The organism is Reichenbachiella versicolor (genome assembly GCF_003171675.1).
GTDB classification, from domain to species: domain Bacteria; phylum Bacteroidota; class Bacteroidia; order Cytophagales; family Cyclobacteriaceae; genus Reichenbachiella; species Reichenbachiella versicolor.
The window spans coordinates 57,672-115,342 of record NZ_QFZQ01000011.1; the positions used below are offsets into that span (position 1 = coordinate 57,672).

Genomic DNA, 57,671 nt, shown 5'->3' on the forward strand with positions numbered 1-57,671 from the left:
CCTGGTGAACAGAGTTCTGATCCATGGTGGTATTTTTTTCCACATATTGATAAACTCATTCATACAGGCATATTTACTGTATGGAGTTTTTTAGTGGGAATGTCGCTACTTGACCGTGAAAATGGGAAGACACCAGTAGTCACTATTTTAGGTTTGGTCTTGGCTATAGTTACAGAGGTAGCTCAGGCTTTTATAGATGGAAGAAGTGCCAGTACTTTGGATGCATTAGCAGACATGATTGGAGTTTTAGTAGGAATCGTTGCTACATTTTACGTTAAAAAAAATCTAATAAGCACCAAATGAGGATGACTTTGCTATATTTGACGTCCAGTGTAATGAAAATAAGAGATTAATATTCATTTAGTAATAAAATAATGGAGGCAAAAAAGAATCCTAAAATAGCCTTGGAAAGAAAGCAAGGTCTATTTTTTAACGTCGGACTCACGATAAGTTTGCTTTTGGCTATCACTGCTTTTGAATGGAAGTTTTATGATGCGAGTGAACTAGTAGATCTTGGCCAAGTAGAAGATAATTTTGAAGAGATCATGGAAATCCCTGTGACGGATATTCCACCACCACCACCACCGAAGATCGAAATCCCTCAGATTGTAGAGGTTCCAGATGAGGAAGAAATCGAGGAGGAAATCGAAATTGAACTAGATGTAGAAGTGAGTGAAGAGACTGTTATCGAAGAGATTGTCTTTGAAGAAGCTCCAGAAGAAGAAGAAGTTGATGAGGTATTTGATATCGTAGAAGATCAGCCAGCGCCTCCAGGTGGTATGGGTGCTTTCTATAAATATGTGGGTAAGTCGATGAAATACCCTAAGCAAGCTCGAAGAATGGGAGTTGAAGGTAGAGTATTCGTTCAATTTGTTGTTGACCAAAATGGAAATCTAACTGAGGTTAGAGCTATTAAAGGAATTGGAGCAGGTTGTGATGAAGAAGCAGTGAGAGTATTGAAAAGTGCTCCTAGATGGAAACCTGGTAAGCAAAGAGGTCGCCCTGTGAAAGTAAGAATGATCCTTCCTATTACATTTAAGTTAGGATAATTTTAATTGAAAAGATATTGAAGCTCCATCCGACAAGATGGGGCTTTTTTTGTGCCCATAAGTTTTATTGTTTCAACAAATTTTAGATTTGCCATATGAGCAAAAAAGGCATTTTATTAGTTAATCTAGGTACGCCAGACGATCCTTCGACACCTTCGGTAAGGCGCTATCTCAAAGAGTTTTTAATGGATGGAAGAGTAATTGACATTCCTTTCATTCCCAGATGGTTTTTGGTGAATGTGATCATAGCTACTTTCAGAGCACCAAAATCAGCGGCAGAATACCAAAAATTGTGGGAAGATCGAGGGTCTCCATTGAAGTTTCATAGTGAAGATCTAGTAAAAGAAGTCCAAATGAGTCTTGGGGACGATTATCATGTGGTTCTTGGAATGAGATACCAAAACCCAACTATGGAATCAGCATTGGAAGAGTTAAAGAAGGCTGATGTGACATCTATCAAGGTTATTCCATTATTCCCCCAGTATGCATCAGCTACTACAGGTTCTGTTCATGAAAAAGTAATGGATTTAGTTAAGTCTTGGCAGACTATTCCAAAGATTGAGATGATTAGTCAGTTTTTTAATCATCCATTGTTGCTAGATACTATTGTGGATAGAGCTCAAAAATGGATGTCAAATACAGATTATGATCATTTCTTATTTAGTTATCACGGTCTGCCAGAGAGACAAATAAAAAAGGCTAACGCAAGTTGTCAATTAGCTGACTGTTGCTCAAAATGTGAAGGACAAAACTTGTATTGTTATAGAGCTCAATGCTTTGAAACAACTAGGTTGCTTTGTGATAAGCTTAATATCCCTGAGGATAAGGTTTCTACCACCTTCCAATCTAGATTAGGAAAAGATCCTTGGGTACAACCATATACTGAAGATACATTACAAGAATTGGCTAAATCTGGAATCAAAAAAGTATTAGCGTTCTCACCAGCTTTTGTTGCAGATTGTCTTGAAACTACTTTAGAAGTTGGAGAAACATATCAGGAAGAATTTATAGAGGCTGGAGGAGAGCAATGGGATTTGGTAGAGAGTCTCAACATTCACCCTAAGTGGATAGAATGTGTAGTTGATCTAGCAAAGTAATTTCTAAAAATTCTACCAGTTACCATGTCATATAGATGAATATTACATGCATCCATGACATGGTAACTAATGATTTGGTCTTTTCTCGTTTCTATGGAAACACCTTTAGCTAAGAAGTTCTTTTAACGAGTCAACAGCATAGGTAACCTCTTCCATGGTAGTGTATTTAGAAAAGGAAAATCTAATGGCTCCCCTTCTAGGATCAGAATTGATTGCTTCTAGTACATGTGAACCTATGGAGGTACCGCTCGAACAAGCACTTCCTCCTGATACTGATACACCTTTGATATCAAGGCTGAAAAGTAGCATATCATTGTCACTTGATTCAGGGATACTAACATTAAGGACAGTGTGTATGCTTTTTTCTAGGTCTTCTGATAGACCGTTGAAACTTACTCCTTCTATCTTTTCTTTTAGCTGTTCTATCATCGAACGCTTGATGCTTTCAATGTACTTTTTGTCGGTATCTTGATTTTCATAGGCAAGTTCAAGTGCCTTAGCTAAACCAATAATTCCAGCTACGTTTTCTGTACCACCTCTCATATTGCGCTCTTGAGCACCGCCATGAATGAAAGGGTCAATCTTGTTATTGGCATTTACATATATGAAGCCTATTCCTTTAGGTCCATGGAATTTGTGTGCAGATCCTATTAAGAAGTCTATATCAAGCTCTTGAAGGTTATGTTTGACTTTCCCCATGGTTTGAACAGTGTCAGTATGGAAGAATGCTCCTTTTTCGCGGCAAATTTCGCTGATTGTATTTATATCATTGAGATTACCAATCTCATTATTGGCATGCATGATACTTACTAAGGAACCTTTTTGAGTCGATTGCCTCAAATGTTCTATATCTAGTTCTCCTAAATCTGAGTGTCTAATAAGGTCAAGATTTATCTTACCTGTTTTAGCTTGATGTTCAACTGTATGAAGTACGGCGTGGTGTTCCAATGTTGAGGAGACCATATGCTTAACACCTAAACTGGAAATAGAAGAGATAATGGCCATATTGTCTGCTTCTGTACCTCCTGAGGTAAAGAAGATTTCTGCTGGCGAGGTACCTAACAAATCGGCAATTTTTTTACGGGATTTTTCGATGACGGATCGAGTCTCTCTTCCATGTGAGTGAATAGAAGATGGGTTCCCAAAAGTTTCTGTGAAGTATGGGATCATTGCCTCTAGTACTTCTTTTGATACTGGTGTGGTAGCTGAATTGTCTAGATATACTTTTTTCATAGCAGGACAAAGTTGATTTATAAAATGGTGATGGACAAGCTGAATAGCCATGACAGTTATGATATAGTTTGTCAATTTTTTCAGGACGCTTCACAAGTCATCTTCCTAGTTTCGTGATAGGGTTATGTAGTCTAAATGGAGAGAATAAATAATAATTAAAAACATGACACACTTAACTGAATAGACCCGGGAGCTTTCGCAAGTTCGCGACATACAGTATCGCTACTATGTCACGTAAGCAAAAAACCTTCAATTAAGTACGATTAGGTGAAAAAGAACCGATTGGCAGCATTTTAAAATCGAACTCAGGTTTAAACTGTGACTGCAGTAATTCTATAACTTTAAAAACAAGGATGAAACCGTAAAAGCAGAAGTGAAAGAAAAAAGCTGTGGTAAGCAAATTGTATTGATTGTCAATCTACTTACCACAGCTTTTTATATGGAATTCATAAGATTATTTGGGCTTAATGAGAAACTTGACGCATCTGATTTAGGGACCTAACGTTTTAGCTCAAGCTTTTTTGAGGTGTAGTTCAATACATTATGTAGTAGATAGAAAATTTGTTTAATAATCCTCCAAAGGATCGCTAAGTGTTTTCATAAAAGCAACTAACGCATCTTTTTCGTCTTGTGTCAAATTCAAAGAATCTGGTGGCAAAGTCTGAAATGGAACATCTAAACCCATTCCTTGACCACCTCCTACATTATAAAAGTCTATCACTTCTTCTAATGTATTGTAGACTCCATTATGCATGTATGGCGCGGTATATGCTACATTTCTGACTGTTGCTGTCTTGAAGTATGACCTCTTTTCTTCTACTTCAAATGGATAAAACCCTCCTGGATCATCATCTATTTTTTGATTGGGGTGGTTAAAGTCTGCGAACTTAGGAACTCCAATATTTTCCATTTCAGTTTCTAAGAGTTTTGGCGGTACTGTGCCATTAAAAGCTGGAGGAAAATGGCAAGTCGCACAAGCCGCCTTACCCATGAATAGGTTAAAACCATCCAATTCTAATTTTGATAGTGTGTTTTCTTTCCCTTGCATATTTCTATCAAACTTAGAGTCAAATGGAGATAAGCTTCTCACATAGGTTGCAATGGCATTTCGTATGGTTTTTGAAGAAATTTCATTGTTGTAATAATCTTTAAATAGCTTCACATATGACGAATCGGCTGCTACATGCAGCTGAAGCTTTTCTAGATCTATGTGAAATTCATCTACATTATTGACCACTCCTATTATCTGTGATTCCAAAGAGCTACTTCTGCTGTCCAAAAAGAATGATCTCTGAAAAGCTGCATAAGTCAAAGTCGGTGAGTTTCTCAATAGTTGCTTACCATTCTTGCCTATAGATTTAATATGGCCGTCTGTAAAAGCTAATTCAGGTTTATGACAAGTACCACAGCTCATTTTCTTTTCGCTAGATAAGGCTTTATCATAAAAAAGCGTTTTACCCAGTTGCACCCTTTCTGAAGTTATGTCTGGAGAATGAGCCTCTTTAAATCTATCTATATTGAAGAAGTCTTTATCAAAAAGATTAGTTGAGTATAAATTAACAGAATGTCTATTGGTAAACTCAAAGCCCCAGTCTTTTGCTGTCTTTACAATTAATGATAATTGCTTATTGGTATGATTTCGAATGAATGAATAGCGATCGAAAGTATCAAATTCAGCATTTGATAAATCTAAAAAGGTCTGATCGATTTCTTCTTTCCATTCATGATATAGAATAGGGTCTTCGAATCCTATTCGATAAGCATCAATTATCTCTTCTATAGTACTATAGTTGAATTTAGCTTCCTCTAACGAATTAGCGAGCATGGGAGAGTCAAAACCAGTAATACCTTTAGTAGCGATATTCACTACCGTTTGGTGAATGAGCTCTAAAAAATGTCTATCCGTTTGGTTAATCAATATGTGATTGTGAGCCATGAATGGCACTCGTGAACGTAAGAATATTAGCTGCTTCTGCAATAAACTTTTGTCTAGTGGATCCTCCGAAAATAGCAGTTCTTCTAATACCTGAAAACTTCTTGGTTTGACCTTCTTGATTTCAGTGGGTGCCTCAGCCTCTACTTTGAGTAGGTTAGGGCCGTTGATGGTTTTGTAGTTTTCATGATCAAAAGCTAGTATGAACGGCTCTGCCTTTTTGTACCATTTACGAGCTTCTAAAAACATCTTTTGATTATAATCAAGATTCTGAGCAGAATCCATCTTATGCAGGTAATAGGAGGAAGAGTCTAGTTTTGATACGTAGCTGTCAATAAACTCTTCTAAAAGAGGGGACTTTTGATCGTCAGTTGGGCTAAATGACTTTGTTCTTGGCTGAGTACATGAAAAGGAAATACTTAAAACAAAGAACAATAGAGAATGAGAAACGATTTTACTCATGATACTTTATAAATAACAAAAAGGGATTCTCCAATGAGAATCCCTTTAATACATTAAAACTCTTAATTATCTTCCTAGACCTGTGATCTTGAATAGGAATGAACCTTCCAAATCAGACATGCCTTCAGGAATAGCAGTAAGGTCTACGAACGGTTTGCCGTCTGCTCTTACAGCTGTCTCTATTTTATCTTGCTCCCATCCGTGAACTTGGACACCACATAAGAAAGTAGGCTCATCAGCATCAATGATATCAGTAACATCAATCATACCTGTCACTTCCCATTTTCCGCCACCTCCGTACAATGTCTTCACATCAGCGTCATCTTCATTACATTCCAACACTGTAGAAAGAGTTCCTGCAGCTATGTCATACTGGTAAAGCTTAGCCCAACCATTAGTAGCTGCATCTCTATATCCGTTAGGATCTTCCTGGATATAAACATAGTTTTCAGTAACAAGGATATTATCAGGACTATGGAATCCAGCAGCTATACCAGAAGCATTGTCTCCATCTAGGATACAAGTGATTTTACAAGTTCCTGTAGGATCAGTATCGTTCAAGGTAACCATGTAAACTCTTCCGTAAGTAGTTCCTCTATCAGCCAAAGCAGCTTCTTTTTCTCTACCAGTTACACAGAAGAAAATTGTTCTTTCGTTAGCAGCAGATCCTCTTCTCCAATCGATATCTTCGATTCTTTGAAAACCAATCGCAGATGCATCGATAGCCTCTTGATTAAGCTCAGAAATCGTTCTTTCAGACATTTCTACCCATTCAGCATCGTACTCTACACCTTCTTCCATTCCCATTTCGAAAAGTTGTCCTCCAGCACCTGGAGCTGTTTCAGTTGGGTTAGAACCTTTCAATACAAATAAATCGCCACCAAACAGATTACCTGGTCTACCTACATACATTCCAAGGTGACCTTCTGGGTAATCATCATTAGAATCATCATCACCGATAAATGCCACGGTATAATCTTCGTACGCATTTTTACCGATAACTACAGCATTTTCTGTAGACCACTCACCCATAGCTGACGATCTAGTTGCTACAGACGCATCATTTGGTGATTTAAATGGATCAACAACATAGACTCCTTTGTTGTCTCCTCCCCATTCTCCACCAGAAAGGTACAATGGACCAAAACCGTGCTCTTCAACAGTCACACTTGATCCAGAACATTGTGCTGTAAAACCTGTAGCAAAAGCATTAACTATGTAATCACCTTCTAATGGCTCCATATTTTGGTTCAATCTGATTCTAGCTATAGAGTAATCTCTTTCAAGGTTTACTACTAGAGCGTAAGTAGTGTCATCAGCATTAGGATACAGTGCCATACCATCAGTGTATGAGCCGTATACAAAAGACGAATCTGAAGGTAAAATGTCCTGAGAAGTCATTATCATTTTTAGCTCCACACCAGACATTACATTAGTAAATACTGAAGTAGGTACTACAGACTCTGTCAAAGGAATTAATACTTTTTCTTCAGGAGTAAAATCCTTTCCATCTTCACCATCTTCTACATCGCAAGCAGTGAAAACTGTCGCAAATGCGAACAATAAATAATATAGTTTTTTCATCGTTGTTTTATTGAAATAATGCGCCAAAAGTATGACGCACCAACAGACGATGATATAGATCATGAATTATGGATTCACTAAATGTGACCCACCATTTTTAAATTGGTTTAACAGATGTTTGTTACAGAAATGAATAATTATGAACGCGTCCAATTGTCGTCAAAAAGACTTGTATAGATGAATTGTCAGAAGCTAAATATATTCATATACTGTTCTTTACAATATCACTTCACGAGTCTGTCAGAAAATTGTAACAATAATTGGCTATAAGTAAATCTGCTTTTTGACATGAGTTTTTAGTCAATATTAAGTAGTTATTACGATTTCCTATTTCAAACTAAGTCTGATTTACTTTTTAAGGTGCTGATGTAAATAAAAAATAACAAACACCTAGTGTTACATCTAACAGATCAAAGTATTTGATAGAAAGGTTTTATACAAAAAGTATCCTAAGAAAAGCGTAAAGTTGCATTGATAATGAATGTGGCTTATGAGCTTATATAGCTCAAATTGAAAGTATAGGTGTCAAATCCAATAGGTTATTAAATTATTAGAAATCAACTATTCACGGGCACTAGGTTGTATATTAATTTGGTCAAGCTTAGTATTGTAAACCTGTCAATCTCTAATCTAATACTGAGTCATTTTATTCGCAGTTAATCCACCTTTTGCCAATCCCTTCTTAAAAACCACCAATCCTAAATGGTTAATTCACATTCATGAAAGAATTTAGTTATTCACAATGAATGGGTCTTTAAAAAGATAGAAATGAAAAAAATTATTCCAATTCTTATTGTATTACTATTTGCGACCAGCACTTATTTATTTGTTCAATCCTACTTAAGGTTTTCTGAATTAAGCTTTCGTCGTCATACCCCAGAAGTGGTAGCTATATTAAAAATACTTAACGATAAGTTCTCAGGACAGTACAGTCTGCCAGAGACCTCTTTCTCATTGATCACACCTCAAGGTCCTAGCGATGATATAGAATTAGATGAAAGTATTTTGGAATATCTGAATGCTAATAGGAATCAATGGCAATATGAGTATGTGAAAAACCCAGTGAAAGCAACAGACCAAAGTGATTATACTCTTAAGCATTTTGAATTTCAAGATGATAAAATAAGTACCCTCTTGAATAGCGTAAATATTCCATATAAAAATTGGACATATTATAAAGAAACCGAAAACTATAATCACCTTGTCAGGGACTGGTCCGAAAATATACGATACAAAATGGAGCCCGAAATTGAAAGAATAGATTATTGGACACTCCTGCTTAATAGTTTTTGGCATTACGAAAGCGAAAAGGCAAAATTTTGGAATAACGGATTTGACGCTATTATCACTTATGGCGCGACTGTAACCTACCCAGACGGATATCTCAATTTCAGAGACAACACCGAAGAAAGAGAAGAAATCCTGAGAAAAGGAACTATTACATATTTCCAAGAAGAAATTGCCAATCACGATAGGGATACAGCTAGTTTTCAAGCAGCTTGGACGGAGAACAAACAGTTTTTTTTCGAGTTATTCCCAAAACAACGCTATGAAGATCTAGTCGAGCCAGTTGTCGAAAATTTGCTCAACACCTACGACGTGGTCACACAAACAAATGACTATAAAGAGCATTTTAAAAAATACAATGTCAATGACTTTGAGTTTTACGACTTGCCTAACACTGAGCAATTTAGATATACTGAGTTTTTGTCTTGGTCTTATAGTTTTTGGGATAGACGATTTACAGAGGGTACTATGGAATATGTACACACTATTTTATTAGAAATCAAAGCTCATTATTAAACCACATTGAAAATGAAAAAAGTACTGTACATAATCGCTCTTATCGCCAGTCCTATCATGCTGGCTACTACTGTATATTTAAATGATATCATTCAAACTATAGAACAAAATTCCGAACTACAACGATATGTTCGTGAAGAACTAGCTGATCGTGAGTTACCCAAAAGTTCTTTTGAAGAAAAGATCATGGAAGAAGAGGAAGCATTACACTATTACTCTATGGAATTACTATGGACAGAAAAGCTTTTGGCAGGCCAAGCATTGTACGAGATAAAAGAACTGGATAAAAAAGAAAAATGCACAGAAACTGCTTCTATGCTGAACTCTATTATTAGTGACAGACTTGGTGAAGAAACCCTGATCAAAGCCATTGCTCATGACTACTTTACTAATAACCTACATTATGGACAGCATCTAGTATTGAATAATGATTATGACACCAATTCTTATCTAGAGACTATTGGAGATAGCAATGATTACCTAAAACTCATTTGTTACAGCGAATTTTTGACTGAACTGAGAGATCCTAATCGACTATCTTCATTTTATGCTAAATATAAGCCTCTGTTGAAAACATATATCACTAAAACGATATACGATGAATATTTAAAAACAACTGTCAACAATCTATTACAGTCTCACCATCAGATAGAGGTGGCCGAAGATAAATCTATATTTTATCAAGAGGCTTATGATAGAGGTGATCAAAATTATACCAGTTCAAGTCCTGAAAACTGGTCAATCACTTTTTGGGCTAGACGTGAGTCGGAAGGAAACGATAAGCTGGTCTACAAAATCTTACAAGAAGTTAAATCGTTTTATGAGAGTTGATAGATCTCACCCATAAATCGAGGAAACGACTTTACTTAACAGCAAAATATACAACTGTTTCCAACTGATTTGAGTCTACTTCCGAAGGATCGTTAGTATACACTTCGAATGGATGTATTTTTTTGTTAGTCTTGAAAACCTTGGACTGTTGCATATTATAAAGGGTACTCCAAGCATTACCTAGATGTTCATAGGGTCCAGTATGCTTAATAGAATAGACATGAGTTGCAGGAACTTCACCTGTAATAAATCCTTCTGGAAGGTCTAAAGGCAATTCTTTTACTGGAATACCAGAGGTATATTCGATATCCCCCTTGATCATATCCCACTTGTGGTAGATAGTAAAAGGGTCTCCCTCGATATTATTTTTATTGGACTCTGCAAATGACATAAGATCACCAAACACCTTTTTCATACTACTTCCGACTTCCGATTTGGTAGTGTTCGCCTCTATACCAATGTATTTAAAACCTTGAAATTGTGAATTTCCTTGAAAATCAAGTTTGGTGTGTGCCTCACCGTCTTCTACGAAATCCTTGAGCATTGCTAACCCTCTTTCGTAGTCCATTCCGACCAATGCTTCCATCATGCCTTTCATCCAAAACATAAAGATTGGTAATGAGCTGTCCATTATCCAAGTAACTTCTGTATCGTCTCCTCTACTGTCTAGTTCAAATCTTACTTTAGCTTTTGATTTCCATGGTTTGACGAAGGTCAGGTCATAATCAACGTATTCATTTTCTTTTTCGTCAACAATAAGCATGTTTCCCACACCAATGCGGTTTCCATCCCAGCTGTGAAACTTACCATCTTCTGACACGCTACTTTCAGCTTCAGGCTCTTGGATCAACCAGGGAGACCAAGATTTCCAGTCATGAAATTTATTGAGCTTAGTGAATACTTCTGTCACGGTTTTACAAATAGTGACGGATCTAGATACGTGCATTTTCGGCATGATTGACAGGTTTATTATTGACTTGATTCAAGATACAAAATATCTATTAGCAATCCATTTCATAAATATCTCTAAAGCAATATTTTACAATATGCTAATACGCTAATAGCATTACTTAAAGTCGTGTTCCTAAAACAACAGTGTCTTTGAAAATCTCCTTATTACCATCACCATCATGCACTTCAATGTAAATAATATAGTATCCTACATTTCCAATCACTCCTTGGTCAGTTATGCCATCCCATTTGATTAATCCTGATGCTGGGAGCAACTGATTGTTAGCTAATGTCCGAACCATCTGTCCTAGCTGATCATAGATATATATACTAGCGAAGTTTCCAGCTAAACTCAATTCATACTTGATAGTGGTGAAATCATCAGCACCTGTATTATCTGGAAAAAAGACTTTAGGATCAATCTGGATCTTACTTGATAAAGAAGTCCCTTGAATAAATTGTGAGTTGGCTTTCCCGGGAGTAGCGAACCCAACCGTGCTTCCTGCAGATTGCCATGTATCAGGGTCATCAGAGCGCAAGTCAAAGTTGATTCGTTCCAGAGATACTCCTTCGACTTCATCTAAAAGACTGAAATGCATATCTTCATCATAAGACATCATATCTATTACGTCTTTTTCAGAATCATAGAGGATTACTTGATCCGCATCATCGTTGAACCCAGGAAAAGATGACATCTCAAAATAACGTTCTTGAGCCCCTGTAGGATAGTCTGCTATCAATATCTGTTGATCATTTGTCAAGGCAAGGTATTCCTCCGGAAGTAAAATAAAATGTTCATTAGTAATGGTTTTGAGACCTAAAGTCTCATCAGAGATATACCAACCTTGAAGGTCGATTGCTTTGTTAGAATTATTATATACCTCAACAAAGTCTACACCGCCAGATCTTGGATTGAACAGCACTTCATTGATAACAAGATCAAGGCTATCAGCTTGCTCTGGTAGCCACAAAGCGATTTGATTATCAATCGTCGAATTCCCTAAACAATCTTCTATCCCTGCGACTGTCACCACATACTCGTTACCAAGCATCATCTCTTCAAAGGTTTTATATACTACTTGATTGTATTTCGGTAGGACATACTCCACACTCTCTATGGCAAGCGCTGGTTTAACTGAAATTTTATCTGTCAGATCTAATGGTGCCAGTTTTTCATCGAATGTCAATACTACTTCACTCAAACCAATAGCAGCAGCACTAATTAATTTTGGAGCAAAACTGTCAGGGTTTTGAGCATTCACAGAGTTTTTTAATCCAGGTGTTCCTCCAAACAATTCTGAACCTGTCCAGTTTTTTTCTTCGCCACAGGGGTTATTGATATCTATAATTTCTAAGGAATAACCACCTGATGATTTATCACTGCTACCATACCAACTATCAGAATATATTGTAGAGAAGATGATCTCTTCATCATATCTGATCGACAGGTTTTCCCCACCATTGTTCAATGTCAACCATTTCTTTAATTCACCTACTTCAACTTCAAAAAATTCTGGTTCATTAGTAATCAACAAATGCTCATTGGGATAAACTGTTCCACTGCTGAAAATAGTGCCAGATGTTCCATCTGCAAATACCAATCCTGCCAAACTGATTATTTTATCTGATCTATTGTATACTTCAAAAAATTCTGGCTCACCCTCCTTAGGTGCAGCCATAATTTCTGAAATAATTAACTCATTGAAAGTTGGTCTATAAGGCGGGATGTATTCGAACTTCTCTGAAAGCTCATCTGCTGAATTACCTGAAAGATCTTTGAGATTAGTAAACCTAATTGTATTAGAACCAACCGCAAAACTGCCTGCAATGGTGATAATTACGGTTGATCCTTCGTATTCCACTGATAGCGCATAACCTATTCCATCGACCCAATAGTTATTCAAAAATTCGGCAGAGACTTTATCTAATACCTCCGAAAACTCAATTTCAACTTGATTGGACTCTAGTACCTTAACATTTTTGACACTAGGTGGAGTAGCGTCTCTAACAACCTCCACAGTATGACCTGGAATTGTATTACCATAAAAATTATCCATGGCAAACCACTCAAGGTTATATGTATGGTTGGCCTCGATTTTATGATCAAAAACCAACCGGAGTAATTCAGGATCTTCATGACTCACCAAAACTGAAACGGGATGTCCCAATTCTGACATAACAAAATCAGCGACTGGATAACTGCTACCCAGAGCAACATCGAATAGAAGCTCAACGGTATTTTCATTAGGAACCAATACTGACTTTAAGTGTGGATCAAACTCAAATGAATATTCTGATAAAGCCAATACTTTCTGAGCGATTGTCGACACACTTAGCAAGTGCTTACCAATTTCTAAGTTCTCTCCCAATACAATTGTTCCAGAAGTAGAGAAGAGATTAATACTTTCGGGATTTTTTCCGTCTATGTGATAGTTATTCCTTGATTCGGGTATTGGAAAAGTTACTTCTTGGCTAAGTTTTACTAAAAGTGTCTTACTATCCAGCGGATATAATTCACCAATCCTAAGCTTGGTATTATCAATAGAGTGACTAAAAGTAGATATAGAATTCTCTCTTAGATCTTGAATATTAGAGACTTGAAGAGTCAACATGGATTTAGGTAGATCACTAGTGAATTCTAAGGCAATCTTAGATTTGGATTCGCCATCAAGACTAGCGGTAATTGGAGCATCAAGACTGCTAAATTGATAATTCTTAACATCCTCAGCTTCTAGTTTTTGCAATGGCTCATGAAAAAAAAGATGAATCAACTTTGGACCGGCAACAAATGCTGAGTCTAAAAATGGAGCGATTTCATCATATATAAAAGGCTTAGAAGATCTAGAACTCATTGTATTTCCAAATAAGTCTGAGATGCCACCTACATATAGTCTTTTTTCAACTTCAGATTCAAAAGGCTCTTTGAAAGTAATTATTACTTGGGATTGATCACTTTGCCGCTGTGCACTGATAGGATAAGTATCATCATATTCATAATTCTCAGGTGACTCAGCAGACACTCTTTCAACTAACTCATCAAAAGTGATTTTGAGAGATTTTGACGAAAGAACCTCAATTGATGAAAATCTAGGAGATTTAGTATCATATACAAATTCCTGATCAATGGTTTGAATAGGTTTCCCTCCAAAATCCAAAATGTTTTGAACCTTAAGGACAAGATCATCATTTTCTTCAAACTCAGATTGGAATACTAAATTTACTATTCTAGGATTGTCAGTGTCCAAAAAGACCGAAATCGGATTACCTATACCTTCCCCTTCATAGTTATTTGGGTTGGTAGCACTTGATTTATTAATGTCAACTTCAAACTGTACTTTTAAATGACTTGAACTAACAACCTCAACAGTATCTATTTGGTCTTCGAATTGGAAATCAAACACTTCTATACCTACTATTTCGTTGCCATTATCGTCTTGGACTCCAGTTACAGACAATTTATAATTCTGACCTAGGTTCATTTTATTATCAAATTCCAACAACACTTGATTTCCGTCAAGTTTCGCATTAGTAGCTATGCCTATTTCTTTATCTATAGTGTATTTACTTTCATTATTTGCTGTGGAGTTTAGTCTCTCATTAAATTCAACTGAGATAGAACTTGCTGACCTCAAAATGACTCTATTGATTTCAGGTGGAAGATTATCATATGAAAACTGCCTTACAGATTCTGCTGTAGCATTTCCAGAACAGTCTTGCACTCCAGACCAGCTTAATTTATAATTCACTCCATTTTGAAAATCATTATCAGTCAATAATTCTACAGAGTAGACATTGAGAGCGGTAGCATTGCTTATTGATAAACCATTGTCCAAAATCCAAGTTCCTCCTTCCATTGACATTATATCCATAGGCTCATCGAATTGAAGGTTGATTGTTTTTGAACTACGAATTGCAAATGATGAAATATTGGGGGAGGTAGTATCTGCTGTCCTATCGTCTATTGAATTAACCGTTCCTGGAGTTCCTCCATCAATAGAAATAGAAGCTGCCCAATTATTATGATCACTGCATGGGAGATCTGGATTGATTTGTTCTATCGAATAGCCTCCTTTCTCTTTATCAGTATCCTTATACCAATCAATGGTATAAGACAAGCTATCAATAATATTATCACTTGCATCAGTAAGAGTCAATTGCATTCCTCCATTGATCAAAGTAGGAAATGAGGACGCACTTACTACGGGAATACCTGCATTAGTAAAGTCTGTGATAATGGAAGACTTCCCTACGGCTACATAACCATTCGCCGGCAAAGTATAAGATCCAATAGACTTTCCATTGATCTTAAATCCTGTGATATCAATAGCCAGATTGGTGGTGTTATGCAGTTCAATAAATTCCCGACTTGGAAAACCTGCAGCTGAAGGAGTCACATCAAAGAAAACTTCATTAATGACCAATTCTCTTTGACCTACGGTCGCAAAGACGGATTGAACCACAAGAATTAATAGGATAACCAGGTTTGACTTCATAGATATATTAGCATTTAGCATCCGCTAAAATTGCAAATCAATTTTCAAAACAATTAGGTAATAAGTGTTAATAATTAGAAAATTCTATTTCTCTTCTTCCATTCCAATCCACTCATACGCTCCTAAGTCTGGCTTTTCATCTCTAAGTGAATCTAATAGGTCAATAGTCGTGGAAGACTCAAGAGCCGTATCTATAGCTGGAGACTGTTCTGATAGTCTAAAATCAAAAATGCCTGGTCTAGCAAATTTTGGATAATAGTTCTCTTGAGAAAGATCATTACTTACCTCCAATTCTTCGGATCTGGATCTGATTATGTTATTAGCAATATTCTTTACTGAACTTGGCCTAGTAAGTTCAGCAATCAATTCTTCTGACTGCCTTCCCCAAATAATACTATTGGTTATAGTGATATCAAGGTCTTTTGATTCCGCTCCTTCGTCCAAAAACCTTAATGATTCTTGCCTGCGAGAAAACTGATTAGGTTCATTGGAAAACGTACAATGGTCTATATCCACTTTACCCCCTTCTAAAACCCCCAGTAATTCAGTTGCACAATCGAAAATCTCTACGTTAAGCAAATCTAAATCTGCCCCCAATGACCTAATACCAGCAGAAGACATGTGACCAATTCTAGAATTAGAAATTTGCAGTTCGATTTCGTCATCAGCCCTTGTATCTAAATTCAGACCTATCACACCATTAGTGATGGTAGCATATTTTACCATGTTACCTATACTGGTCTCTCCAAAATAAATAGCATTCCATTGACCCGGCGCGTTCTTAAACTCTTCATCAAACCGAGTGTTTTTCACAATGATTCTATTGGCTGCTGTTCCATTCATTAAAAGTGTTCCATCGATCACTAAAGCAGAACCATTATCTAAAAATACTCTCGTTCCCTCCTCCATAGTCAATGTACAGCTCTGCTCAACAGAAATAGTATCGTACAGTACGTAAGGTTTACCCTTTACCCAAGTTGTATTACATTCTAACGTTTGACGATTTAAATAAATAGCATCTTGTCCATAAGCTACCAATTTCACATCATCAAGATTTCCATTGTACGAAAACTGAATACTATCTTTAACTAGATAAGGTAATTCTTCATCCATAGGATCAATAAAAACCTCAACCAAAATTAGCATGCTGTCATTGCCATAAATGACTTTGTCAGAAAACGATTTTCCTTCTATCCCATTGACATAGATATCATAATCAGAATTGGCAGATTTGCCTAGAGAAATATTATTCAAATTAATGGCCTCGTCATTACCATTCCGAACAATTAGCCTCTGTGTAATACTACTTCTTTCTGTCAACAAAGTATCAAAATGGATGGTATCCAGAGAGTAAGTGAGCTTCAAAGAGCTATTATTGGAAATGTTCTCTTCTTTTGGATCACATGATATAACAACAATCAATACAAAACACAGCAATATGAAATGATAAAATATTCTACTTGAAAAGCAGATTTTATTATGTGCTGATTCCTCCCAAGAGAAATGGGACTGAAAGATTGATTTTACACGCATCAAAAGAAAATTACTCCATTCCGTCTTTCATCTTCTCAGCATTCTCTGCAATACGGAGCTGTTCAATGAACTCTCCTATCTCACCATCCATTACAGTAGGAAGGTTATGCTGAGAATAGCCAATTCTATGATCGGTCACTCGACCTTGGGGGTAGTTATAGGTTCTGATCTTATCTGACCTGTCACCACTACCGACCATTGATTTTCTCTGTGCTCCTACTTCATCATTGTGCTTTTTGAGCTCTATATCATAGATTCGACCTCTAAGGACTTTCAATGCCTTCTCCAAATTCTTGATTTGACTTTTCTCATCTTGACATGACACTACAAGACCTGTGGGAATGTGCGTCAATCGAATAGCAGAGTAAGTTGTATTAACAGACTGCCCTCCTGGACCACTTGAACAAAATGTATCCTTTCGTACATCGTTCATGTCTATCTGAACATCAACTTCTTCCATTTCTGGTAAAACGGCCACAGTAGCTGCTGAGGTATGTACTCGTCCTTGTGTTTCTGTAGCAGGAACACGCTGAACACGGTGCACTCCTGATTCAAACTTCATCTTGCCAAATACATCTTCTCCGGTAACCATGCTCACGATTTCTTTATATCCGCCAGATGCACCTTCTGTCAAGTCCATCACATTGAGTTTCCAGCCTTGTTTCTCCGCATATCGCTGATACATCCTGAAAAGATCTCCTGCAAAAATCGCAGCTTCATCACCTCCAGTACCTGCTCGGATTTCTAAAATCGAATTCTTATCGTCATTTGGATCTTTTGGAATGAGCATTTCTTTGAGAATCCCTTCCATTTCCTCTTTCTTGGGCTCTAGCTCATCTATTTCCATCTTGGCCATCTCACGAAACTCTGGATCTTTCTCATTCTCCAAAATCTCTTTCGACTCAGCCAGATTATCTATTACATTTTTATATTCTTCGTACTTAGCAACGATCTTCTCTAGATCCTTGTATTCCTTAGTCATCTTAGAATACTTGGACATATCAGACATCGCGTCAGGCTGTACTAATAACTGCCCCACTTCCTCAAACCGATGCTTAATCTCTTCTAGTTTATCTATCATTCTTAGAAAATTGAAATGCAAAACTAATCAATGTACTCTCTCCATAAAACGAAACTTTTCGTCAACACCAACAGTAGTATCATTCGAATAAACATATAATTGCAAAGTCAACTCTTTTCAGCATGAACCAATACGGTCTTTTACTTTTGTTTCTTTCAGTCATAGTCGGATGTCAACCATCTTACGACCAGACTAAAAACTCTGATCCGGATCTCATTAAACTAGAAAAGCTATTCGAGAACAAATATCAACTGATTGGCAATAAGGTAACTAAGAAAGGCATACTTGGAGGTGAGAACGAGACTACCATTTTAACCATAGATTCTGCTATAGTGGATAACGAACTTACTCTTCTTAATGGAAATGAATTAGCTAAGACTTTCCTAAATGGTGGATATGATAAGATTGTAGAAGGTGGGGCCACAATATTCAAGAGAAAAGAAACTGAAAAACAAGGACCAATATTCCTAAAGATAAAATACGATGGAGCTGCTTCCGTAAGCATATCCACATTGGAGGATAAGAGTAATGTACTTTATGAATCGCAGACATTAAGAAAATACAAATTCGAAAACCAAAGACTTTATAGCTACGAAATCAGTGGTAAACAAAACATTATTGGACAAGAAAAATCTGAATACTCCGTAATCGGTAAAATTTCGCATTGAACTAGATGATATTACATCTCAAACCAAAACCCTAGCCCTTAGATTCCCACAGATACATCAGGAAATTCCATTAAATAAACGGTAACCTCATATTTTTAAAAGTGCGTCAAAGAATTTGACACTCTCTTCTTTATTCTTTACTACCATCACTGGTGTGTTTTCATCATATTTTAAGAGATCCACACTAGTACTTCTTAATATCAAACTAGCAGCTTTGGTTCTGGCAACTGATCCCAGTAAAATCATATCGCATTTTTCATATTGAGCAGCTTCATAGATCTTATCAGAATGACTGTCATCTTCATCTAGCGTATAGATTACATTAAAACCATCATTGGAAAGTTCATTTCTTTTTGCGAAATCATCGAAATCTTTTTCCGCATTCTTACACATAATGGCGGCAAACTCTTCATAAGATTTACCTGTACTAGAGTAACCTATTGGAACATAATACACATGCTGAAGTAAAATATCTATTTTTCGTTCTTTGGAAATAGTCTGAGCCAACTTAATTGAATTGAGAGAATTACCTGAAAAATCTACCGGTATCAGTACCTTCTCCAGTTTGGGCTCAATATGTGTAGGGACTAGCAATACAGAACACAGAGAACCATTTAATACTTTAGCTGCATACTTACCTGAGGACATAGATTTTGGTTTAATCCCCATTATGATTAAGTCAACATTTTTAAGCTCTCCCCAGTTCAAAACAGCCGACGCACTTGCTCCTTTAACAAAGTCAATATTGAAAGGAACATCATAAGAAAAGAATTTCACCACTCTTTCTTCTATCCCAATTCTAATTGCATCATTTGACTCTCCTGCATGAATGAAAGTTGCCTTAGTACATCCTACCATTTCAGCTATCATAGAAGAATAAGAAACAATCTGATCGTCAAGTGGAGTACCATCAAGGCAAATCAAAAAGTGTTGGAGATCTTTCATTTTTAAGTGCTTTTGTTTTGTGTAAAAATACAGCTGTTAGGTTGAAATCTGCAATGGATAGATATCAACTTCTAATAGATAGAAATAGTCCTTATCAATCAGTTTTCAACTAACTGTATGAAGCCTCTAAACTCAGTTGGGAACTTTCTTAGTTTAACATGAAGTCCAAAGAATTGCGTATTAAACCATAAGACCATCTCTCAAAGATTAAAAATATTTATCATACCATTTTTGAAAAGCATATACTGCCCAAACTTTAGCATGAACATCACCAGGGTTATTGGAATAGAGTTTTTGTTTCAAAGCAGAAATCTCTTCCCAATTGAAAACTGATTGGTCTTCAATTTTATCTCTATTGAAAATTGAAGAATTCAAATCAGACGCTAATGAAGTCTTGAGCCAATCTAATAAGGGCATTTCAAACCCCTTCTTTGGACGTTTGTATAGTTCTGTTGGTAATAGGTCTCGATATGTATCTTGAAGTATTCTCTTTCTCATAGAACCATTTATTTTCATCTCTTGCGGAAGAGAAAACACAAATTCAACTAATTCATGATCAAGAAACGGAACACGTACCTCCAAACTATTCGCCATTGACATGATATCTACTTTCTTGAGCATGTCATTTGTCAAGACTAAATGAGAATCCGCTCTCAACATATCATTCATATCTTGATATGAAGTAAAATCTGTCAACCATTGTTGACTATCTAATGACTCTACTTTATCCTTTAGCAAAGCGCTCGCTTCAGCCGAAGATGATAATGTAGCTAAAAACCAATACCGTTCAGCATGACTCATCTTCATTGCTTTACTAAATTTCAATATTTGACGAGCAATATTGGAAAACTTGCCAGAACGCGACTGAGGTATCAACTTTGCAAAAGGAGCCATCAATGATACCATCGCTTTGAACTTAGAATCGTTCTCCATTTTCCACCAACCCGCATGTTTATTGTATCCTGAAAATATTTCATCTGCACCATCACCAGATAGTGCTACAGTTACATGCTTTCGTGTCTCTTGACACAAAATGTAAACAGGAATCGCAGATGAGTCAGCAAATGGCTCATCCAAATGATCTACAATGTCACTTATATGTGAAAAAATCTGATCATTACTAAGCTTGAAAGTAGTATGGTTGGTATTAAACTTTCTTGCCACAGATTCTGCATAGTGTGTTTCATCGAAAAACTTATTATCTGAAAAACCTATAGAAAAAGTTGCCAATTGATCAGTTTGTTTAGAAGCTACCGCGGTAATTACACTACTATCAATCCCCCCACTTAAAAATGTTCCAAGTGGTACATCTGCCACCATTCGTCTCTGAACCGATAACTCTAACCTACGTTTCAACTCCTTTTTAGATTCTACATAAGACCCTTGATACGACCCAAGTGACGTTGGTAATTCATAATATTTTTGAATCTTCACTCCATTATCAGAAATTTCAGCATACTCACCAGGCATTAATTTCTTTACTCCAGCTAACATCGAATATGGAGCAGGTGTATAATTCAATTGAAGATAGGTATGGAGCACATTTTGATCCACTTTCGGCTCAATCCCGTAGGCGATAATGGACTGTATCTCAGAAGCAAACAAAAACTTGAATTCGTCCTGGTAGTAAAGCATAGGCTTTATTCCTACTCTATCTCTGGCTATGAAAAGACTTTTCTCAATTGTATCATAAACTGCAAAAGCAAAAAAGCCATTAAGTTTCCCTAAACAAGATTTCCCTTCATGAATGAATAGATTGATCAATACCTCGGTATCGGAGTCGGAAGAAAAAGAAATGCCTTTGGCCTCTAAGTCTTTTCTCAGTTCTCTATAATTATAGATTTCTCCATTGAAAACCATTTGATAACGCCCATCCATGATAGAAAATGGTTGGTGGCCAGCCGAAGAAGTATCAATAATTGATAGTCTTCTATGCCCGAGACCTACGAAGTGGTCATGAAAAGTCCCATGATTATCAGGACCACGGTGCTCAAGACTTCTGGTCGCCTGATCCAAATTGGTGAGTTGAAATCTACCGATTTCGTTAAATGCCCAAATACCTGTAATACCACACATCTAGGAAAAATCAAGGTTATAAATTCAAAGACGGTAAGTTATGTGTGGAAAAGATAGGTTCAAAGTTCAAAGTTCAAAGTTTGATCATCTCGAACTGACTTTATATCTTGCGCAGCACTTGGGGCATTAGCTCAGCTGGCTAGAGCGCTACGCTGGCAGCGTAGAGGTCATCGGTTCGACTCCGATATGCTCCACTAAAAAAGCCCGTTTCACATAGTAGTGAACGGGCTTATCATTTAACAATCTATTGTTTCTTACTTTGTTACTAAGCTGACGTCAAGAGTAAACTCGTCATGAATAGCTTTGTCTCCCAAATTGTCAAAAAAGCTATTCGATCCATATCTCACATTGAATTTCGTTCTGTCAAGGGTAATTTTAGCTTTAGCCTTTCCGTCCTTTACTGAAGCAGGAAAAGTTACAGACTCAGTAATACCTTTGATAGTAACATCTCCAGTGACAGTATATTTGTCAGACCCTGTAGATTTCACTTTAGTGATTTTAAATTTAGCCGTAGCATATTTATCCACACCAAAGAAATCATCAGATTTCAAGTGACCATCTAACTTATCTTTCCATTCACCTTCAAGATCAGTTGTATTGATAGTTGTCATATCAATAGTGAATTCACCACCTATCAATTGATTTCCTTTGTACTCTAGCTCTCCTTCTTTAATGTCTATGGTACCCGAATGTGCACCAGTAACTTTAGTTGCATTCCAAATAATTTTACTTGCCGAAGCGTCAACTTCTACGTTCTGAGCTGGAGTAGCAGTTGTCATGAATACGGTCATCAATGCAAGAATTGTATTTAACATGATATTATATTATTTAAGTTGTATGTTTTGTTTTTACTTTATTTGTTACAACAAACATAACGAAAGCTACATTCGTTGGTTATAATAATTTAATAGTTTTTACCATTTATCTACTCTAACACTTCTAATTCAACACCTATTCTATCTATGATAGAACCTCAAACTCTTTTCATACATATTACAACTGACAAACAAGGGAACATTTATACTTTCCAGACAGCTTTGGTTTCATTTTGAACTATCTTTGCAAAATAATCTAGATTTTCCTGTTGTTTTTCAGGAATTGTTTAGTGATTCAGTCTATTGAAAATCAATTTCTTGAGACTGATTTCAAGTAATAAATAACTCTTTCGTTCTGTCGAAAGGTAAAAAAAATAGAAAATGACACAGTCAGTATTGGCATTAGGTATGCCAGGAGGTTGGGAATTAGTAATAATCGTATTGGTTATCATTCTATTGTTCGGAGCTAAGAAAATTCCAGAATTGGCAAGAGGCCTTGGGAAAGGTATCAGAGAGTTTAAGGATGCCTCTAAAGAAATCAAAGACGAAATAGAAGAAGGAATCAAAGACGATACGAAATAAGCATTGAAAACTTATGATTCACTCGCCGAGATTCAATCAGATCTAAAGTCCGGCGATACTACTTGCAAAGCTTTAGTAGAAGGTTATCTATCTAACATTGAAAAGAATCAACAGCTGAATGCATTCCATACAGTGCATAAGGACTACGCTTTGTCATTAGCTGAGGAAATTCAAAAGAAAGTAGAAGAGGGGACAGCTGGTAGACTTGCTGGAATGGTTATCAGCTTAAAAGATGTATTATGCCACGATGGCAAAACCCTTACATCTGGCAGTAAAATTCTCGAAGGTTTTTATTCACAATTCAGTGGCACTGCTGTTCAAAGACTTTTAGACGAAGATGCCATAATTATAGGAAGAAATAATTGTGATGAATTCGCAATGGGGTCTTCATCAGAAAACTGCGCATATGGTGCTGTAATCAATGCTGCTGGCAAAAATAGAGTCCCCGGAGGGTCTTCAGGAGGATCCGCAGTAGCTGTACAGGCGGATATGTCCTTGGCCTCTATTGGGTCTGACACAGGAGGATCTATTAGACAACCCGCATCATATTGCGGAGTTATAGGCTTGAAACCAACTTATGGTAGGATATCTCGTCATGGATTGGCTTCTTATGCAAGTTCGCTTGACTGTATTGGACCATTGACTAAGACGATAGAAGATGCTGCTCTTCTACTAGAAGTAATGGCTGGAGCAGATGATTTTGATGATACTGTAAGTTATAAACCTGTTAGCAAATACACAGAACTGCCGCCTTGGCAGGGAAAGGCAAAAATTGCCTCATTTGATGACTATATTAATCACGAAGGGTTGGCTCCTGTAATCAAAGAATCTGTTACAAGTTTGTTTTCGGACTTGAAAGGTGATGGTCACTCTATAGACAACAGAGATTTTCACTTATTAAACTATGTCCTTCCTGTTTACTATATATTGACTACTGCTGAAGCCAGCACCAATTTGTCAAGATACGATGGCGTGAAATATGGATATAGATCGGAGAGTGCAAAAGACTTAATGTCAATGTATAAAAAGTCTCGATCTGAAGGCTTTGGCTCTGAAGTCATCAAGAGAATTTTGTTAGGTACTTATGTACTCAGTGAAGGTTTTCATGATGCTTATTTCACTAAGGCTCAAAAGGTCAGAAGGCTGATTAAAGAAGAAACAATAGCTCTTTTCGAGGATCACGATTTCATAATTGTACCTACAGCTCCTACAACAGCATTTGAACTGCATAGCCACGATAGAGATCCTTTGGAAATGTACCTCGAGGACATTTTTACAGTTCAGGCGTCATTGGCAGGATGCCCAGCGATTTCACTTCCCAATGGTGTCGATAAAGATGGAATGCCAATAGGTATTCAAGTCATTGCTAATAAATTCGAAGAGAAAAAATTACTATCTTTCTCTAAGTATTTATTAGAGAATTATCTGAATAAATAAATCGACATTGTGCGAAAAGTATTTCACATACTGATAGTGCTCTTTGGTTCCTGTTTGATAGTTTTCTCTGCTGAGAAAAAAGAGAAAACGATCGACTTTACACCAGACGTCAGCTATGACCTACTAGCTGATAGAATAACGTGTATCAAAAGTGATATTCCTTTGGTCTTCAATGATAAAGTTCAATCCTTTATAGATTATTTCACCGTACGTAACCGACCCTATACAAAGGAATTCATTTCGAATAGCGAAGTTTTCTTCCCAATATTCGAGGAAAAACTTGCTGCATACGGAATTCCGGATGAATTAAAGTATTTGGCGATCGTTGAGTCTGGACTTCGACCAAATGCAATTTCAAGAGCAGGTGCAGGTGGACTTTGGCAGTTTATGCCTTCTACAGGCAAAAGCTATGGCCTTAAACAGTCATGGTACATCGATGAGCGAATGGATCCCTGGAAAGCAACAGAGGCCGCTTGTAAATACCTTAAAATGTTGTACAATATTTTTGGCGATTGGGAGCTTGCACTTGCAGCTTATAATACTGGGCCAGGAAATGTTCGCAAAGCTATTCGAAGATCCGGCTATAAAAAGACATTTTGGGAAATTTACCCTTGGCTTCCCAGAGAAACAAGATCATACGTGCCTCAATTTGTGGCAGTTGTATACACCATGAAATATAGAGAAGAGCATTATTTCTTTGACAATGAAATCACGAACAATTATCTAGCTCAATATGACACTCTTCACCTAGACGGCTATATTCATATGGAAACTTTAGCCAATCAGCTTGACTTGTGCGTTGACCAAGTAATAAAACTTAATCCTCAAGTGATTAGAGGAGCAACTCCAGATGGTACTAATAATTTCCCTTTAAAGCTACCTATCGATAAAATTGAATATGCAAAAGCAAACCGAATTACCATATTAGACTCTGCTAGTAAAGTGGGTAAGAAAGAACTAGCATACTTAGCAAGAAATACTCCTGGTTCCACCTACGGACGCGCCAGACAGATTTATAGAGTGAGAAGTGGAGATGTACTTGGATCAATTGCTCAGAGATACCATGTAAGAGTTTCTGATATCAAAAGATGGAACAACCTTCATAGCAATATGATTCGAGTAGGTCAAAGACTTAATATCTGGACTCTTCCCATATATAATTCTAGTACTAAAAATGCCTACGCTGTCAAGTATACCAAACCAAAACCTCAACCTAAGCCAGAACCAAAAGAAGTATCTGGAGGCACATACCATCAGGTGAGATCAGGAGAATCTTTATGGAGTATCGCTAAACTATATAAAGATGTCAGCATAGAACAAATCAAAAAACTTAACAACTTGAACTCTTCAAGAATTGATCCAGGTCAGCGATTATTGATATCAATGTAATCAAATATCACTTCTCTATGTTTCTTTTGAAATCCATTCCAAAGTGTTGTTGAAGCTTAACAACGAACTCATCGCGATTATGAATGGCGTATTTTTCTGTTCGACCATCTACTTCGATTGTCAGTTGATTATTAGTTAATATCAATTGACCGTTCTTCTTACATAGGTGTACATAAATTTTTTTCACCAAATGGGACTCTTTATTCTGGTGATGAAATTGACACATGTCAATAAACTCAATCAGTGTTCTTGGAGTTAATGTAAAATTATATTGGGAATGAAAATTTACCGAATCATGAGAATAACATAACCTAAAAACTTCATTCGCATCTCTCACAATTTTATAATACTGCTTGAAATCCATCTGAATCAGATCCGTCTTAAGTTTTAACGGCGCTCTAAATGATTCACCAAACCCAACATCTACCAGATACTGCATACCTTCTATTTCAACCAGAATAGCCATGTGGTCAAACTCTGGACCAACCTTACCTTCTGAATGATGTACTCTACATGAAATCAAATTAGCTTGATAACCTAAGGCTAAAAGCAACTGATAAAAGAGCCCATTAAGCTCATAACAGAATCCACCTCGATGACGAATCATCACCTTATGAAAAATTTTATGGATATCTAGTAGAATTTGATATCCAAGGAAATTGTCAAGATTTTCGAAAGGCAAAGTCAACATATGTTGTCTATGCAAATGTCTTAAGTACCTTAATGAAGGCTTATCTTGCTGACAGTTAATTCTAGATAGGTATTGATTGACTTGTTCAGAAGTCAATAATGAACTACCCATTTTTTGACTATCCTGACCTCTCAAGCTTTATGATCTGTTATTGAGCTGATCCAATTTTTCAGTGATTGCATCCAGTTTTTCTTCAAGTCTAGTCACCTTCTCATTGACCTCAGAGATTTTATCTTGAATATCTTCATCCTCGATAAAGTAATCTGTGATCGTACCTGTCAATGTCGAGAAAATAATCATCCCAAGTAAAATCAATGCTACACTAAGGAACTTACCTTCAACACTAACAGGTGGGATATCCTGTAGGAAGCCTACAGTAATGGTTGTAATTGTTGTCCACCAAAGACTATCACTTACTTCGTTGATATAAGGATTTACATCTTTCTCAACATGATAAAAACTAATTGTAAATAGAGCAATAATCAAGGAACTGATTATAATAAGATTTCTAAAAGTATTGAAGGATCCTTGCTCTGTGAAAAATCCAAAAATATACTTGGCTGACCTTACAACTCTTAGAATTCTAATTACTCTAAAAATTCTTCCCGCTCTTAAAACTCCAACCATAGGAATCGAAGAAACTAGATCTATCCAATGTACTCTTAAATACTTCCATTTATCTTCTGCTTTCCAAATACCAGTAAAAAAATCGTATAAAAACAGAAGGCATATACCAAAATCAATCCAGTTTAAAATTTCCTGAACTTCTGGTGTATATTTAATTATAGTACCGACATATAACTCTATGACCACATAGATAGAAAGGACTAACAGGAGGGTTTCAAAACTGAATGTAAACTTCTTATTATTCTCTTTTTCTACGTTTTCCATAGATCAATTTTGGATCGAAATATTAATAAATTTTACTACTAGGTAATGGAGGGGCGTAAGTTAAGAAATTTTATTTTCTCTAAGTTTGCCAAGCCGAGCCAAAGTCAATTAAGTTCATATTAAGTCTCCTTTAATGAAAATTCTCATTACAGGTTCCAACGGTTTATTGGGACAGAAGCTGGTTAAATTATTAACCGAAGAAAAACATGAAGTAATCGCCACAGCTAGAGGTGAAAATAGAATAGATTACCTGCCGAATAATTTTGAATATACACAGATGGACATTACCAAAGAAAAAGAGGTAATGAATGTCATCACGAAGTATAAGCCAGAAGTAGTCATTAACACTGCTGCCATGACGAATGTAGATCAATGCGAAGATGAGAAACAAGCTTGTATAGATTTAAATGTCAATTCTGTAAAACATCTTATTGCAGCTTGTCATAAACATGATATATTCCTTCTTCATCTTTCTACAGATTTCATATTCGATGGGTCTGCCGGTCCATATAAAGAAACGGATGAAGCCAATCCCGTTAGTTACTATGGAGAGTCCAAACTTCAAGCAGAACAACTTCTTCTAAACAGTAAGATTAAATGGGCAATTGCTCGCACAGTATTGGTATATGGAATTACCCCCGGAATGAGTCGTTCCAATATCATTCTTTGGGTAAAAGACAGTATAGAAAAGGGTAAAGACCTTAAAATTGTCAATGACCAATGGAGAACTCCTACACTTGCTGAAGACCTAGCTATAGGATGTTATCTTATCTCGCAAAAAAAAGCTGAGGGGATATTTAATATATCAGGTAAGGATCTACTCACTCCATACGATATGGCTATGAAAACCTGTGAATATTTCAATCTTGATAAATCGAAAATCGAAGAAGTTGATGGAAGTATGTTTTCTCAAAGAGCAAAACGCCCACCTAAAACAGGATTCATTTTAGATAAAGCCGAAGAAGTTTTGGGCTATAAACCCAAATCATTTGAAGAGGGAATTGGAATCTTAGCTGAACAAATTTCTACTGTTGATTAAGTGCCCAATCATAATCCATAAAGGTCTTCTTGGCCTTTTTGGGAATGTGAATAGGAGCGTATTGATTTAAGTATTCTGACAAAGTCATTTTTTTTGTAAAGTCGGCACCATACCACTGGAATAATTTAGAAAGTTTAATTTTGGACTCTGTTATATAATTCTTGGAAGAGTCTCCTAAAAACTCTTTTGCTTGATCTGAAAGTTGTTCATCTAGCATATTCGGAATGTAAGCTTCTCGTCTCAATTCAGGACAAGATTTGGCTGCACAAACTAAGGCAAAGTGAATTCGTGGTTCATTAAATTTCTTTCGAATTATTCCATGTTCAATATTATTTAGAGAGTACTCTTTTCCGTCAATGTGAATAAATTCAATATCCCAGGGAGTATTCACAAATGGAATCTGAATTGTTGAACCTATATCTTTAATGCTTTTGACAGGATAATAATCTATGATGAGCTTCAATGTAAAGGCATTGTAAGCATTAATCCAATATGCTAATTCCTCATTCCTAGACCAACTTGCTCTTGGACTGTTATTCTCAAGAAGGTTAAGATATTCAATAAGTTGACCATTATTTGCCTTTAAAGATGAATAGTCAACCATGCCATTATCATCAACATACTCCTTCAAAACTTTATCAAACAAGTAGTGACTAACAGGTCTGCTATCATCACTTTGAGCACTTAACTTAGCCACTGATACAATTATGATTAGGGTAATTATCTTACAACGGAAAAAATGTTTCTTCATAGTGAGTAAGTAAACAGGTTTTAGTTGTAAAAAATTCCCGACAGAGATTAATATCTGATCATACTTAATGTCAAATCGAATAGATTTGGGATTATTTACCAAAACAAGGTTCTTCATGCAGAAACTAAATTTGATTCAATCTCTTGGTCAAAAACTCTCTCCTCAGCAGATTCAATTTATCAAGTTACTACAAGTACCTACTGCAGAACTTGAAGCTAGAATCAAAGAAGAGTTAGAGGTAAACCCTGCATTAGAAGAAGGGCGAGAGAAAGACGAAGAACTACAAAACGAAGAACCCGCCGAAGACACTAATACTGACGAGTTAGATATCGAAGATTATCTAAATGATGACGATTTTGCTGGATATAAAATGGCCGGTGATGGCAACTATAGTGAAGAAGATAAAGACATTCCCATTTCCTCTGGCACTTCTCTTCATGAGCAACTCATCAGCCAACTTGGATTTTTAAGACTTGACGATCGCCAAGAAATAATAGGCAGACAACTAATAGGTAGTATAGAAGCAGATGGTTACATTCGGCGAGACCTTGAAGCAATAATGAATGATCTCGCCTTCTCTCAAAACATTGAAACTACTGAAGACGAACTGGAACAAATCCTTTATAGAATCCAAGGATTTGATCCTCCAGGTATCGCTGCAAGAAATCTAAAAGAATGCCTTCTTATACAGTTAGAAAAACGTGATCATGAACTTCCAGAAAACGACTTGGCACATCAAGTCATTTCGGAGTGTTTCGAAGAGTTTACAAAAAAACACTACAGCAAAATTGAAAAAAAATTAAGTGTTTCGGATGAGGACCTAAAGGATGCTGTTCATATTATTACAAGACTAAACCCAAAGCCTGGTGGAATTTCTGAAGGTCTTGTTAAAACTCAATTCTTAATCCCTGATTTCATCCTCAAAAATAGAGATGGAAAACTTGAACTAAGCCTTAACTCAAGAAATGCTCCCGAATTGAAAGTGAGTCGATCTTATGCTGATATGTTTGATAGTTATCAGAAAAGTGATAAAACCGACCAAAAACTGAAAGAAACAGTAAGTTTCGTTAAACAAAAGCTGGATGCAGCTAAATGGTTTATTGATGCGGTAAGACAACGACAAAACACTTTGCTTAACACTATGAATGCTATTCTTGATTTTCAACATGATTATTTTCAAGAAGGAGACGAAGCCAAATTGAAGCCAATGATATTGAAAGATATTGCTGAAGTAATACAAATGGATATATCTACAGTATCCAGAGTAGCCAACAGCAAATCGATTCAAACTGAGTTTGGGATATTCCCTTTAAAATATTTTTTCTCTGAAGGAATTTCAACGGAATCAGGTGAGGATGTAAGTAGTCGAGAAGTGAAACAAAAACTTAAAAACCTAATAGACGAAGAAGATAAGTCTAAACCTCTATCTGATGATAAGCTGGAGAAACTATTGAGAGCAGAAGGGTACAATATTGCTCGCAGGACAGTAGCTAAATACAGAGAGCAAATGAACCTTCCGGTGGCTAGACTTAGAAAGGAGCTTTAGATTTGGGAAAAAAAATTAGTAATTTATTCAGCTATGCATTTCATCCAATGCTAATGCCAACTCTTACTTTTGGTATTCTATACCTCTTTTTACCAGCAGTAATTAGGCCATTGTCGTTAGTTGTTCTCCCGTTTTTATTTTTAACAACATTCATTATACCATTGTTTAGTGTCTGGATGATGAAAGTTTTAGGACAAATACAAAGCCTTAAAATGGAGGAAAGAAATGATAGAATAATACCATTTCTTTTTGTAACAGGTTACTATGGAATGACCGCTTATATGTTCATTTTTCAGATCAAAGCCAATGTCGTCGTCTCTACTATATTTATATCTTCATGTCTAATGCTAGCCATATTGACATTGATAACGCTAAGACATAAGATTAGTATTCACTCTGCTGGTATGTCTAGTGTTACAGGATATATCATTGCCTTCGCAATAGAGTATCCCAACACTGGTATTTTCTATCCTTTAGTAGCAATGATTGTTTTAACAGGAGCTGTTATAAGTTCAAGATTATACCTAAATGCTCATAGACCGATTGAGATTCTCACAGGAACTCTTGTAGGTATTATAATCAGTTTCACCAGTCTAACTCTGGTTATTTAAAATCCTGATAAAGAAATACCTACTGTAGAATAACCTAATTTATCAGCCCCTTCTGGAGCGCCCGATGAAAACACATCAGTAAAGTGCCATTTATAGAAAAACCCGAACGACCCGATACCTATTCTACCAAAAGCAGTATATCTAAACCTTGATAAATTGAAATCATCTTTTTGTTTCTCTTTGTACATGTGCCCAAATTTCTCATACTTTACTTTAGTATGAGCTTCGAACAACAACGCTGCGGATGCACCAACACCAATAAAAATTTTATTCTTATTTCTACCTCCAACATGATACCTTAATTCAAAAGGTAGCTCAACATGATTCAAAGCAATTTGACTCTTTTTAAATTCTCCAATACCATTACCTTGTATTGTATCATAAGTCAATGTTTGTACGGGAACCTGTACGCCATCCGCTGTGCTTTCAAACTCCACTGTATTTACAATAGTTCTGTTGTGCTTTTGACCTAGCTTTTCTAAACTTAGACCAATACCTGGTCTAAAAGAGAAATTAGGAGAAACTTCCATTGGCTTGATATAGTAAAACGCAAAAGATTTAGATCTAAACCAATTAAAGTCTAGCTCTGCTGGTCTTCCGTTTGATAAATTAAATCCAAAATCAATTTGAACTTCTCCAGGAAACTCTGGTGTTAGTTTTTCAACCTCCTCTGAAAGCTGTGCAAAAGATACAAGGTTGATCAAAAGCATTCCTAATGTTAAGAAGCTAAGTTTTATTGAATTGATGTTCATTGAATTCCTGCTAAAATTTTGACGGCAAAGATAGATGAAATTTGATATTATGGATTCTGAGAATGGATTATCTAACTCTACTCTAATAATGCATTATTCAATAAGTTTAGTTGCTTACAGTCTTGAAATAATCTTGAAGCTATGACTTTTTTAAAATAATAAGCATGTCTCAAATTATGGACATCAGAACCTATAAAATCAACCATTTCATTTTTAATTAATTTTTCAGCTCTTGATCTAACCTCTGAAGAATAATGTCCTATCAACGAAAGAGCATTAACCTGCATCAAAACTCCTATTTTTTTTAATTCTTCTAAATATCCAAAATCATCACTCAAGTAAGCATATCGCTCCGGATGTGCTAGTATAGGTTTATAACCATTAGTTATTATTCTAAAAAAAGTATCACTAGTATTTAAAGGCTTCGTCATAAAACCAGTTTCCACTAGTACATATCGGTCGATTCCAAATGACAATAAACTCTCTCCATTATCAACTTTAGCAACCAAACTTTCATCTAAATAGTATTCAGCTGCAGCTTCTATAACTACTTCTATTTGTTGTTCCTTTATTTCTTGCCTGACCTTTTCTAACCCCGATTTTATAATATCAGGAGTATTCGGATAATATCCAGATAAAATATGTGGTGTGGTTATTATTTTTTCAATGCCGAAAGACACAAGCTTTTTAATTACCGAGATTGATTCTTCCAAAGTTTTAACCCCGTCATCAATTCCTGGAATCAAATGTGAGTGAATATCAACTTTAAGAAAGTTCTCCTTTTTATTATTCCACCAACCAAACATGAGATTTAAGATTTATTCAAAAACGGAATTTTGAACTTTTTCTTATTCTCTTCTTCATAATATCCTGTTCCGTAACCGTACCCATAACCGTATCCACCACTGCCATTTCTAATTCCATTTAACACTACGGACATGTGCTCAAATTTATTATTACTTACCAGTCGTTGAATGGACTTAAGATAATTCAATTTTGAGTAATCTGCTCTTACAACATATATTGGTAAATCACTTGTTTTCATTACCATAATGGCATCAGTCACTAGACCAACTGGAGGCGTGTCAAAAATAACTAAGTCAAACTTCTCTTTGAGTTCCTCCGCCATCTGTTTGAAATGATCACTTAGCAAAAGTTCTGAAGGATTCGGTGGAGTAGTACCTGCTTGAATAAAATGTAAATTCTCTACAGAGGACTGCTCAATGCATTCATCAATAGAATTTTTACCTATTAATATAGTGCTAGTTCCATGATTTCTTTTGACAACATCAAAAGCAATATTTACCTTAGGTTTTCTCATATCTAGGTCTACTACCACAACTTTTTGACCAGAATAAGCACATATTGCTCCCAAGTTCACCCCTAAAAAGGTTTTCCCTTCTCCACTGACTGTAGATGTTACTGACATTACGCGAGTAGGACCATCAGAGTTTATAAACTCCATATTGGTTCTAATAGCTCTCAGCGATTCACTTATAGGAGATTTTGGATTATTATTTACTACCAGCTTGGTCAGTTCTAATTTCTCCAATTGATATTTAGGAACCACTCCTAAAATTGGAATATTTAATCGTTTCTCTAATTCTTTCTGATTACTGATTTTATCATGTAATAAATAACTGGCAGCAATAATGATTATACTAAGAATTAAGCCTGCAACTCCACCAATTCCATAAACTATAAATTTTTTCGGTTCTATTGGGGCTACAGGAAGTGTAGCTGAAGATAAAATAACAAAATTGGTTACAGTACCTGCTTTTGCTATTTCTAGCTCCATTTTACTTTTTATCAAATTGAAATAGTACTCTTCCTGCATGGTATACATTCTTTGCTTCTTATTGTAAGATGTACCCATGGAGGGTAACTGAGAAAATGTATTTTCAAGAAGTGCCCGTTTTCTATTCAGTTCCTTTTTCGACTTCAATAGGTTCTCTCGATAATCTTCTAATCTCTGCTTAGCAGCCTTTTGTGCGATTTCTAAACGATGCTTAATTCTCAAAACAACCTGTGTATTCTCATTATAATTATCAAGCTTCAATTCTTTTTCCTCAATTAATGCATTGTATTCTTCAACTGTAGCAATAACATTCTTTGGAAGATTAGTAGTACTAATCTGGGCATTCAAATTTAATTGTGATTCAATAGATTCAATCGCTGCCAGATTATTACGAATATAAAATCGCTGTGAATCAATCTGGTTTAAAGCTAAAATAGCATTACTTAAGTCCTCTGATAGATTAGTAGTCCTGTGCTCAATAGTAAAACTCTCAAAGTAATCTTCATATTCCTCAAGCTCTTTTACCGTTTTAGTCATTTGCTGATTCAAAAATTTAATCTGCTGTTCACTAGCCTGGTTTTTAACATTATGCGTGTATCGGAGATATAGTGTATCAATTGCATTAACAAATGCCTGTGCTTTAAATTTATTTGGATCGGTGAATGAAACTTTAATAGTATTCGCATTGAAATTAATGGGTTCAACTGTGACATTTTGAAGAAGATATTCTGCAATGGCTGGAATACTATTTACTACAAAATAAAAATTAACTAAACTCTTCTGATTTTCGAAATAGCTTGTTTTTTCAATACTAAATTCAAATCCATTTTGCTCAATCATTACTCCAAAAGTATGAGTATCATTTCCCGTAATATCAGGCAATTTGAACGTCCTATCATCATTTATGACAACATCAATTCTTCTATCTTTCCAGAGATCAGGAAAGGAATTATAAATTATTTCAAATGGCGAATTACCGAATCTCTCATCAACTAAGTGACTCCTACCAGGATGATAATACGACACATCATAATCAATAGCTTCCGCGACTTTGGTCATAAAAAGCCCTGACCTCAAAATTTCTATCTCACCCGAAAGCCCCTTAATATCCTGTCGCATTGGATTTTGTATCCCTAATAATCCAGACTCATCTTTAATATCAAGTTTCAATACTGATTGCGAGCTATATATTGGTTTAGTATATCGGAGATACAGAAATGATCCAGACAAAGTAGCTAAGAAGGCCAGAATAATCCATACTATACTCCCTTTACCAACCTGTACTATTTTATCAAAATCAATTTCGTCTAGAGGCCCATTATGTTCCTCCACAATAGGTTGACTGCTATTATGATTCATAGGGCAATCCGATTAAATATTTTGTAGAACAAGTACAAACGCCAGACTAGAAGTAATGAAACCCATAACCGTGGCTATATCTTTAAGACCATCGAAAAACGGTCTTCTCCATGGTTCTACGTAGATAACATCACCCGGCTCTACATCCATCATAGTATTTTTCATTCCTGAAATAGTGCTCAGATCTATTCTATATACTTGGGTATCTCTATGGCCTCCTCTTATGACCTTTATATTATTGGCCTTATCTCCTAAATCTAATCCTCCTGCCAGTGCAAGGACCTCCATCAAATTCATATTCTCATTATTCAAAGGAATAACCTGCCCCCCTGGTGCTCCTAGTACTACTACACGCTTATTATCAAAGGTCAACTTAACGAACGAATCCTTGTAATAACTATCATACTTTTTCTGTAAAATTTCTTCCGCTTGATTTATTGTCAAACCAACAACCTCTATCTGATCAATTATAGGAAATTTTGCCGTTCCATCTGTCTGAACCAAATAAGTAAATTCGAACCGATTGTTTTGGTTCATCTGACCACCTTGTTGAAGCAACTCGCCATTTGGGTCTACTATTCGTTCACCCTTATTAGTAAAAACCTCAAGTTTCAAGTAATCATCAACTTGAATCACGTAGTTTTTTTCTACATTCATGACAGCTTTCGATAATTCATTTTCACTGAACTCATCATCCAACTGGAACATAATATCTTGCTTGTAAGACTTACAAGAATAGAGCAGTAATACCGCTACAAAAAGCTGTAGAGAAAAGATTCTTTTCAATTTCGTTTAGTTTGAGCTTTAATTAATGATAGCTGGCTCATTCTAGGTAGAAAACATGCTAATTTACTACACCAGATTGGTTTTAATAAGTTTTGAGACATGATAACTGTACTTTTTGATAACATGACGTTCATCGAATTTATTCTCTACCAACTTTCTACCTAATTTACCCATTTCTGTAAGCTCGTCATAGGATGAATTAATTACTTTGTCTATCATATCTTTTAATGAGCGAGAATCTCGAGCGTTACACAAATATCCATTTTCTTGATCAATGACAACTTCTTTACAACCAGGAACATTAGTAGTAATTAATGGCCTGGCCAACGAAGCTGCTTCAAGTAACGTCTTTGGCGTACCCTCTCGATAACTTGGAAGTACCACACAATGAACCCCATTGATTTCCACACGCACATCCGTACTAGTTCCCAAATAATTTATCACACCTTCTTGATGTTTTTGATTAATGTAAGCCGCCTCAATTCCTCTAGCATGACCTTCATCTAATTCTCCCAATAGCTGGAATTCTACATTCGAATATTTGCTTTTTATAACTTCAGCAGCTTCTATATATTCTTTTACACCTTTATCAATTATTACTCTAGCAATCATTAAAAATTTTATGGTGTTGAGATTTGGTAATGGGCTCGGATTGTATAAATCAAGTGTAACTCCAGAGCCTGGCAATAAATCGGTTTTCAAATCATCAAGTGGGACTTCTGTTAAAAAGTCTCTTTGATCATCTGGGTTTTGAAAGAACACTAGATTTGCCTTTTTGAAAGAAACCTTATAGAGCCACTTAGCTATTTTCGTAGAGAAGTTATTATTCAAAAAGACCGTTCCTAAACCACTAACATTGTTTATTACTGGAATATCAAGACTTGAAGCCGCTAGTGTTCCAAAAATATTTGGTTTAATAGTGTAGTGAAGAGCAACGTCAGGATTGTACTTTTTATAAATAGATTTTAATTGCTTTAATAAAAGTAAATCCTTTAAGGGGTTTGATCCCGTATTTTCCATGGAAATAGGAACAAAATCGCAACCAAGCTCTGACACAAGCTTTTTCGAAAATTGATCCTTTGGAGCTATTGCAATGACTTCATATCCTTCTTTTATAAAAAAACGGATAAGGCCTGATCTAAAATTATAGATATTCCAAGAAGTGTTAATTGCTATGGCAATTCTCATGTCGGGAAATTTGGTAGATGGTAAATCTATATGAATTCATAAGAATTGATGAGTTTTGCACAAAAGAGAATCGAATGGGTGACTATTATTTAACGAAGAAAGAAGTAGAAACAGCGGTGCTAGTAGCACTCACACCACAAAATCAAAGCAAAGAAAAGACTGATGAATACTTAGATGAGCTTGAGTTTTTGGCTAGTACTCTTGGAATTAATACGTTAAAGTCTTTTAATCAAAATCTTGATAAACCAGATATTCGCACTTTCATAGGTAAGGGTAAGCTGGAAGAAGTACATGCATATGTCAAAGATAAATCAATAGATATAGTCGTATTCGATGATGACCTTTCTCCTTCTCAGTTAAGAAATGTGGAAAAAGATTTAGGAGTTAAAATATATGATCGAAGTCTTCTCATTCTCGATATATTTCTAAAACGTGCTCAAACTGCTCAGGCTAAGACCCAAGTAGAGCTTGCCAGATTTCAGTATTTAATGCCTAGACTGACAAGAATGTGGACTCACCTTGAGAGACAGCGAGGAGGCACAGGAACAAGAGGTGGTGCTGGTGAAAAGGAAATTGAAACAGATAAACGTATGATTAGAAATCAAATATCTGTCCTTAAAAAGAAGTTGGCCAAAATCGACTTACAAAATGAAACTCAGCGCAAGTCTAGAAGGAACGTTGTGAGAGTAGCTTTAGTTGGTTATACTAATGTTGGCAAATCCACAATTATGAACATTCTCTCTAAAGAAGACATATATGCTAAAAATGAACTATTTGCCACAGTTGATTCTACGGTTCGAAAAGTGGTGATTAACACCATTCCCTTTTTATTATCTGATACCGTAGGATTTATTAGAAAACTCCCTCATAACTTGATAGAATCTTTCAAATCAACTTTAGATGAGGTAAGAGAAGCCGATGTATTACTTCATGTTGTTGACATCTCGCATCCCTCATTTGAAGAACATATGAAAGTTGTCAATGATACATTAGCGGAATTGGGTGCTGCAGATAAGGAAATGATTGTTGTATACAATAAAATTGATCAACTAGCTTCTCCAGACGAAGATTTTGACTTTACTAGCGGAATAGATGTAACCTCCAATACCAAAACAAATATTTTTATTTCAGCAAAAGAGAAGAAGAACGTTGGAGAGCTAAAAAAAGTGCTGTTTGACAAAGTTAAACAGCACCATATGAAAATATATCCTAATTATCTCGCTCCAGAGTATTACTAAATCTTAGTAATCTTTTACACATCTGCAGCTATTCATATTTCTTGCACTAATCACATCGTGAGCTACCTCATCATAATCTCCATATAAAGAGATCAAACCAGCAGTTCTTTTATCACCGATCTCTGCATCCCAGAGATGAGCTGTCTTTCCTATGTCACTAAATTGTCCTTCAACATTTGAAAAACCTGACATGATAATATTGAGATTACTAGTCCCACCAACTTTAAGTTCTTTACCTGCTTGACTGTAGCCTCCATAATTAATCATCAACTCTTGCCATTCAAGCTGAGTTGATAGGTGCCATCCTTCTGGACATGCAGTCTTAGCATCAACCCAGTTGTACAGCCTACCATATTTCCCACAATAAGCAGGATAATTTTTGTAACAAACAGAACCCTCTGTCTCGAAGTTCAAGTTTTCAGCAAACCACTCTCTTTCGATGAATATTCCACCTTCAAGCTCGATTTTAATATTTGTAGTTTTGTATACCTTGCCATCTCTAGGATCTTTAAAAGTTCCCACTTCTTGAGCTGATACAACTTTTGTTAGTGACAAGACTACTATTAGGAGTAATACTTTTTTCATTGTAATTACAATTTGGTGTTTTTGGTTTTCGTAGTGATTAGCCAAAATTCAGACATTTTAAACTTTTCGGTTCAAAAATATAAAATTTTCCAGCAATCAAAACGCTATTCACAGAATCTTCAATGATACATTTAATAAGACTAAAATTGATAAAAACCAATTCTATTGACGACCTTACACATATAACCAGTCCGTCTGACGGCTATTGTACCTATATACTATGGGAGGTAATCTGACTAAATCAATGTTGGCATTCCAATACATTGCCTTAACGGCAGCTTGTCTATTGTTATTGCGTATATCTACAGTAGATTATCATCCCTCACCAGCGAAAATAAAACACAAGCCAGTGGTTATCTACAGTATCAACAATATCTCTGAAGAAGCTGGAATAAACAGGAATATTGATTCTACTCATTGTGTTAATACCACCGAAATCAATTCTGTAACCCTTCTAACCAAAAAAAACGTCTCCTACATAGACTCTTTATGGAACAAAGCTATCAAATGGAAAGGTTCCAAAAAGAGGTTTCCCGTAGTTCGTTATTATGCTAAACCTTTGGATTCCAACACAGTATATAACCTTAAAAAATACGGTTATTACATACACGAAAGACCTTCTAGTGGATTGGAAAAATTTAGCTCAAATACCATTTGCTATGGTGATTCAATTAAAAAAGAAGATTTAATTTTAGTTGCCTCCCAACTTATCTCGTCAGGAATGGAAATAAAAAGCATCTCACTATCCAAATATCATTCAGGTTGGAAATACAATGCTCTAGAAATTGGTACTGACACGACTGTCTTGAATCAGCCATCATTAACTCTCCAAGACTTAGAAGAGATGTTCGACCTTAAGTAAATTTACTGCGTGGAAATTTCATCTTCTATACATCTGGCTATTCAAGCACTTCGATTAAGTCGAGTGAACAATCTGATCATTATTTTCCTAACTCAGTACTTTGCGGCGTACTTCCTAATGGGACAACAAGCAGCGTTTCACTCTTTAATAAGAGATTATCAATTCCTAATCATGGTTACGAGTACCACAATTATCGCAGCCTCAGGATATTTCATCAATGACTACTATGACATTAAAATTGATCTGATCAATAAACCCAGCAAAGTAATAGTAGGAAAAGATTTCAAACGTCGACCAGTAATGTTTGCCCATGCAATTTTGAATACAATAGGAATTTTGATGGGGTTGTATGTGTCTATCTGGATAGGGTTAATAAACTCATTTGCAGTTTTCTTGCTTTGGTTATACTCTAACCAACTGAAACGAATGCCGTTCATAGGAAATTTTATTGTAGCTGTACTTACAGCTGCTACTTTGATGACATTATCTATCTATTTCAGGGATAAGAGTTTAATTCTTACAACTTATGCTGTTTTTGCATTTGGAATTAATCTTATTCGAGAAATCATCAAAGACATAGAAGATGTACAAGGAGATGCTTCTTTCGGTAGTAAATCATTGCCAATCATATTAGGTGTCAGGACTACAAAACAGATTGTAATGGTTTTTACAATACTATTTATATGTTCTTTAGTTCTGTTTTTAATTGAGATTCAAAACACCTTATTAACAACCTACTTCATAGTATTATTTATTCCTTTTAGTCATTTCACGTTTTTACTTGCTAAGGCAGACAAGAAAAAAGATTTTACACTATTGAGTAAATATTGTAAGTGGATTATTCTTGCGGGGATATTGAGTATGGTAGTTTTTAGAATATAAAAAAGAATGGTTAAAAAGAGATTGGCAATTTTCGCGTCAGGTAGCGGAAGTAACGCTGAAGCAATAGCTAATTATTTCAATGGTCACAATGAAATTGAAATAACTATGATTCTTTCTGATAAACCTAAGGCATACGTACATACTCGAGCCAAAAAGCTTAGAATACCTTCTTGGTCTTTCAATAGGCAAGAATTTTATGAATCTGAGGATGTAAAAAACAAATTAGCCAATAATAAAATCGACTACATTGTTTTAGCTGGGTTCATGTGGCTGGTTCCTGAATATTTAGTAAAATCATATCCCAATAAAATATTTAACATTCATCCAGCATTATTGCCAAAATATGGTGGAAAAGGCATGTATGGTCATCATGTTCATGAGGCTGTAATTGATGCTCGTGAAAAAGAAAGCGGAATTACTATTCATTTGGTTAATGAGGAATATGATAAGGGTAAGGTTCTCTGTCAAAAAAGTTTAGAAGTTTCAAATAATGACACCCCTGATTCTCTAGCAGATAAAATTCATAAATTAGAACATGAATTTTATCCTCGGACTATTGAATCGTTCATTTGCAAATAAATGTCCATTGAATTCTAAACTTTCTTTCTCATTACTATTCGCTATGTAGTAAATATGTAGCTTTGCAGCCTAATTTTTTAACAGGAGAAAATGGGTTCAAGAAAAATCAAATCAGCTCTTATTTCTGTCTTTCACAAAGACAATTTGGACAAATTAGTTAAAGTTCTAGCCGAGAACGATGTTCAAATCTACTCTACTGGAGGTACTCAAAAGTTCATCGAGGATATGGATATCTCAGTAACACCGGTTGAAAACCTTACAAGTTATCCTTCTATTTTTTCCGGAAGAGTAAAAACACTGCATCCTGCAATTTTTGGAGGCATATTGAACAGAAGAGATAATGAGAGTGATAAGGCACAAAAAGCGGAGCACAATATTCCTGATATTGATATGGTGGTTGTGGATTTATACCCATTTGAAGAAACAGTTGCATCTGGAGCTTCTGAAGCTGAAATAATTGAAAAAATCGATATTGGAGGTATCTCATTAATCAGAGGTGCTGCCAAAAATTTCAATGATGTTTTGATTGTTTCATCTATGGAACAATACAACGAGACAATCGAGATGCTAGATTCTCAAAAATGCGAAACTAGTCTTGACCAAAGAAAAGCGTTTGCTAGAAAGGCATTTGATATCTCTTCTCATTACGATTCGGCTATCTTCAATTATTTTAATGAAGACGGACAAGAGAAGTCATTCAAGAAAAGTGTACGAAATGCACAAATATTACGATATGGTGAAAACCCTCACCAAGAAGGAGCATTTTATGGAGATCTAGATGAACTCTTTGAAAAACTAAACGGTAAAGAACTCTCTTATAACAATCTCGTGGATGTAGATGCCGCAGTTAGCTTAGTAAGAGAATTTGAAGGTGATACTGCTTTCGCAATCATTAAGCACACCAATGCTTGCGGTGTTGCAAAAGGTTCTTCTGTAAAAGAAGCATATCTAAAAGCTCTTTCCTCTGACAATGTATCCGCTTTTGGTGGTATCCTTTGTACCAATTCCAAGATTGACTTAGATGCCGCTGAGGAAATAAATAAACTTTTTTGTGAAGTACTAATTGCTCCTGACTATGAATTAGATGCATTAGAACTTTTAAAATCTAAAAAGAACAGAATTATTCTTAAGATTAAAGATGTTCAACCATCAAAGAAGCAATTCAAATCGTTATTAAATGGTGTTATAGTACAAGATGCAGATTTGAAAACAGACTCAGTTCAAGACTTAAAAACTGTAACCAAAATAACACCAAATGATGACCAAATAGAAGCTATGATTTTTGCTTCTAAAGTTTGTAAACATACAAAGTCTAATACGGTGGTATTGGCTAATAAAGATATGATGTTGACAAGTGGAACAGGACAAACATCAAGGGTAGATGCCTTAAATCAAGCAATTAAAAAGGCTGGTGAATTTGGAATGGATTTGACAGGTTCAGTAATGGCCTCTGATGCATTTTTCCCATTTCCAGATTGTGTGGAGATAGCTGATAAAGCTGGTGTAAAAGCCGTCATTCAACCTGGAGGGTCAATAAAAGATCAATTATCTATAGATTATTGTGATGAAAATGGACTTGCAATGGTAATGACTGGGACTCGCCATTTCAAACACTAATTTTTATATATTTCGAACAGAGACACTTGAGATTGTTGATTGGGAGTTGATTTGTGACTAATTTGAGGGCTTCCAATCATCATTACATAGATATCAAACAGTATTATGGGAATTTTCGATTTGTTTTCGAGTGATATAGCCATCGATCTTGGTACGGCTAACACGCTGATCATCAGTAAAGGCAACGTGGTCGTAGATGAACCTTCGATCATTGCGATCGACAAATCTAAGAACAAAGTTTTAGCGATTGGAAATGAGGCCATGCAGATGCATGAAAAGACTCATGAAAGTATTAAAACAATACGACCATTAAAAGATGGAGTGATCGCTGATTTTCAAGCTGCAGAATCTATGATTCGTGGCATGATCAAAATGATCGATAAAGACAAAAAAAGATTATTCCCTGCCTCTCACAGAATGATCATTTGCATTCCTTCTGGTATCACCGAAGTCGAGAAAAGAGCGGTTAGAGATTCTGCAGAGCATGCTGGTGCTAAAGAAGTCTATATGATTCATGAACCAATTGCAGCAGCCATTGGTATCGGAATTGATATTGAAAGACCGGTAGGGAGTATGATTGTAGACATAGGAGGGGGTACAACAGAGATTGCAGTTATAGCACTTTCAGGAATTGTTTGTGACCAATCCATCAGAGTGGCAGGTGATGCTTTCAACAAGGATATACTGGACTATATGCGTCGTCAGCACAACCTTTTGATTGGAGAAAGAACTGCAGAAAATGTAAAAATACAAGTAGGATCAGCTTTAACAGAGCTAGACGAAGGCCCTGAGGATTTTGATATAAGAGGTCGTGATTTGATGACGGGTATTCCTAAAGTTATCAAACTTTCCTATTCAGAAGTAGCGTTCGCCATCGATAAATCTGTTTCAAAAATAGAAGAGGCTGTTTTGAAGGCATTGGAGATCGCACCGCCAGAACTTTCTGCTGATATATACGATAATGGAATCTACCTTACTGGAGGAGGGGCTATGCTTAGAGGTCTTGACAAACGCTTAGGAATGAAAACAAAACTTCCTATTCACATTGCAGATGATCCGTTGAAAGCTGTAGTAAGAGGCACCGGGGTTGCTTTGAAGAGAATAGATGAGTTCAAGGCTGTCTTGATGCAATAACATACTATGCAGCAACTGTTAGAATTCCTTTTCAAGTACCGAGTATTTATACTCTTTTTAGTGCTTCAGGGGATCTGCTCTTGGTTGATTATTCAAAACAACCCTTACCATGGAGCAAAGTATTTCACAGCAGCTAATGCATTCACTGGAGGTATGGTTAATACCTCGACCAATATTAAAAACTATTTCAGCTTAGCAGAAAAAAATAAGATGTTGGCTGATGAAAATGTCAGACTTCGCGAGGAAATTATTGCTTTAAGAGACTCAGCCTATATGGCCAACCTTGAGTTAGATACAGCCATTCAGAGTATTAAGGCTAAAGTCATCGACAATTCGTTAAGATTCAGAAATAACTACCTAATTATCAATAAAGGTAGTCAGGATAGTATCAAATCTGGTATGGGAGTAATAGGCACAAATGGTATCATTGGTCAGGTACAACGTGTCACTGATCATTATTCTACAATTCTTTCTCTTTTGCATAGCAAGACCTCAGTTTCAGCAAAACATGGACCAACAGGGACGCTTAGCAGTGTCGTTTGGGATGGTATCGATCCAGATTTGGCTGTTTTAAAATACCTTCCTCGACACATACATGTTAACTCTGGTGATTCAATATTTACCTCTGGCTTTAACTCTGTATACCCAGAGAATACCTTAATTGGTATTGTTGAAAATGTAAACATTACAGCAGATGCTACCTTTTACGATATAAAAATAGACCTCGCTACAGATTTTAGTGCATTATCATTTGTCTACATTTTAGACTTGAAAGATAAAGTTCTAGTGGATTCTTTACGAAACTTAACCACACGTACAGATGATTAGATTAGCAGATATACTAGGTCTATTTGGAAATCTACTATTATTTCTAGTACAGGTACTCATACTGAAAAACGTAGTGATGTATGATTATGCGTTTTGCTTTGCATATGTAATGTTAATATTAATGATACCTCTTGATACATCACCGATCGTTCAGCTTTTGGTAGGGTTTTCAATAGGCATAATCATTGATGTATTTTACAATACGATTGGAATGCACGCCGCGGCGTCAGTATTAATGGTTTTTGTTAAAATCTATTGGATGAAAGTATTGACACCCAGTGGAGGATACGATATAGGAACTAGAGTAAATATGCAAACTCAAGGACTTCAATGGTTCATTATTTATGCCTTCCCACTCATACTTGTACATTCATTTTCGTTATTTATAATTGAAGCTAGCGGATTCAACTTATTTGGCCAAACATTGCTAAAAGGACTTTATAGTTCTGTATTTACCATGATAATGGTCTTGATTTTACAATATCTATTCTATAAGAAGATTAACTCGTGAATGAGGATAGACGATATATTATCCGAGGAATTATTTTACTGATAGGAATTATTTTTCTTGTCAAGCTATTTTCAATTCAAGTCATAGATGATAAATACAAGGCTGCTGCACAAAACAATATTATCCATAAAGTCATTGACTACCCTTTCCGTGGTTTGATCTTCGATCGAAATAAAAAACTACTAGTTCATAACGATCCTATCTATGACCTCATGGTAATTCCTAAGGAAGCTAAACTGAATGACACTCTTGCCTTCTGTGAACTACTAGACATTGACTTAGAGGAATTTACGGGACGAATGAAAAAGGCTCGTCGGTATTCCTATATCAAACCTTCAGTATTTGAAAAACAAATCTCAAATAAGCAGTTTGCAGAAATACAAGATAAGCTTATCCATTTCAAAGGATTCTATCCCGAGGCTAGAACAGTTCGAGGCTACGACTTTTCTAGTTTAGCTAATGTACTAGGATATATCGGAGAGATCAATTCTCGTCAACTTAGTAGGGATACTACTAATTATTATAAATCAGGTGATTATTTAGGTATTACAGGTCTAGAATCTTCGTACGAACAATTTCTTAGAGGAAAGCGCGGTATTAAATACAAGATGGTAAATGCAAGGGGAATAGATAAAGGGTCCTTCAATAATGGAGAGCAGGACACACTCTCAATTCCAGGAGAGAATTTAACATTATCAATTGACATCGAGCTTCAACGTTATGCTGAACGCCTACTTGACGGAAAAGTAGGTTCGATCGTAGCCATTGAACCTTCCTCTGGAGAAGTCCTTACTTTCGTATCTGGTCCATCTTATAAACCGTCACTTTTAGCTGGGAAAAAATTTGGAAAAAATTACTCCATGCTAACGAAAGATAGTCTAAAACCCCTATTTAATCGTCCATTGATGGCTATGTATCCTCCTGGATCAATCTTTAAAACCTTGCAAGCTTTAATTGCTCTTCAAGAAGGTGTCATCACAGCCAAAGAAAAGATTTATTGTGATGGAACACTAATTGGAGACCATGCTCCTCCTGGATACTATGATGTTCATAAGGGAATAATGCTCTCTTCAAATAACTACTTTCACAAAGTATTCAGAAGAGTTATAGAACGTGATCCGACTAAAAGCCCATTTGTACAAGGCCCTGAAGGACTAACACATTGGAGAAGTATGGTTAATAAGTTCGGACTTGGACAACCGTTAGGGGTAGATTTACCTAACGAAAGATCTGGCCTTGTACCAGGCGTAGAACTTTATAATAGGATCTATGGAAAAGGTAGATGGAAATATTCAAATATCTCGTCTATGAGTATTGGTCAAGGTGAGATGCTAATGAACCCAATACAAATGACCAATCTTGCAGTAATCATGGCCAATAAAGGTTATTACTACAGACCTCACCTTGTCAAGTCTATTGGAGAGACTGGTTTTATTCTACCTGAATATCAAGAAAAAATCTCTTGTGGCATTGATGCTATTCACTTTCCTCCTGTAATAGAAGGTATGAAAGATGCTCTTGGGGGAACTGCACCAAGAGCAATAATTAGAGATATTGAAATCTGTGGAAAAACAGGTACTGCCCAAAATCCTCATGGGGAAGATCATTCTGTTTTTATGGCGTTTGCACCAAAGGATAATCCTAAAATCGCTATATCGGTATTCGTAGAAAATGCGGGATGGGGAGGTAGAGCAGCAGCATGTACGGCTAGTTTAATTATCGAACAATATCTTCGTGGTGAAATTACTCGTCCATGGCTTGAGGATTATGTATTAGAAGGCTATTTCGGAGATTAATTATGAGAGGAGATAGACTAACAGATAAAATAGATTGGGTAGTAATAGGATTATACGCACTAATGGTTTTCCTTGGATGGACTAGCATTTATGCTGCTATTTACAGCGAAGAGAATGCTTCCGAATTAATCAGTCTATCTCATAACTCTGGTAAGCAACTGCTCTGGATAGTTACTTCTCTTTTGATCATTATAGGTGTTATGAGTTTAGATTATAAGATCTATTCTTCTTTCAGTTATATTATCTATGGAATTTCAATTTTACTATTGATCATAGTATTGGGAGTAGGTACCGTAGTGGCAGGATCAAAGTCATGGATAGCTATTGGTGGTTTCAGGTTACAACCTTCTGAATTTGCAAAGTTTGCGACAGCTCTAGCCCTTGCTAATTATTTGAGTGACATTAATATCAAGATGTCAAACCTGAAAACTCAGCTTATTGGAACAGGAATCATCACCCTACCAATGTTATTAATTATAATACAAGGTGATACAGGGTCGGCAATGGTGTTTGCATCATTTTTCATAGTGATGTTTAGAGAAGGAATGCCTCCCATATACTTTATAGTTGGATTTGGGTTAATCTTTCTGTTCATTATAACACTGGTTGTGAGTAAAACGATAATTTTCGTGGTATCTGGTGTAGTCATTCTAATTATCATTGGAGTTTCTGTTAAGCATCCTAAACGAATCATTATCACGTTACTGGTCGGATTAATAATAGTAGGAACTGTTACAAGTGTTGACTTTGTACTCAACAAAGTTTTGAAAGACCACCAGCGGAATCGAGTAATATCACTTGTCAACCCTGATATTGATCCATTAGGAGTAGGCTGGAATGTAACACAATCGAAAATAGCAATTGGTTCAGGAGGGTTTTGGGGAAAAGGTTATCTTCAAGGTACTCAAACGAAGTTTGATTTTGTACCAGAACAAAGTACTGACTTCATTTTCTGCACGATGGGTGAAGAACATGGATGGGTAGGTAGTTTAGTATTAATTACATTATTTGTAACACTTTTAATCAGAATATCTTGGCTTGCTGAAAGGCAAAAATCCCGTTTTGCGAGAATTTATGGATACGGAGCCCTTTCAGTAATATTCTTTCATTTTGCTGTGAATATTGCAATGACGATTGGGCTATTCCCTGTGATTGGAATTCCCCTTCCATTTTTTAGTTATGGAGGCTCATCTTTATGGTCATTTACGATACTACTTTTTATTCTAATTAAACTGGACTCAGAGAGAATGAATGTTTTGATGAGATAAAAGCAATAATCTTAAAAGACTCTGTTTTTGATTTAAAAATCTATCTAAACCTCTTAAAAATAATTTTAAGTAAACTTTTAACTTCTTCAGAATTCATATTCCAACCATACTTTCTAGAGTACTTATGAACAAGTAGCTCTACAGACTCGTCGAAAGAAGATGCTATATCTACCTGATCTATCGCTGATAAATAATCCTCTTCATTACCATCAAAAAGGTCATTAATGAACATATATCGTTGATTGATACTAATAGACAGTGCTAAGCTTTCTATAGCCTTTTCCTCCATCTTGGTAGCAATAGTTTCTTTCTTTTCCTTGGCTTCATAACGTTGGTTCAAGGTTTGAATAGTATCTCCAGAATACTGCTCATTTAAATTTGCTTTCGTGACTTCAGGATCTTTGTTATCTGTTTCTATCAAAGAGCTAAAATCAGAACTCTTTTGTTCGTTCCCAGGTTGAAATTCTTCTGTTAAATCTTCTTCTATTTGAGATGTTGCAAATAAATCATCTGCAGGAATCGCAGGAGTTTCTTCTACAGGTATTTCGGCTTGATCTTCATATTGTATGTCTCCACTGATTACCAAAACCGTACTAAATGCATGAACATTTTCTTGAAATTCAGCCTCAGAAAATTCAGTAGCAGCTGTTAACTGATCAATAGAGTCCAAGCTAAGGTCACTTGCTGATGCCAAAGTCTCAAATAATGACTTATAAATTTTAAAATACTTTGACTCACTCCCTAAACTAGGATGAGCAATTAATAATTCAGAACGGTTTTTATAGTAGCTATACGGATCATATAAAAGTTCCAATGTCTCCATTACAGCAGATTCAAGCAATGGCTTAAAATCTTCTTTACTTATCAGGATATTTTTGGAAAGAGTATTAACCAATGTTTTCAAAGCTTGATTCACCTCATCATTCTTATAATTAAAATATGGACTTTTTAGCTTTTTAGTTTCCTCTTGCCATTGGTTAAAAAGATTTTTAAGAACAAAGAAATTGACCTGCTTTACTGGAGTAAAGCCCACAATCTGTGGACCAGATATCCCTTCATTTTGACTGAAAAAGTCGTCAACCACGATCGAAGCAAATGATTGGCTGTATTGCTTTGCGACTGATTTATTTAATTTGCTCCCAATCATATTTATAGCTTTTTTTGTCTCTGTCGTGTATTAAAAATCGGCATATAGCTAGAATAGTATTTAAGTACGCTAGCCTTAATATTTTCCTCAAAACGAAATTAAGTATCTTTTGGATATAAATCTGGACTAAATCGAATGTGACTCTTTAGACAGTACAATATCTTAGACAATTTTCAAGTTAATGTTTCTCGAATCCACTATAGACGACCAAAATAATGCCAAAAATCAGCTTGGTTGGTTAGAAGTTATCTGTGGATCTATGTTTTCTGGAAAAACTGAAGAATTGATCCGCAGATTAAATAGAGCACGAATTGCAGATCAAAACGTGGAGATTTTTAAACCCGCTATCGACGTACGCTACAGTGAAGAAGATGTAGTTTCTCACAATCAAAACACCATTAGGTCAACACCTGTGCAATCTGCAAGCGAAATCCTACTACTTGGAGCGAATTGCAATGTAGTAGGAATAGATGAAGCACAATTTTTTGACAAGGAGTTGGTATACGTATGTCGTACTTTAGCGAATAATGGCAAGCGAGTAATCCTTGCAGGACTCGATATGACGTTTAAAGGCGAACCTTTTGAACCAATGCCTCAATTGATGGCAATAGCAGAATATGTAACAAAATTTCGTGCAATCTGTATGCGCTGTGGAAATGTAGCTTCATACACATATAGAACCACTACCAATGATGATCAAGTATTATTGGGTGAACAAGACAAATATGAAGCTCGTTGTAGAACGTGTTTCTATAGAGACTTTAAAAATGAAAAATAAAGCTGCTATTATACTCTTCTTTATCCCATTAAGTATCTATGGGCAAAATATACCAATTGGCACTTGGCGAACACATTTCAATTACACTGAAACATTGCTAGTGGAGGAAACTACCAATAGCATATTTGCGGCAGCTTCGTCTGGCTTAACCTACTATTCTTCAGAAGATAAAAGCCTTAATAATATATCTAAAATTGATGGTCTCAGTGAGGTATCTGTAAGTGCATTAGCATTTGATGAACCAAATGAAAGGTTAGTAATAGGATATAATAATGGTAATATTGATATAATAGACGATAGGGGCATTGTAAATTCTAGGGTCATTCTTGAGAGTTCTGTAATTGAAGACAAAACCATACATCATATTTCATTTTATGAATCTTTGATTAATGTATCTACGAATTTTGGAGTTCTTCAAATTGAACCTGAAAATGATGAAGTCAAAGAAGCATTTAGAAATTTAGGTGATATTGGACAAAGCTTACAAGTCAGAAAATCTGTAGTAATAGGAACAGAAATATTCCTAGCAACACCACAAGGAGTCATCTCAGCAGATTTTTCTTCTGGTAAGAACCTTTCAGACTTCAATAGCTGGGATCGATACGAGTCTTCAATAATAGATGACGTAGACATATTATCCATTGCTTCATTTGATGATGGAATTATTGCTTGTAGTGCAACAGAACTTTTCTCTTATGGTTTCAACTCTTGGAAAAAAATCGATACCCCCGATTTACATCCAGAAGAAGAAATAACTCTACTTAGATCTGGATCTAATACTGTTTTAATATTAACATCAAATCGCGTATTTGAATTAAAAAGTAATTTAGAGTTATCGGTAATTAAAACTCCTACAGAAGATAGGCCTCAAGACATTCTCAGAGACAAAAATGGTCAAATTTGGTATGCTGATATTAGAAGTGGATTGACATTACTAGTAAATGAAGAACCTTCAAGATTTGTATTAAACGGACCTGGTGAAAATATCTCAAAACTCAACCAAGTCATTGACCAAACTATTGCTCTCCCTTCTATTATTTCAAATGCTCCTTTTAACAATAACAAAGGTTACAGTTCATTTACTAATGGAGTTTGGAAAACGAACTCACCTGAAACTATTAGTGGCTTAGAAAATATATCTCAAGTGTATAATGACGGAAATAGAGAGTGGATTGTATCTTTTGGGGGTGGTATTTTGGACTTCACAAATACAATACTATACGATGAAGAAAACAGTACATTAACATCAAACGTAGGCAATATTCTGACTAGTTATATTACTTCTGACAGCAACGGAAATATTTGGGTAACTGAACAAAATAATAATTCTCCGGTTCATCAATTAAATCAAGAAGGTATTTGGACAAAACATAACTTAAGTTCCACACTTTCAGATGTGACATCCATTAATAATGACTTTTATGATAATCTATGGATGAGTCTAAAAGGAAATGGTTTAATAGGGTATAATCCTGAAACAGGTTCAGAATTATTAGTTAATTCAACAAATTCCGAACTTCCCTCAAACCAAGTTAATGATATTGCATTTGGTACAGACGGTGCCATCTGGGTCGCTACAGACTTAGGAGTAGCATACTTTCCTTTTTCATTTGGTATTATTGAAAACCCCACAGCACTTATCCTTCCGATTTTTGATGAAGGAATTCTTTTTGAAGAAAAAAAAGTGAATTCTATTGAAGTAGACTCTGGAAATAGAAAATGGATGGCTACTACTACAGGTGCATGGCTTTTCTCTCCAAGTGTTGGAGAATTGATTCTAAAGTTTGATATAAATAATAGCCCTCTTCCTTCTAACAATGTATTGGATATAAGTATAAACCCTATCTCTGGTGAAGTTTTCTTTTTGACTGATCAAGGTATAGTATCCTATAGATCTGAATCTGTACAGGGGTCTCAATCACATAAAAATGTAAAAATCTTTCCTAATCCAGTCAGACCTGAATTTAGCGACTGGGTAGGAATACAAGGAGTTGCAAATGATGCAATCATAAAAATTACAACCGTCTCTGGTCGATTGGTCAGAGAAATCAATGCTGCAGGAGGTGGTGCTTCTTGGAACATCTCAGACTACAAGGATCGACGTGTGAATACTGGAGTTTATCTGGTTTTTAGCTCCAACTCTGATGGAAGTGAGACTTATGTGGGAAAAATAGCTGTTTTCAACTGATGCTTCACAAAACTCGAGGAATAGTTCTTAGCTATATCAAATACAAGGAGACTTCTATTATAGTAAAGATCTATACTGAAAAATTTGGTCTACAATCGTACTTAATAAACAGCATACGAAGCTCTAAATCTAAGAAAGGGTTGGCTCTGGTACAACCGCTTACTCTCCTAGAAATGGTAGTATATCAAAAAGCTGGAAATTCAAATGGACTTCAACGAATATCTGAGTACAAACCGGCGGTTCATTTCTCTTCTATTCCATTTGAAATCAATAAATCAAGTCTTGCATTATTCATATCTGAGCTTCTTAACGTTGTTTTGAAAGATGAGGAACATCATGGAGGCGTTTTCGAATTTCTATTTAGATTGATAATATTCCTTGATAATAAAACCTCTGGATACAATAATGTTCATATATTTTTAATGGTTCAGTTGACGCACTATCTCGGTTTTGGCATTCATAATATTGAAGAATTAGAAAAACACATTATAGTGTCACAATTCGCTACAGACTATGAATCAATATATAAGTGTATAATGTCACTCAATATTCTAGAAATTGGAGATCAATATAACATTGATAATGCTCTTCGAAGAGATGTCCTCAATTACATGATACAATATTATATTTTGCACATAGAAGGTTTTAAGCCTCTTAAATCACTAGATGTCCTTAGTCAAATTTTCAAATAGACATATTTTTAAATTAATACTAAGATCTTAAATTCGACCTAATGTTCCACTTTGTCTATGATCTTTCACTAGAATGACAAGAGTCATTTTTACTCAAAGATCTGCTTTACTATTTTAGATTTAAAATATCTCAATTAAATGTCCGAACAACTATTCGACGAAATTCCTTCACTAGACTTAGCCGATTTTAATGCCGGCTCAGAAACGACAAAAAGCAAATTTGTAAAAGATTTAGGTAATACTTATCAAAATATCGGCTTTGTAGCAATCAAAAACCATGGCCTCTCAGATGAGTTGGTCAGGCAACTTTACGAAACGATCGAAGAGTTTTTCAAACTTCCTGAATCAATAAAAACCAAATATGAAAAGCCTGAACTATTTGGACAGCGTGGCTATATTGGCAAAGGCAAAGAACATGCAAAAGGCAGAACTACTGGAGACCTTAAAGAGTTTTATCATATTGGACAATTTGTAGAAGGCAATGATTCTTTAGCTAACAAATACCCTCATAACATTTGGCCTGAAGAAATCAAAAAATTTGAAGCAATTACTCGAGAAACTTATCAAACGCTTGAAAAAACTGGCAAAACAATGCTGCAAGCTATTGCTTTATACTTAGAACTTCCCGAAAATTATTTTGAGAATAAAGTTCATAATGGGAATAGCATCTTACGCCCTATTCACTATTTCCCAATAGATGATCCAGACAGTGTCCCTTCTGATGCTGTAAGAGCTGCTGAACATGGAGATATTAATTTAATAACATTACTGATGGGGGCCAGTGCGGATGGCTTACAAGTCCTTCGGCGTGATGGCAAATGGATTCCTATAACGGCTCTTCCAGATCAGATAGTGGTCAATGTAGGAGACATGCTTGCAAGACTCACCAATGATAAACTTAAATCTACTATCCATAGAGTAGTCAACCCCCCTAAAGAACTAATGTCCACGTCAAGATATTCTATTCCTTTTTTCATGCACCCACGTGCTGATATGGATTTGACATGCTTGAAGAATTGTATAAATAAAAACTACCCTAAGCTGTATGAAGACATGACTGCTGGTGAGTTTCTACATCAACGACTAGCTGAAATTGGATTAATAAAGTAATATTTATCTCACCGAGCCAAGGGGCAGGAAATCAAACCCAATGAGCTATTGCCCTGCGATTAAAATCAGGTAATTAAAATTGGTTTTTCCATCTGAATTATAAATAGAAACTTATGAACAGATGAAAGTAAAGAAGGTTAGATACATCATTTTTCTCAAGGATGTCTTGATTCTAGCAATATCTGCTTTTGGTGGACCACAAGCACATATCGCAATGATGCTGGATCGTATGGTCGAAAAGCGTGGATATATCGATGAAAAAGGACTACTTGAACTTCATGCCTTATGTCAGTTTCTTCCAGGTCCAACCTCTACTCAAACATTGACTGCCATAGGTTTCAAGGTAGGTGGTCCCAATTTAGCTTATTTAACATTATTGATATGGATTCTCCCCGCCTTTCTAGTGATGTCTACGGCTGGAGTAATGGTCTCATTACTTAAAGAGCAAGATATATCACTTGAATTCACAAGATTCATTCAACCAATGGCAGTAGGTATAGTAGCTTACTCTGCCTATCGCATCATCAAGAAAGTAGTCAAAACTCGAATAGCATTGATTATTATGTTACTTTCTTCAATAGCTAGTTTTTTCTTTAAAACCCCATATGTATTCCCTATTATCATTTTAATAGCAGGGTGTATTACCGCGATCGATTATAAACGACATGAAAGGGAAGAAAAAAATAAAATCGACATCCAATGGTCTAATTTTTTCCTCTGGGCGGGTGTGTTAGTTTTTGCAGCCTTATTAGGAACTGTTACTGAATGGAAAGGCATCAGACTCTTCGAAAATTTTTATCGGATCGGCTCATTAATTTTTGGCGGAGGTCAAGTATTAATTCCTTTCATGTATACAGAATTTGTAGAATTCAAAGAATACCTTTCCTCAGAAGAATTCTTATCAGGACTCGGACTAGTACAGGCTGTTCCAGGGCCGGTTTTTTCCATCACAGCCTTTGTTGGCTCAATATCCATGAAAGATTACGGAATTACTGGACAATACCTAGGTAGTTTTTTATCTGCTGTAGGAGTATTCTTACCAGGTGCCTTTTTAATTTTCTTCGTTATTCGTTTCTGGGATGAGCTAAAGAAATTCAGAATAGTAAAAGCATCACTTGACGGGGTAAATGCAGGAAGCGCGGGTATGGTTCTAACGGCAGCTGTTTTACTTGCTATTCCTTCAGGATCTAATTATTTGGACTACTTCATCATGATCTCCACTTTTGGTCTATTGATGTGGGGTAAGGTTCCTACTCCCTTTATTATCTTAGGCGGTCTAGCACTAGGTTTCATTCTATAACTATTCCGTATGAAAACGATCAAACAAATTGGGCTGGGTACTGCTATGATCGGCCGTCCACATTATATCAATATACGTCAAGAATCACCTGAAGCGTTTAATATTGAAGATTTTAAAACCAATGCCTTTCAAGTACTAGATAAGGCATATGAAAGAGGAATTAGATATTTTGATACTGCTCCTGGCTACGGAATAGCAGAAGACTTTATGCTTGAATGGTTAGATAGAAAAAATGACGCATCTATAGAAATAGCTACAAAATGGGGCTATACCTATACTGCTAACTTCGATCTTAACGCCTCAAAACATGAAGTAAAAGAGCATTCAATAGATAAACTCAACGAACAATGGGAAAAATCAAAAAGCTTCCTACCCTATCTCTCCACGTATCAAATACACTCTGCGACTTTCGAATCTGGAGTATTAAAAAATGATTCAGTATTGAATCGACTGGCCGAACTTCGTGAAAAACATAACTTGAAAATTGGTATCACGGTATCAGGTGATCAGCAAAAAGAAATTTTGGAGGATGCTTTATTAATAATAAGAGACGGTCAGCAGCTTTTTGAAGTCTATCAAGTTACATATAACATTCTTGAAACTAGTCTTAGACACATTATTGATTCCCTCAATCAAAGCTCTTACCGTATAGTGATAAAGGAATCTTTAGCTAATGGACGACTTCTTCCGAACAAATCATTTCCTAAATATCTTCTTTTATATGAATTGCTGGAGAATCTCGCTGAGAAGTATGATGTAGGAATAGATGCTATTGCTATGCGATATTGTATCGATACTCTCAATCATCCATATTCAGTGCTTAGTGGAGCAGCTATATCCAATCATTTATTAGAAAACCTAAGCGCTCTTCGTTTTAATCTACTTGATTCAGAAATTGAAAAACTCAAGCAGTTCTCTATTGTAAGAAAGGAATACTGGAACGAGCGAAAAGAAATGGTATGGAACTAAAAAGCCTCCATTAAAGGGAGGCTTATAAATATTATTTCTTACTTCTAATCACTTAGCAGGAGGAGTTATTCCTAATTTTTTGAAAATCAAATTTGACACGTCATATTCTTCTTTAGCATCTAAAAGTATATCTACACCTGGTACGCCAGTACTAAAGATAAAGTCATAATTGCTTTCTGCTCTTACAGCCTTAATAGCAGTACTAATCTTTTCAAATAAAGGTGAATACAATTCACTTTGTTTCTTTTGAAGCGATCCCTGAGCTTCACGCTGAAAAGATTCCAATCTCTGTTGTAAACTTTGAAGTTCAGCTTCTTTATCTGCCCTCATTATTTCAGTCATAGTTTGAGCACCAGCTTGATACTCTTGAAGCTTAGTCTGAAATTCAGATCCTTTAGCCTTGAGTTGGTTTTGTAGCTGTGTCTCATAAGCTTTATACTCGGAGTCCACTTGCTTAGCTTCTGGCATTTGGCTTAATACATACTCTACATTTGTATAACCTATTTTCATTTGCGCAGAAGCACCAAAAGAAATCAATGCAGTAGCTGCTAAGGCTATTATAGATTTGATTCTCATAATTATTTCCTAATTAGTTATTACTTATTACATCGTTTTTATCACCAAGTCCTAGTTCTTCCAATACATAGTCCGTATAGTCATGTACAGGATCGGTGTATATCATTACCAAGTCACCCGACTTGTCAAATACAATTTGAAGACGCTGGCTTTTAGCAACTTTTTCTACTGCTTCAAAAACCTTATCTTGAACTGGTTTTATTACCTCTTGTTTCTTCAAAAAGAACAAACCCTCAT

Annotated in this window: 50 protein-coding genes and 1 tRNA gene (2 of these 51 cut by a window edge); 29 read left to right on the plus strand and 22 right to left on the minus strand. The window is 35.8% G+C overall.

Translation table 11 applies throughout. The annotated features are described in order from the left end of the window. The 3 genes from DKG80_RS18740 to hemH all read left to right on the plus strand — a co-directional run. Positions 1–303, plus strand: the 3' portion of a protein-coding gene (locus DKG80_RS18740; RefSeq protein WP_109832915.1) for a VanZ family protein. 69 nt of this gene lie to the left of the window's left edge; the window shows 303 of its 372 coding nt (coding positions 70–372); its start codon lies off the left edge, out of view; it ends in the stop codon at positions 301–303. Positions 304–374: 71 nt separating this feature from the next. Continuing rightward, positions 375–1,049: an energy transducer TonB gene (locus DKG80_RS18745; RefSeq protein ID WP_109832916.1), complete on the plus strand. Its 675-nt coding sequence runs from the start codon at positions 375–377 to the stop codon at positions 1,047–1,049. A 95-nt stretch (positions 1,050–1,144) separates the two neighbouring features. Next, positions 1,145–2,146 carry a ferrochelatase gene (gene hemH / locus DKG80_RS18750; protein ID WP_109832917.1) on the plus strand — a complete coding sequence of 334 codons (1,002 nt, stop codon included), beginning with the start codon at positions 1,145–1,147 and terminating at the stop codon, positions 2,144–2,146. Positions 2,147–2,251: 105 nt separating this feature from the next. Here hemH and DKG80_RS18755 read toward each other — a convergent pair whose 3' ends face one another. The 3 genes from DKG80_RS18755 to DKG80_RS18765 all read right to left on the minus strand — a co-directional run bounded on the left by DKG80_RS18755 (position 2,252) and on the right by DKG80_RS18765 (position 7,358). Further along, positions 2,252–3,379, minus strand: a complete 1,128-nt coding sequence (locus DKG80_RS18755; protein WP_109833022.1) for a cysteine desulfurase family protein — start codon at positions 3,377–3,379, stop codon at positions 2,252–2,254. Between the two features lie 565 nt (positions 3,380–3,944). Beyond that, the gene (locus tag DKG80_RS18760) at positions 3,945–5,774 is read right to left on the minus strand and encodes a cytochrome-c peroxidase (RefSeq protein ID WP_109832918.1); all 1,830 of its coding nucleotides are present in this window, start codon (positions 5,772–5,774) and stop codon (positions 3,945–3,947) included. A gap of 66 nt (positions 5,775–5,840) precedes the next feature. Then, complete coding sequence (locus tag DKG80_RS18765; RefSeq protein ID WP_109832919.1) at positions 5,841–7,358, minus strand: alkaline phosphatase PhoX; 1,518 nt, start codon at positions 7,356–7,358, stop codon at positions 5,841–5,843. A gap of 768 nt (positions 7,359–8,126) precedes the next feature. Here DKG80_RS18765 and DKG80_RS18770 point away from each other — a divergent pair. Both DKG80_RS18770 and DKG80_RS18775 read left to right on the plus strand, forming a co-directional pair. After that, the gene (locus DKG80_RS18770; RefSeq protein WP_109832920.1) at positions 8,127–9,161 is read left to right on the plus strand and encodes a hypothetical protein; all 1,035 of its coding nucleotides are present in this window, start codon (positions 8,127–8,129) and stop codon (positions 9,159–9,161) included. Between the two features lie 12 nt (positions 9,162–9,173). After that, positions 9,174–9,992: a hypothetical protein gene (locus DKG80_RS18775; RefSeq protein ID WP_109832921.1), complete on the plus strand. Its 819-nt coding sequence runs from the start codon at positions 9,174–9,176 to the stop codon at positions 9,990–9,992. Between the two features lie 31 nt (positions 9,993–10,023). Here the strand turns inward: DKG80_RS18775 and DKG80_RS18780 are convergent, their stop codons facing one another. From DKG80_RS18780 to prfA, 4 genes are all read right to left on the minus strand, one after another. Next, positions 10,024–10,947, minus strand: a complete 924-nt coding sequence (locus DKG80_RS18780) for an SRPBCC family protein (RefSeq protein WP_109832922.1) — start codon at positions 10,945–10,947, stop codon at positions 10,024–10,026. A gap of 115 nt (positions 10,948–11,062) precedes the next feature. Next, entirely contained in the window at positions 11,063–15,436 is a 4,374-nt protein-coding gene (locus tag DKG80_RS18785; RefSeq protein WP_162555989.1) for a lamin tail domain-containing protein, read from the minus strand. 84 nt (positions 15,437–15,520) lie between these two features. Beyond that, a complete protein-coding gene (locus DKG80_RS18790; RefSeq protein ID WP_162555990.1) occupies positions 15,521–16,801 on the minus strand; it encodes a hypothetical protein in 1,281 nt (426 codons plus the stop codon). Between the two features lie 178 nt (positions 16,802–16,979). Further along, positions 16,980–18,050 carry a peptide chain release factor 1 gene (gene prfA / locus DKG80_RS18795; protein ID WP_109832925.1) on the minus strand — a complete coding sequence of 357 codons (1,071 nt, stop codon included), beginning with the start codon at positions 18,048–18,050 and terminating at the stop codon, positions 16,980–16,982. Positions 18,051–18,172: 122 nt separating this feature from the next. Here prfA and DKG80_RS18800 point away from each other — a divergent pair, with 122 nt between their 5' ends. After that, complete coding sequence (locus DKG80_RS18800; RefSeq protein WP_109832926.1) at positions 18,173–18,718, plus strand: hypothetical protein; 546 nt, start codon at positions 18,173–18,175, stop codon at positions 18,716–18,718. Positions 18,719–18,805: 87 nt separating this feature from the next. Here DKG80_RS18800 and DKG80_RS18805 read toward each other — a convergent pair whose 3' ends face one another. Both DKG80_RS18805 and asnB read right to left on the minus strand, forming a co-directional pair. Further along, a complete protein-coding gene (locus DKG80_RS18805) occupies positions 18,806–19,663 on the minus strand; it encodes a universal stress protein (protein ID WP_109832927.1) in 858 nt (285 codons plus the stop codon). A 207-nt stretch (positions 19,664–19,870) separates the two neighbouring features. Beyond that, entirely contained in the window at positions 19,871–21,739 is a 1,869-nt protein-coding gene (asnB, locus tag DKG80_RS18810; protein ID WP_109832928.1) for an asparagine synthase (glutamine-hydrolyzing), read from the minus strand. Between the two features lie 120 nt (positions 21,740–21,859). Here asnB and DKG80_RS18815 point away from each other — a divergent pair. Then, positions 21,860–21,933, plus strand: a tRNA-Ala gene (locus DKG80_RS18815). A gap of 60 nt (positions 21,934–21,993) precedes the next feature. Here the strand turns inward: DKG80_RS18815 and DKG80_RS18820 are convergent. Then, a complete protein-coding gene (locus DKG80_RS18820; protein ID WP_109832929.1) occupies positions 21,994–22,554 on the minus strand; it encodes a YceI family protein in 561 nt (186 codons plus the stop codon). A gap of 381 nt (positions 22,555–22,935) precedes the next feature. Between DKG80_RS18820 and DKG80_RS18825 the strand changes: the two genes are divergently transcribed. From DKG80_RS18825 to DKG80_RS18835, 3 genes are read left to right on the plus strand one after another with little or no spacing between them, the layout of a single operon-like run. Then, entirely contained in the window at positions 22,936–23,136 is a 201-nt protein-coding gene (locus tag DKG80_RS18825; RefSeq protein WP_185140183.1) for a Sec-independent protein translocase subunit TatA/TatB, read from the plus strand. 3 nt (positions 23,137–23,139) lie between these two features. Beyond that, positions 23,140–24,573, plus strand: coding sequence for an Asp-tRNA(Asn)/Glu-tRNA(Gln) amidotransferase subunit GatA (gene gatA, locus DKG80_RS18830; protein WP_109832930.1), 1,434 nt, complete (start codon positions 23,140–23,142; stop codon positions 24,571–24,573). A gap of 9 nt (positions 24,574–24,582) precedes the next feature. Continuing rightward, positions 24,583–25,962 (plus strand): lytic transglycosylase domain-containing protein, encoded by a 1,380-nt coding sequence (locus DKG80_RS18835; protein WP_109832931.1) that lies wholly within the window; start codon positions 24,583–24,585, stop codon positions 25,960–25,962. A gap of 7 nt (positions 25,963–25,969) precedes the next feature. On the opposite strand, the gene DKG80_RS18840 is transcribed toward DKG80_RS18835, so the two are convergent. Further along, positions 25,970–26,764 (minus strand): arylamine N-acetyltransferase family protein, encoded by a 795-nt coding sequence (locus DKG80_RS18840; RefSeq protein ID WP_162555991.1) that lies wholly within the window; start codon positions 26,762–26,764, stop codon positions 25,970–25,972. 27 nt (positions 26,765–26,791) lie between these two features. Next, positions 26,792–27,544 carry an ion transporter gene (locus DKG80_RS18845; protein WP_109832933.1) on the minus strand — a complete coding sequence of 251 codons (753 nt, stop codon included), beginning with the start codon at positions 27,542–27,544 and terminating at the stop codon, positions 26,792–26,794. 133 nt (positions 27,545–27,677) lie between these two features. Between DKG80_RS18845 and DKG80_RS18850 the strand changes: the two genes are divergently transcribed. Then, entirely contained in the window at positions 27,678–28,583 is a 906-nt protein-coding gene (locus DKG80_RS18850; RefSeq protein WP_109832934.1) for an SDR family oxidoreductase, read from the plus strand. Here DKG80_RS18850 and DKG80_RS18855 read toward each other — a convergent pair. Further along, entirely contained in the window at positions 28,570–29,451 is an 882-nt protein-coding gene (locus tag DKG80_RS18855; RefSeq protein ID WP_245907039.1) for a DUF547 domain-containing protein, read from the minus strand. The genes DKG80_RS18850 and DKG80_RS18855 overlap by 14 nt on opposite strands. Between DKG80_RS18855 and rpoN the strand changes: the two genes are divergently transcribed. Both rpoN and DKG80_RS18865 read left to right on the plus strand, forming a co-directional pair. Further along, entirely contained in the window at positions 29,450–30,880 is a 1,431-nt protein-coding gene (gene rpoN, locus DKG80_RS18860) for an RNA polymerase factor sigma-54 (RefSeq protein WP_109832935.1), read from the plus strand. The two genes, DKG80_RS18855 and rpoN, sit on opposite strands and share 2 nt — an antisense overlap. A 179-nt stretch (positions 30,881–31,059) precedes the next feature. After that, positions 31,060–31,491, plus strand: a complete 432-nt coding sequence (locus tag DKG80_RS18865; RefSeq protein ID WP_162555992.1) for a phosphatase PAP2 family protein — start codon at positions 31,060–31,062, stop codon at positions 31,489–31,491. Here DKG80_RS18865 and DKG80_RS18870 read toward each other — a convergent pair. The 5 genes from DKG80_RS18870 to DKG80_RS18890 form a co-directional block, all read right to left on the minus strand. After that, positions 31,488–32,243 carry an outer membrane beta-barrel protein gene (locus tag DKG80_RS18870; protein ID WP_109832937.1) on the minus strand — a complete coding sequence of 252 codons (756 nt, stop codon included), beginning with the start codon at positions 32,241–32,243 and terminating at the stop codon, positions 31,488–31,490. The genes DKG80_RS18865 and DKG80_RS18870 overlap by 4 nt on opposite strands. A gap of 77 nt (positions 32,244–32,320) precedes the next feature. Beyond that, on the minus strand, positions 32,321–33,049 hold the full coding sequence (locus DKG80_RS18875; RefSeq protein ID WP_109832938.1) for a tyrosine-protein phosphatase: 729 nt from the start codon (positions 33,047–33,049) through the stop codon (positions 32,321–32,323). 5 nt (positions 33,050–33,054) lie between these two features. Next, positions 33,055–35,400, minus strand: coding sequence for a GumC family protein (locus DKG80_RS18880; RefSeq protein ID WP_109832939.1), 2,346 nt, complete (start codon positions 35,398–35,400; stop codon positions 33,055–33,057). A 12-nt stretch (positions 35,401–35,412) separates the two neighbouring features. Then, positions 35,413–36,186, minus strand: coding sequence for a polysaccharide biosynthesis/export family protein (locus tag DKG80_RS18885; protein ID WP_162555993.1), 774 nt, complete (start codon positions 36,184–36,186; stop codon positions 35,413–35,415). A 66-nt stretch (positions 36,187–36,252) separates the two neighbouring features. Continuing rightward, complete coding sequence (locus tag DKG80_RS18890; protein ID WP_109832941.1) at positions 36,253–37,374, minus strand: glycosyltransferase family 4 protein; 1,122 nt, start codon at positions 37,372–37,374, stop codon at positions 36,253–36,255. A 74-nt stretch (positions 37,375–37,448) separates the two neighbouring features. Here DKG80_RS18890 and hflX point away from each other — a divergent pair, with 74 nt between their 5' ends. Beyond that, a complete protein-coding gene (gene hflX, locus DKG80_RS18895; RefSeq protein ID WP_109833025.1) occupies positions 37,449–38,612 on the plus strand; it encodes a GTPase HflX in 1,164 nt (387 codons plus the stop codon). 3 nt (positions 38,613–38,615) lie between these two features. Here the strand turns inward: hflX and DKG80_RS18900 are convergent, their stop codons facing one another. Then, positions 38,616–39,197: an FISUMP domain-containing protein gene (locus tag DKG80_RS18900; RefSeq protein ID WP_162555994.1), complete on the minus strand. Its 582-nt coding sequence runs from the start codon at positions 39,195–39,197 to the stop codon at positions 38,616–38,618. 220 nt (positions 39,198–39,417) lie between these two features. Between DKG80_RS18900 and DKG80_RS18905 the strand changes: the two genes are divergently transcribed. The 9 genes from DKG80_RS18905 (at position 39,418) to rodA (ending at position 48,674) form a co-directional block, all read left to right on the plus strand. Continuing rightward, positions 39,418–40,059 (plus strand): hypothetical protein, encoded by a 642-nt coding sequence (locus DKG80_RS18905; RefSeq protein ID WP_109832943.1) that lies wholly within the window; start codon positions 39,418–39,420, stop codon positions 40,057–40,059. Between the two features lie 9 nt (positions 40,060–40,068). Then, complete coding sequence (locus DKG80_RS18910; RefSeq protein WP_245907040.1) at positions 40,069–40,941, plus strand: geranylgeranylglycerol-phosphate geranylgeranyltransferase; 873 nt, start codon at positions 40,069–40,071, stop codon at positions 40,939–40,941. A gap of 6 nt (positions 40,942–40,947) precedes the next feature. Beyond that, positions 40,948–41,520, plus strand: a complete 573-nt coding sequence (gene purN / locus DKG80_RS18915) for a phosphoribosylglycinamide formyltransferase (RefSeq protein ID WP_109832945.1) — start codon at positions 40,948–40,950, stop codon at positions 41,518–41,520. A gap of 90 nt (positions 41,521–41,610) precedes the next feature. Then, positions 41,611–43,137: a bifunctional phosphoribosylaminoimidazolecarboxamide formyltransferase/IMP cyclohydrolase gene (gene purH, locus DKG80_RS18920; protein WP_109832946.1), complete on the plus strand. Its 1,527-nt coding sequence runs from the start codon at positions 41,611–41,613 to the stop codon at positions 43,135–43,137. 105 nt (positions 43,138–43,242) lie between these two features. Next, on the plus strand, positions 43,243–44,271 hold the full coding sequence (locus DKG80_RS18925; RefSeq protein ID WP_109832947.1) for a rod shape-determining protein: 1,029 nt from the start codon (positions 43,243–43,245) through the stop codon (positions 44,269–44,271). A 6-nt stretch (positions 44,272–44,277) separates the two neighbouring features. After that, positions 44,278–45,099: a rod shape-determining protein MreC gene (gene mreC, locus DKG80_RS18930; RefSeq protein ID WP_109832948.1), complete on the plus strand. Its 822-nt coding sequence runs from the start codon at positions 44,278–44,280 to the stop codon at positions 45,097–45,099. Then, positions 45,092–45,610, plus strand: a complete 519-nt coding sequence (locus DKG80_RS18935) for a Rod shape-determining protein MreD (RefSeq protein WP_109832949.1) — start codon at positions 45,092–45,094, stop codon at positions 45,608–45,610. The genes mreC and DKG80_RS18935 overlap by 8 nt, the downstream gene beginning before the upstream one ends. Next, a complete protein-coding gene (locus DKG80_RS18940; RefSeq protein WP_109832950.1) occupies positions 45,607–47,406 on the plus strand; it encodes a penicillin-binding transpeptidase domain-containing protein in 1,800 nt (599 codons plus the stop codon). The genes DKG80_RS18935 and DKG80_RS18940 overlap by 4 nt, the downstream gene beginning before the upstream one ends. A 2-nt stretch (positions 47,407–47,408) precedes the next feature. Then, on the plus strand, positions 47,409–48,674 hold the full coding sequence (gene rodA, locus DKG80_RS18945) for a rod shape-determining protein RodA (protein ID WP_109832951.1): 1,266 nt from the start codon (positions 47,409–47,411) through the stop codon (positions 48,672–48,674). A 40-nt stretch (positions 48,675–48,714) separates the two neighbouring features. Here the strand turns inward: rodA and DKG80_RS18950 are convergent, their stop codons facing one another. After that, positions 48,715–49,821 (minus strand): hypothetical protein, encoded by a 1,107-nt coding sequence (locus tag DKG80_RS18950; protein WP_109832952.1) that lies wholly within the window; start codon positions 49,819–49,821, stop codon positions 48,715–48,717. A gap of 181 nt (positions 49,822–50,002) precedes the next feature. On the opposite strand from DKG80_RS18950, the gene DKG80_RS18955 reads away from it, so the two are divergent. The 6 genes from DKG80_RS18955 to DKG80_RS18980 all read left to right on the plus strand — a co-directional run bounded on the left by DKG80_RS18955 (position 50,003) and on the right by DKG80_RS18980 (position 56,858). Then, a complete protein-coding gene (locus tag DKG80_RS18955; RefSeq protein ID WP_109832953.1) occupies positions 50,003–50,599 on the plus strand; it encodes a thymidine kinase in 597 nt (198 codons plus the stop codon). Further along, positions 50,589–52,787, plus strand: a complete 2,199-nt coding sequence (porZ, locus tag DKG80_RS18960) for a type IX secretion system anionic LPS delivery protein PorZ (protein ID WP_109832954.1) — start codon at positions 50,589–50,591, stop codon at positions 52,785–52,787. Before DKG80_RS18955 ends, porZ begins: the two co-directional genes overlap by 11 nt. Next, positions 52,787–53,479, plus strand: coding sequence for a DNA repair protein RecO (gene recO / locus DKG80_RS18965; RefSeq protein WP_109832955.1), 693 nt, complete (start codon positions 52,787–52,789; stop codon positions 53,477–53,479). Before porZ ends, recO begins: the two co-directional genes overlap by 1 nt. Positions 53,480–53,617: 138 nt before the next feature. Next, entirely contained in the window at positions 53,618–54,589 is a 972-nt protein-coding gene (locus DKG80_RS18970; protein WP_109832956.1) for an isopenicillin N synthase family dioxygenase, read from the plus strand. 121 nt (positions 54,590–54,710) lie between these two features. Further along, complete coding sequence (gene chrA, locus DKG80_RS18975) at positions 54,711–55,889, plus strand: chromate efflux transporter (protein WP_109832957.1); 1,179 nt, start codon at positions 54,711–54,713, stop codon at positions 55,887–55,889. Positions 55,890–55,898: 9 nt separating this feature from the next. Next, a complete protein-coding gene (locus tag DKG80_RS18980; RefSeq protein WP_109832958.1) occupies positions 55,899–56,858 on the plus strand; it encodes an aldo/keto reductase in 960 nt (319 codons plus the stop codon). A gap of 48 nt (positions 56,859–56,906) precedes the next feature. Here the strand turns inward: DKG80_RS18980 and DKG80_RS18985 are convergent, their stop codons facing one another. Further along, positions 56,907–57,434: an OmpH family outer membrane protein gene (locus DKG80_RS18985; RefSeq protein ID WP_109832959.1), complete on the minus strand. Its 528-nt coding sequence runs from the start codon at positions 57,432–57,434 to the stop codon at positions 56,907–56,909. Between the two features lie 13 nt (positions 57,435–57,447). Further along, on the minus strand, positions 57,448–57,671 hold the 3' portion of the coding sequence (locus tag DKG80_RS18990) for an OmpH family outer membrane protein (RefSeq protein ID WP_109832960.1). 325 nt of this gene lie beyond the right edge of the window; only the last 224 of its 549 coding nucleotides appear in the window; the start codon falls outside the window, past its right edge — the gene reads right to left on this strand; the stop codon is at positions 57,448–57,450.

Coding starts and splice junctions, on each gene's coding strand:
- DKG80_RS18755 (WP_109833022.1), bottom strand. CDS start 3,379: ATGAAAAAAGTATATCTAGACAATTCAGCTACCACACCAGTATCAAAA.
- DKG80_RS18950 (WP_109832952.1), bottom strand. CDS start 49,821: ATGATTGGGAGCAAATTAAATAAATCAGTCGCAAAGCAATACAGCCAA.
- DKG80_RS18770 (WP_109832920.1), top strand. CDS start 8,127: ATGAAAAAAATTATTCCAATTCTTATTGTATTACTATTTGCGACCAGC.
- DKG80_RS18900 (WP_162555994.1), bottom strand. CDS start 39,197: ATGAAAAAAGTATTACTCCTAATAGTAGTCTTGTCACTAACAAAAGTT.
- DKG80_RS18875 (WP_109832938.1), bottom strand. CDS start 33,049: ATGTTTGGTTGGTGGAATAATAAAAAGGAGAACTTTCTTAAAGTTGAT.
- DKG80_RS18760 (WP_109832918.1), bottom strand. CDS start 5,774: ATGAGTAAAATCGTTTCTCATTCTCTATTGTTCTTTGTTTTAAGTATT.
- DKG80_RS18840 (WP_162555991.1), bottom strand. CDS start 26,764: ATGGGTAGTTCATTATTGACTTCTGAACAAGTCAATCAATACCTATCT.
- DKG80_RS18850 (WP_109832934.1), top strand. CDS start 27,678: ATGAAAATTCTCATTACAGGTTCCAACGGTTTATTGGGACAGAAGCTG.
- DKG80_RS18935 (WP_109832949.1), top strand. CDS start 45,092: ATGATTAGATTAGCAGATATACTAGGTCTATTTGGAAATCTACTATTA.
- DKG80_RS18775 (WP_109832921.1), top strand. CDS start 9,174: ATGAAAAAAGTACTGTACATAATCGCTCTTATCGCCAGTCCTATCATG.
- prfA (WP_109832925.1), bottom strand. CDS start 18,050: ATGATAGATAAACTAGAAGAGATTAAGCATCGGTTTGAGGAAGTGGGG.
- DKG80_RS18780 (WP_109832922.1), bottom strand. CDS start 10,947: ATGCCGAAAATGCACGTATCTAGATCCGTCACTATTTGTAAAACCGTG.
- DKG80_RS18745 (WP_109832916.1), top strand. CDS start 375: ATGGAGGCAAAAAAGAATCCTAAAATAGCCTTGGAAAGAAAGCAAGGT.
- DKG80_RS18845 (WP_109832933.1), bottom strand. CDS start 27,544: ATGGAAAACGTAGAAAAAGAGAATAATAAGAAGTTTACATTCAGTTTT.
- hflX (WP_109833025.1), top strand. CDS start 37,449: ATGGGTGACTATTATTTAACGAAGAAAGAAGTAGAAACAGCGGTGCTA.
- asnB (WP_109832928.1), bottom strand. CDS start 21,739: ATGTGTGGTATTACAGGTATTTGGGCATTTAACGAAATCGGTAGATTT.
- DKG80_RS18870 (WP_109832937.1), bottom strand. CDS start 32,243: ATGAACATCAATTCAATAAAACTTAGCTTCTTAACATTAGGAATGCTT.
- DKG80_RS18800 (WP_109832926.1), top strand. CDS start 18,173: ATGAACCAATACGGTCTTTTACTTTTGTTTCTTTCAGTCATAGTCGGA.
- DKG80_RS18955 (WP_109832953.1), top strand. CDS start 50,003: ATGTTTCTCGAATCCACTATAGACGACCAAAATAATGCCAAAAATCAG.
- purN (WP_109832945.1), top strand. CDS start 40,948: ATGGTTAAAAAGAGATTGGCAATTTTCGCGTCAGGTAGCGGAAGTAAC.
- DKG80_RS18765 (WP_109832919.1), bottom strand. CDS start 7,358: ATGAAAAAACTATATTATTTATTGTTCGCATTTGCGACAGTTTTCACT.
- rodA (WP_109832951.1), top strand. CDS start 47,409: ATGAGAGGAGATAGACTAACAGATAAAATAGATTGGGTAGTAATAGGA.
- DKG80_RS18880 (WP_109832939.1), bottom strand. CDS start 35,400: ATGAATCATAATAGCAGTCAACCTATTGTGGAGGAACATAATGGGCCT.
- DKG80_RS18970 (WP_109832956.1), top strand. CDS start 53,618: ATGTCCGAACAACTATTCGACGAAATTCCTTCACTAGACTTAGCCGAT.
- rpoN (WP_109832935.1), top strand. CDS start 29,450: ATGCAGAAACTAAATTTGATTCAATCTCTTGGTCAAAAACTCTCTCCT.
- DKG80_RS18865 (WP_162555992.1), top strand. CDS start 31,060: ATGAAAGTTTTAGGACAAATACAAAGCCTTAAAATGGAGGAAAGAAAT.
- DKG80_RS18825 (WP_185140183.1), top strand. CDS start 22,936: ATGACACAGTCAGTATTGGCATTAGGTATGCCAGGAGGTTGGGAATTA.
- DKG80_RS18805 (WP_109832927.1), bottom strand. CDS start 19,663: ATGAAAGATCTCCAACACTTTTTGATTTGCCTTGATGGTACTCCACTT.
- mreC (WP_109832948.1), top strand. CDS start 44,278: ATGCAGCAACTGTTAGAATTCCTTTTCAAGTACCGAGTATTTATACTC.
- DKG80_RS18925 (WP_109832947.1), top strand. CDS start 43,243: ATGGGAATTTTCGATTTGTTTTCGAGTGATATAGCCATCGATCTTGGT.
- chrA (WP_109832957.1), top strand. CDS start 54,711: ATGAAAGTAAAGAAGGTTAGATACATCATTTTTCTCAAGGATGTCTTG.
- DKG80_RS18980 (WP_109832958.1), top strand. CDS start 55,899: ATGAAAACGATCAAACAAATTGGGCTGGGTACTGCTATGATCGGCCGT.
- DKG80_RS18985 (WP_109832959.1), bottom strand. CDS start 57,434: ATGAGAATCAAATCTATAATAGCCTTAGCAGCTACTGCATTGATTTCT.
- DKG80_RS18905 (WP_109832943.1), top strand. CDS start 39,418: ATGGGAGGTAATCTGACTAAATCAATGTTGGCATTCCAATACATTGCC.
- recO (WP_109832955.1), top strand. CDS start 52,787: ATGCTTCACAAAACTCGAGGAATAGTTCTTAGCTATATCAAATACAAG.
- purH (WP_109832946.1), top strand. CDS start 41,611: ATGGGTTCAAGAAAAATCAAATCAGCTCTTATTTCTGTCTTTCACAAA.
- hemH (WP_109832917.1), top strand. CDS start 1,145: ATGAGCAAAAAAGGCATTTTATTAGTTAATCTAGGTACGCCAGACGAT.
- DKG80_RS18890 (WP_109832941.1), bottom strand. CDS start 37,374: ATGAGAATTGCCATAGCAATTAACACTTCTTGGAATATCTATAATTTT.
- DKG80_RS18785 (WP_162555989.1), bottom strand. CDS start 15,436: ATGAAGTCAAACCTGGTTATCCTATTAATTCTTGTGGTTCAATCCGTC.
- DKG80_RS18855 (WP_245907039.1), bottom strand. CDS start 29,451: ATGAAGAACCTTGTTTTGGTAAATAATCCCAAATCTATTCGATTTGAC.
- DKG80_RS18820 (WP_109832929.1), bottom strand. CDS start 22,554: ATGTTAAATACAATTCTTGCATTGATGACCGTATTCATGACAACTGCT.
- porZ (WP_109832954.1), top strand. CDS start 50,589: ATGAAAAATAAAGCTGCTATTATACTCTTCTTTATCCCATTAAGTATC.